The 40,640-nt window shown below is 63.6% G+C and carries 38 protein-coding genes and 1 pseudogene; 27 read left to right on the forward strand and 12 right to left on the reverse strand.

The genetic code is table 11. The features are described 5' to 3' along the window. Positions 1–487: pseudogene (locus AC2VLV_RS07215) on the reverse strand (4-hydroxyphenylpyruvate dioxygenase); the annotation flags it as partial. A gap of 191 nt (positions 488–678) precedes the next feature. Here AC2VLV_RS07215 and kynB point away from each other — a divergent pair. The 4 genes from kynB to AC2VLV_RS07235 are packed head-to-tail and all read left to right on the forward strand — an operon-like array spanning position 679 to position 4,025. Then, positions 679–1,302 (forward strand): arylformamidase, encoded by a 624-nt coding sequence (kynB, locus tag AC2VLV_RS07220; RefSeq protein ID WP_486989366.1) that lies wholly within the window; start codon positions 679–681, stop codon positions 1,300–1,302. Positions 1,303–1,318: 16 nt separating this feature from the next. After that, the gene (gene kynU, locus AC2VLV_RS07225; protein ID WP_486989367.1) at positions 1,319–2,602 is read left to right on the forward strand and encodes a kynureninase; all 1,284 of its coding nucleotides are present in this window, start codon (positions 1,319–1,321) and stop codon (positions 2,600–2,602) included. After that, the gene (gene kynA / locus AC2VLV_RS07230) at positions 2,599–3,525 is read left to right on the forward strand and encodes a tryptophan 2,3-dioxygenase (RefSeq protein ID WP_486989331.1); all 927 of its coding nucleotides are present in this window, start codon (positions 2,599–2,601) and stop codon (positions 3,523–3,525) included. The genes kynU and kynA overlap by 4 nt, the downstream gene beginning before the upstream one ends. Before the next feature lie 11 nt (positions 3,526–3,536). Continuing rightward, a complete protein-coding gene (locus tag AC2VLV_RS07235) occupies positions 3,537–4,025 on the forward strand; it encodes an Lrp/AsnC family transcriptional regulator (protein WP_486989332.1) in 489 nt (162 codons plus the stop codon). A gap of 74 nt (positions 4,026–4,099) precedes the next feature. Here the strand turns inward: AC2VLV_RS07235 and AC2VLV_RS07240 are convergent, their stop codons facing one another. From AC2VLV_RS07240 to AC2VLV_RS07255, 4 genes are all read right to left on the reverse strand, one after another. Continuing rightward, the gene (locus AC2VLV_RS07240; protein ID WP_486989333.1) at positions 4,100–4,357 is read right to left on the reverse strand and encodes a hypothetical protein; all 258 of its coding nucleotides are present in this window, start codon (positions 4,355–4,357) and stop codon (positions 4,100–4,102) included. Next, the gene (locus AC2VLV_RS07245) at positions 4,351–4,554 is read right to left on the reverse strand and encodes a DUF3563 family protein (RefSeq protein WP_486989334.1); all 204 of its coding nucleotides are present in this window, start codon (positions 4,552–4,554) and stop codon (positions 4,351–4,353) included. The genes AC2VLV_RS07240 and AC2VLV_RS07245 overlap by 7 nt, the downstream gene beginning before the upstream one ends. Before the next feature lie 137 nt (positions 4,555–4,691). Then, positions 4,692–6,344 carry a methyl-accepting chemotaxis protein gene (locus AC2VLV_RS07250; protein ID WP_486989335.1) on the reverse strand — a complete coding sequence of 551 codons (1,653 nt, stop codon included), beginning with the start codon at positions 6,342–6,344 and terminating at the stop codon, positions 4,692–4,694. Positions 6,345–6,516: 172 nt separating this feature from the next. Further along, positions 6,517–6,651, reverse strand: coding sequence for a hypothetical protein (locus AC2VLV_RS07255; protein WP_486989336.1), 135 nt, complete (start codon positions 6,649–6,651; stop codon positions 6,517–6,519). A gap of 130 nt (positions 6,652–6,781) precedes the next feature. On the opposite strand from AC2VLV_RS07255, the gene AC2VLV_RS07260 reads away from it, so the two are divergent. Next, positions 6,782–6,928 (forward strand): hypothetical protein, encoded by a 147-nt coding sequence (locus tag AC2VLV_RS07260; RefSeq protein ID WP_486989337.1) that lies wholly within the window; start codon positions 6,782–6,784, stop codon positions 6,926–6,928. 56 nt (positions 6,929–6,984) lie between these two features. Here AC2VLV_RS07260 and cysE read toward each other — a convergent pair whose 3' ends face one another. Together cysE and AC2VLV_RS07270 are read right to left on the reverse strand one after the other, a co-directional pair. Further along, on the reverse strand, positions 6,985–7,752 hold the full coding sequence (gene cysE, locus AC2VLV_RS07265) for a serine O-acetyltransferase (protein ID WP_486989338.1): 768 nt from the start codon (positions 7,750–7,752) through the stop codon (positions 6,985–6,987). Between the two features lie 70 nt (positions 7,753–7,822). Then, on the reverse strand, positions 7,823–8,605 hold the full coding sequence (locus AC2VLV_RS07270; RefSeq protein WP_486989339.1) for an RNA methyltransferase: 783 nt from the start codon (positions 8,603–8,605) through the stop codon (positions 7,823–7,825). A gap of 61 nt (positions 8,606–8,666) precedes the next feature. Between AC2VLV_RS07270 and AC2VLV_RS07275 the strand changes: the two genes are divergently transcribed. Both AC2VLV_RS07275 and phaP read left to right on the forward strand, forming a co-directional pair. After that, the gene (locus AC2VLV_RS07275) at positions 8,667–9,689 is read left to right on the forward strand and encodes an inositol monophosphatase family protein (RefSeq protein WP_486989368.1); all 1,023 of its coding nucleotides are present in this window, start codon (positions 8,667–8,669) and stop codon (positions 9,687–9,689) included. 223 nt (positions 9,690–9,912) lie between these two features. Continuing rightward, positions 9,913–10,473, forward strand: coding sequence for a TIGR01841 family phasin (gene phaP / locus AC2VLV_RS07280; protein WP_486989340.1), 561 nt, complete (start codon positions 9,913–9,915; stop codon positions 10,471–10,473). A gap of 195 nt (positions 10,474–10,668) precedes the next feature. Here phaP and AC2VLV_RS07285 read toward each other — a convergent pair whose 3' ends face one another. Continuing rightward, on the reverse strand, positions 10,669–11,670 hold the full coding sequence (locus AC2VLV_RS07285; RefSeq protein WP_486989341.1) for a ketopantoate reductase family protein: 1,002 nt from the start codon (positions 11,668–11,670) through the stop codon (positions 10,669–10,671). Between the two features lie 80 nt (positions 11,671–11,750). On the opposite strand from AC2VLV_RS07285, the gene AC2VLV_RS07290 reads away from it, so the two are divergent. From AC2VLV_RS07290 to AC2VLV_RS07310, 5 genes are all read left to right on the forward strand, one after another. After that, positions 11,751–13,841, forward strand: a complete 2,091-nt coding sequence (locus AC2VLV_RS07290) for an FUSC family protein (RefSeq protein ID WP_486989342.1) — start codon at positions 11,751–11,753, stop codon at positions 13,839–13,841. Positions 13,842–13,911: 70 nt separating this feature from the next. Then, positions 13,912–16,065, forward strand: coding sequence for a methionine--tRNA ligase (gene metG / locus AC2VLV_RS07295; protein ID WP_486989343.1), 2,154 nt, complete (start codon positions 13,912–13,914; stop codon positions 16,063–16,065). A gap of 72 nt (positions 16,066–16,137) precedes the next feature. Beyond that, on the forward strand, positions 16,138–17,037 hold the full coding sequence (gene kdoO / locus AC2VLV_RS07300; RefSeq protein WP_486989344.1) for a Kdo hydroxylase KdoO: 900 nt from the start codon (positions 16,138–16,140) through the stop codon (positions 17,035–17,037). Next, positions 17,034–18,050, forward strand: a complete 1,017-nt coding sequence (waaC, locus tag AC2VLV_RS07305) for a lipopolysaccharide heptosyltransferase I (RefSeq protein ID WP_486989345.1) — start codon at positions 17,034–17,036, stop codon at positions 18,048–18,050. The genes kdoO and waaC overlap by 4 nt, the downstream gene beginning before the upstream one ends. Positions 18,051–18,073: 23 nt before the next feature. Beyond that, entirely contained in the window at positions 18,074–18,754 is a 681-nt protein-coding gene (locus AC2VLV_RS07310; RefSeq protein WP_486989346.1) for a hypothetical protein, read from the forward strand. Here the strand turns inward: AC2VLV_RS07310 and AC2VLV_RS07315 are convergent. The 3 genes from AC2VLV_RS07315 to AC2VLV_RS07325 all read right to left on the reverse strand — a co-directional run bounded on the left by AC2VLV_RS07315 (position 18,746) and on the right by AC2VLV_RS07325 (position 22,965). Continuing rightward, a complete protein-coding gene (locus AC2VLV_RS07315; RefSeq protein ID WP_486989347.1) occupies positions 18,746–20,134 on the reverse strand; it encodes a DUF1501 domain-containing protein in 1,389 nt (462 codons plus the stop codon). The two genes, AC2VLV_RS07310 and AC2VLV_RS07315, sit on opposite strands and share 9 nt — an antisense overlap. Before the next feature lie 7 nt (positions 20,135–20,141). Next, on the reverse strand, positions 20,142–21,848 hold the full coding sequence (locus AC2VLV_RS07320) for a DUF1800 domain-containing protein (protein ID WP_486989348.1): 1,707 nt from the start codon (positions 21,846–21,848) through the stop codon (positions 20,142–20,144). A gap of 262 nt (positions 21,849–22,110) precedes the next feature. Then, on the reverse strand, positions 22,111–22,965 hold the full coding sequence (locus AC2VLV_RS07325; protein ID WP_486989349.1) for a DMT family transporter: 855 nt from the start codon (positions 22,963–22,965) through the stop codon (positions 22,111–22,113). A gap of 90 nt (positions 22,966–23,055) precedes the next feature. On the opposite strand from AC2VLV_RS07325, the gene AC2VLV_RS07330 reads away from it, so the two are divergent. The 10 genes from AC2VLV_RS07330 to AC2VLV_RS07375 all read left to right on the forward strand — a co-directional run bounded on the left by AC2VLV_RS07330 (position 23,056) and on the right by AC2VLV_RS07375 (position 33,088). Beyond that, positions 23,056–23,733, forward strand: coding sequence for a winged helix-turn-helix domain-containing protein (locus tag AC2VLV_RS07330; protein WP_486989350.1), 678 nt, complete (start codon positions 23,056–23,058; stop codon positions 23,731–23,733). Between the two features lie 153 nt (positions 23,734–23,886). Then, entirely contained in the window at positions 23,887–26,244 is a 2,358-nt protein-coding gene (locus AC2VLV_RS07335; RefSeq protein ID WP_486989351.1) for a TonB-dependent receptor, read from the forward strand. Between the two features lie 84 nt (positions 26,245–26,328). Next, on the forward strand, positions 26,329–27,045 hold the full coding sequence (locus AC2VLV_RS07340) for a MotA/TolQ/ExbB proton channel family protein (protein WP_486989352.1): 717 nt from the start codon (positions 26,329–26,331) through the stop codon (positions 27,043–27,045). A gap of 91 nt (positions 27,046–27,136) precedes the next feature. After that, positions 27,137–27,544: an ExbD/TolR family protein gene (locus AC2VLV_RS07345; protein ID WP_486989353.1), complete on the forward strand. Its 408-nt coding sequence runs from the start codon at positions 27,137–27,139 to the stop codon at positions 27,542–27,544. After that, positions 27,541–28,311, forward strand: a complete 771-nt coding sequence (locus AC2VLV_RS07350; RefSeq protein WP_486989354.1) for an energy transducer TonB — start codon at positions 27,541–27,543, stop codon at positions 28,309–28,311. Before AC2VLV_RS07345 ends, AC2VLV_RS07350 begins: the two co-directional genes overlap by 4 nt. Continuing rightward, positions 28,311–29,342, forward strand: a complete 1,032-nt coding sequence (locus AC2VLV_RS07355) for an ABC transporter substrate-binding protein (RefSeq protein WP_486989355.1) — start codon at positions 28,311–28,313, stop codon at positions 29,340–29,342. The genes AC2VLV_RS07350 and AC2VLV_RS07355 overlap by 1 nt, the downstream gene beginning before the upstream one ends. A 19-nt stretch (positions 29,343–29,361) precedes the next feature. Next, entirely contained in the window at positions 29,362–31,083 is a 1,722-nt protein-coding gene (locus tag AC2VLV_RS07360) for an ABC transporter permease (protein WP_486989356.1), read from the forward strand. Between the two features lie 3 nt (positions 31,084–31,086). Then, positions 31,087–32,187, forward strand: a complete 1,101-nt coding sequence (locus AC2VLV_RS07365; protein WP_486989357.1) for an ABC transporter ATP-binding protein — start codon at positions 31,087–31,089, stop codon at positions 32,185–32,187. Further along, entirely contained in the window at positions 32,187–32,930 is a 744-nt protein-coding gene (locus tag AC2VLV_RS07370; protein ID WP_486989358.1) for a COG4280 domain-containing protein, read from the forward strand. Before AC2VLV_RS07365 ends, AC2VLV_RS07370 begins: the two co-directional genes overlap by 1 nt. Further along, positions 32,927–33,088, forward strand: a complete 162-nt coding sequence (locus AC2VLV_RS07375) for a hypothetical protein (RefSeq protein WP_486989359.1) — start codon at positions 32,927–32,929, stop codon at positions 33,086–33,088. The genes AC2VLV_RS07370 and AC2VLV_RS07375 overlap by 4 nt, the downstream gene beginning before the upstream one ends. 26 nt (positions 33,089–33,114) lie before the next feature. Here the strand turns inward: AC2VLV_RS07375 and AC2VLV_RS07380 are convergent, their stop codons facing one another. Further along, positions 33,115–33,597 carry a hypothetical protein gene (locus AC2VLV_RS07380; RefSeq protein WP_486989360.1) on the reverse strand — a complete coding sequence of 161 codons (483 nt, stop codon included), beginning with the start codon at positions 33,595–33,597 and terminating at the stop codon, positions 33,115–33,117. A 114-nt stretch (positions 33,598–33,711) separates the two neighbouring features. Between AC2VLV_RS07380 and AC2VLV_RS07385 the strand changes: the two genes are divergently transcribed. From AC2VLV_RS07385 to AC2VLV_RS07405, 5 genes are all read left to right on the forward strand, one after another. After that, a complete protein-coding gene (locus AC2VLV_RS07385; RefSeq protein WP_486989361.1) occupies positions 33,712–36,372 on the forward strand; it encodes a quinoprotein amine dehydrogenase, beta chain-like protein in 2,661 nt (886 codons plus the stop codon). A 181-nt stretch (positions 36,373–36,553) separates the two neighbouring features. Continuing rightward, positions 36,554–38,824, forward strand: a complete 2,271-nt coding sequence (locus AC2VLV_RS07390; protein WP_486989362.1) for a TonB-dependent receptor — start codon at positions 36,554–36,556, stop codon at positions 38,822–38,824. A gap of 293 nt (positions 38,825–39,117) precedes the next feature. Further along, a complete protein-coding gene (locus AC2VLV_RS07395) occupies positions 39,118–39,351 on the forward strand; it encodes a 7-cyano-7-deazaguanine synthase (protein ID WP_486989363.1) in 234 nt (77 codons plus the stop codon). Then, positions 39,348–39,785: a 7-cyano-7-deazaguanine synthase gene (locus AC2VLV_RS07400; RefSeq protein ID WP_486989364.1), complete on the forward strand. Its 438-nt coding sequence runs from the start codon at positions 39,348–39,350 to the stop codon at positions 39,783–39,785. The genes AC2VLV_RS07395 and AC2VLV_RS07400 overlap by 4 nt, the downstream gene beginning before the upstream one ends. A 200-nt stretch (positions 39,786–39,985) precedes the next feature. Continuing rightward, positions 39,986–40,600 carry a nucleotidyltransferase domain-containing protein gene (locus tag AC2VLV_RS07405; RefSeq protein WP_486989365.1) on the forward strand — a complete coding sequence of 205 codons (615 nt, stop codon included), beginning with the start codon at positions 39,986–39,988 and terminating at the stop codon, positions 40,598–40,600. The last annotated feature ends 40 nt before the right edge of the window (positions 40,601–40,640 follow it).

Genomic DNA, 40,640 nt, shown 5'->3' on the forward strand with positions numbered 1-40,640 from the left:
CGTGCTCCGCCGCAGCATCGTTCACTGGCTCAAAGTCCACGTCGTAAATCGAGATGTCGCCGATGCCGCCGTTGCGCCCATCCTTGCCGCGCCAGCGATCGACGAAGTAGATCAGGCTGTCGCCGATGCCCTTGATCGCCGGGATGTTCAGCTCCATCGGGCCGCTGCGGCTGTCGAAGCCCCAGGCGCCCAGTTCCAGAGCGCGTTTGTAGGCGGCGTTGGCGTCGTGCACGCGGAAGGCAATGGCGCAGATGCTGGGGCCGTGCAGCCGGGCGAAGCGCTGTGCGAACGAGTCTGGCTCGGCGTTGACGATGAAGTTGATGCCGCCCTGGCGCCACAAGGTCACGTTCTTGTGACGATGGCGGGCCACGGCGCGAAAGCCGAGTTGGGCGAACAGAGCGCCGAGCTTTTCGGGCTCCGGCGCGGCATACTCGACAAATTCGAAGCCGTCGGTGCCCATGGGATTCGAGGCGGAAAGGGAATTCATACGGTGGTCTCCTGCTTTTGGAATGCACAAACTGTAGGCCAGCACTCGCGCAGGGTTTCAGCAAAACTCGCGCCATTTTGGCGTATTGCGGGAAAATCCTGCGCGCATCAGCCCGTACGATCCGATAAGCTGCAAATATCCGCAACCCACTATCTAATCCGAGCGAAGGCCCGCCCATGAACCGCCCGCCCATGAGCCGCGTATGGGACATTTCCCCGACCGTCTCGCCCTCCGCCCCGGTGTTTCCAGGCGACGAGCCGTTTTCCCTGGAGTGGACGGCGCGGCTCGGCCCCGGCTGCCCGGTCAATCTCAGCGCCGTGCGGTTTTCGCCCCACGTTGGCGCGCATGCGGACGCGCCGCTGCACTACGCGAACGACGGCGCGAGCATCGATGAAGTGGGTCTTGCGCCCTATCTGGGCCCCTGCCGGGTGATTCACGCCCTGAATTGCGGCGCGCTGATCGACATCACCCATCTGCAACATGCCGCAGCAAACCTGCCCCCGCGCGTGTTGGTACGCACCCGCCACCGCGCGCTGACGATCTGGTCGGAAGATTTCGCGGCGTTCGCTCCCGCGACGGTGAGCTGGCTGGCCGCGCAGGGCGTGACCCTCATCGGGCTCGACACCCCGTCGGTCGATCCCGCAAGCAGCAAGACACTCGACAGCCACGCCCAACTCTTGCGGCATGAGCTGCGCGTGCTCGAAAACCTCGTGCTCGATGACGTTCCCGAAGGCGACTATGAGCTCATCGCCCTGCCCCTCAAACTGCAAGGCGCCTGCGCCTCGCCGGTGCGCGCCGTGCTGCGCGAACTTTGATCTCCTCCTCATGTCTATGCCTACGCTTCAACGCCAAGACGGCCTCGCGCTCGACGCCGCCGATTCCCTCGCCCCGCTGCGCGAGCAGTTCACCCTGCCCGATGACGTGATCTACCTCGACGGCAATTCGCTCGGCGCCCTGCCCCGGGCAACCGCCGCGCGGGTGCAGACCGTGCTTACCGAGGAATGGGGAGAAGGCCTGATCCGCAGCTGGAACACCGCGGGCTGGATCGATCTGCCCCGGCGCGTGGGCAACAAGATCGCCCGCCTCGTGGGCGCCGCTCCAGACGAACTGGTGGTGACCGACTCCACCTCCATCAACCTCTACAAAGTGCTCAGCGCCGCGCTGGCCATCGCTCGCGCCGACGCCCCGCAGCGCCGCGTCATCGTGTCCGAGCGGGAAAATTTCCCGACCGATCTCTACATGGCCCAGTCGCTCGCCGCGCAGCACGGCATGCAGCTCGAACTCGTGGAGCAGGGGCAGGCCCTGGGCCGACTGCGCGACGACGTGGCCGTGCTGCTGCTCACGCAGGTGAACTATCGCAGCGGTGCGCTGTACGACATGGCCGCGGTCACCGCTGCGGCCCACGCAGCGGGTGCGTTGACCGTGTGGGATCTGGCGCATTCCGCCGGGGCGGTGCCGGTCGATCTCAACGGCGCGCAAGCCGATTTCGCCATCGGCTGCGGCTACAAATACCTCAACGGCGGCCCGGGTGCGCCGGCCTTTGTCTGGGTGCATGCGCGCCATGTCAACCGGGTGGAACAGCCGCTCTCCGGTTGGCACGGCCACGCGGCGCCCTTCGTCTTCACCCCCGGCTACCAGCCGGCGCAGGGCATTGCGCGCTACCTCTGCGGCACGCCGACCCTGCTTTCGCTGGCCGCGCTCGACTGCGGTTTGGACACGCTGCTCGCCGCCGAGCCCATGGGCGGCATGCAGGCGCTACGGCGCAAGTCTCTGGCGCTCAGCGACCTGTTCATCCGCCTCGTGCGCGAACAACTGAGCGCGCATCCGCTCACCGTCGCCACCCCGCTCGACGTCGCCCGGCGCGGCAGTCAGGTCTCGCTGAGTTTCGACGGCGATGGCTACGCCGTGATGCAGGCCCTGATCGCCCGCGGGGTGATCGGCGACTTCCGCGCCGGCGACAAAACCCGGGGCGACGCCGATCTGCTGCGCTTCGGTTTCACCCCGCTTTACCTGCGCCACGTCGATGTGTTCGACGCCGTGCAGACGCTACGCGACGTACTCGACAGCGGCCTCTGGCGAGAAGCGCGATTCGCCCGCAAGGGAGCCGTGACATGAGCCCACCCCGAAACCCTTCGCTTCGCTCGGTTCTCCCCTCAAGGGGCAAGAAACTCTTGGGACGGCCCGGCGAGTTTCTTGAGAATTCTTCGGGCGAGGAGATCGTGCACGAAGAAGGCGCGCAACTCGATTTTTCGCAGTCGATGAGCTACGGCGACTACCTGCACCTCGACGAGCTACTCGGCGCGCAGCACCCGCTTTCGCCCACGCATAACGAGATGCTGTTCATCATCCAGCACCAGACCAGCGAACTCTGGATGAAGCTGATGCTGCACGAACTGCACGCCGCGCTCGACGCCGTGCGCGCCGACGCGCTGCAGCCGGCGTTCAAGATGCTGTCGCGCGTGTCGCGCATCATGGAGCAGCTCGTCCACGCCTGGGATGTTCTCGCCACCATGACGCCCAGCGAATACACCGCGCTGCGGCCGTATCTGGCCAGTTCCAGCGGCTTTCAGAGCTGGCAGTACCGCTGCATCGAGTTCCGGCTGGGCAACAAAAACGCAGCCATGCTGCGCCCGCATGCCCACCAGCCGGACCACCTCGCCACGGTAGAGGCCGCCTGGCGCGCGCCCAGCCTGTACGACGAAGCCCTGCGCCTGCTCGCCCGCCGCGGCCTGCCCATTCCCCAGACCCGCCTCGATCGCGACTGGACGCAACCGTATGCCGCCCACGCAGAAGTGGAACAAGCCTGGCTGACGGTGTACCGCTCGCCCGAAGATCATTGGGACCTTTACCAGCTCGGCGAAGAACTGGTCGATCTCGAAGATGCGTTTCGCCTTTGGCGCTTCCGCCACGTCACCACCGTCGAGCGCGTCATCGGCTTCAAGCGCGGCACGGGCGGCACCGGCGGCGTGCCTTATTTGCGCAAGATGCTCGACACCGTGCTGTTTCCCGAGTTGTGGACCCTGCGCACCGATCTGTGAGCCCGCCCGTCATGCGCAAACCCCAGACTGAAGCCATCGACCGCATCGACCGCAGGCTGCTGGCCCTGCTGCAAGCCGATGCACGATTGACGCAGGAAAAGCTGGCCGAGCAGATCGGGCTCTCCGCTTCGGCCGTTCAGCGACGCATCCGGCGGCTGGAGCAGATCGGGGTCATCGAGGGCTATCGCGCCATCGTCAGCCCGCGCGCACTCGGCCTCAGCCTGAGCGCCCTGCTCAGTGTCCGCCTTGAGAAACACCGCGCCAGCAACCAGCGTTCGCCGCAGGAAGTGTTTCGCGCCGCCGTCCAAGGCTGGCCCGAGGTGGTGGAATGCCTGGCGATGACCGGCGAGATGGACTACCTGCTGCGCGTGCATGTGCAAGACATGGAGCACTACGCCCACTTCGTGCTCGAAACCCTGCTTAAACACGAAAGCGTCGAAGACGTGAAATCCAGCTTCGTGCTCGCCGAGGTCAAGCCCTTCACCGGCATTTCAGTCTGAACGTCTAAACGGTTTAAGCGGCTTGAGCGGGATTGTGTCCGCCGACAGGCGAAAACGTGAGCAGGTCTCAGCAATCAGACCTGCCGGGCATAGCTGCCGAGCAAGGCCCGCTCCAGCGCCGCGGTTTTGCGCTCGAACTGGGACGACGCGATGAGCGAACGCTCGATCAGCCCCGCACGCACGGCAGTGGCGTACTGATCTCGCAGCGCGTCGAACGGCCAGTGCAGCACCTGCCGACTGACCGCATCGGCCGACCCTATCCAGCCATCGGACAGGGCCAGCCACGGCGCAGGCGCCGAGTCTTGCTGCGTCGCAACAAAAGACGTCACCATGAATGGCGCTCCGTTTGATTTCGCGCCACATCGGCCCAGGTCCAATCTTGGGCATGGGAGCCGCGCAATTCCAACTCGCGCACGCGGCGTTCGAAGTCACAGGCGTCAACGGATTGGGCAAGGTAGTGTTCGTCTGCGCTCTGGTGCGCCTCAATGCCGGACAGAAGTTTGTCGAGAAAATGCTTGAAGTGATTCATGATGAGGTGCGGGTGATTCCTTGTGGGAACAGCCGCAAAAGAGTAAGGGATAACCCTAATCTTAGCCCGATTGCGAGCGAATTGCCATATCAGCGCAATTGAATGTTGCGTTGCAGCATCACTAAACCATTTTCTTATCAGAACGCGGTGAATCCCCCTTCGCTGGCCAACAAACCCGCGCCCGGCATCTCCTGTGCGCCTTGCCGCTTGCGCTCTGCACGCGACAGCACGACAGGAACGCGCTCGCCATTCAGGCGGAACTGCACCATGGCCTTTTCGAGAAACTTCGCCTGCTCGCTCAAGTCTTCCGACGTCGCGGCCAGTTCTTCTGAAGCCGAGGCGTTGTGCTGCGTCACCGTGTTCAGTTGCGCGACAGCCTGAGAGATTTGCTGAACCCCCGTGGCCTGCTCGCTTGACGCCGCGCTGATTTCCTCCACGAGCTGCGAAGTCTTGGCAATGGCGGGCACGATCTCCTGGAGCAGATCACCCGCCCGCTCGGCTTGGTGAAGAGTGGAGGTCGCCAGTTCGCTGATTTCGCGCGCGGCTGCCTGACTTTTTTCGGCCAGCTTGCGCACTTCGGCCGCAACCACCGCAAATCCCTTGCCTTGCTCTCCGGCCCGCGCGGCTTCAATCGCGGCGTTGAGGGCCAGCATATTGGTCTGGTAAGCGATGTCGTCGATGATGGAAATCCGCTCGGCGATGCTCTGCATGGCCTGCACCGTTTGCGCCACCGCCGTGCCGCCTTCGCTCGCCTGATGCGCGGCGGCCTGCGCAAGGGTGTTGGTCTGCCGGGCGCTCTGGGCATTTTGTTCGATGGAGGCGCCCGTCTGCTCCAGCGTGGCCGACGTCTCTTCGACCGAGGCGGCCTGCTCCGACGCGGCCTGAGCCAACCCTTGCGAGGCCGAGGCGATTTCCTGCGAACCCGTCGTGATCTGCGCGGCGGCGGCGCGAATGTCTTGCACCATGCTGCTGAGGTTGCCGCGCATGGTGTCCAGCGTCTGGCGCAAACGGTTTGCGCCACGCGTGTCGGTGGACACTTCTCCCAAGATCAGATCGCCCGCGGATACGGCTTCCATCTCTTTTTGCAGCGCATCGATGGGCTGCAACAGTTGACGCCGCACGGTCCAGGCCAGCGATGTCAGTCCGCCCATCAGGACGACCGACAGGGCCATCTGCAGTGCGCTGATCGCCAAGCCTGCAATTTGCAGATAGCCAGCTTGCTCGGCCCCGCCAAGCGCCAACATCAACAGGGCGATGAGCAGCAAACCCGCGCTGAAAAAGGAAACGGCCCGCTGTTGCAACACCCGCGCACCCTCGCGCAGCCACCCGCGCAAACCGGTGCGCGCTGGCTTTCCATGCCGAACCGTCCAGCCCTGCGCGCGGCCTTCTCGCAACGAAGCGTAGAACTCTTGCGCCGCCCTCACCTGCTCGCGGCTGGGGAGCACCCGCAGTGACATATAGCCCACCATCCGGCCCTCTTCCCAGATGGGATTGGCGTTGGCCTGAACCCAGTAGAAATCGCCGTTCTTGCAACGATTCTTGACCATGCCCTGCCACGGCTTGCCGGCTTGCAGATGGCGCCACATGTCATCAAACGCCTCGGGCGGCATGTCCGGGTGGCGCACGATGTTGTGGGCGGAACCCAGCAATTCGTCCTCGGAAAATCCGCTGATCTCCAGAAAGGGCCGATTCACATAGGTGAGCCGCCCCTTGAGATCCGTCTTGGAGACGATGTATTCGTTTTTCCCAAACAGACGCTCGGTCTGGGTGACGGGCTGGTTGTTGCGCATGGTTCCTCCTGCCGCATGCTGGAGAACTTTTTCTGCATGACACGCGGCATATTCGAATATCTAGATGACGACACCCCAAGAAGCTCGCTTGAGGCGCATCTCACAGTTGTTTGATCTAGATCATGCCAATCAGGTAGCCGCTCATCGGCCTGACACAATGCTGCGGTTGGTTCTACGGGTGAATTTGAATGCCCTCGTCCAGTTCACCGTAGAGGATGACGCCGGAATGATGATCAGACGACGCCCCCGGCGCAGCGCAAGCGCTCAGACAAAGACAGGCCAGCGTGAGCCAGATCAAAAGTCTCATGAGTCGGTTCCTTTTCCTCGCCCGGTGCCCATTGCCCACGGAACGGTTTTCCCCTCGCGGGAGCGGCCCAGCAAAAAAACCTGGCACCCCTTAGAATCCGGGTTAACCCTAGACTTACATAGGTGCCATCATGGGCATAGTGAAACAAATTCTCAATTTCCTCTTCGGCTCAAACGGCAGCTCTGCCGAGACGATCCGACTTTTTGCCGTGCGCACAACCAGTCTGAATGAGCTGGAGCACATGCTGCGCGACCGTAGCGCGCTTCATCGGCATTGACGCGAAGATCATCTCCGCGCAAGGCAACGCAGCCTAGCGACGCCACCCTGCCGCCGTCACTCCACCAGTTTTTCCAGCTTGGCTTTGTCGAAATGCTCGGTGCGCAGCGCCTCGGGCGGACAGGCCTCGGCCGGGCAAACACCATGCCGCTCAAGCGCCTGCCAGAGCAGCGCGACCTGATGTTCGAGCTGCGCGGCATGGTCGATCAACCCGAGCACCGCGCGTGATTGCGGGTCGTCACCGTTCTGAGTGACGGCATAGGCGGAAAACCCCATGCGCGCCGCCGTGGCCTCGCGCTGCTGGTCTACCTCTTTCTGGAGGATGCGCGCGGGGTTACCCACAGCGGTCGCCCCGGCTGGAACCGCCTTGACGACCACCGCGTTCGAGCCGATGCGCGCGCCCTCGCCCACGGTAAAGCCGCCGAGCACTTGCGCCCCGGCACCGACCACCACACCCGCTTCCAGAGTGGGGTGCCGTTTCGCGCCTTTGTAGAGCGAGGTGCCGCCCAGCGTCACGCCTTGGTAGATGGTGCAGTCGTCGCCGATTTCCGCCGTTTCACCGATGACCACGCCCATGCCGTGGTCGATGAACACGCGCCGACCAATGGTGGCCCCGGGATGAATCTCGATGCCGGTGAGCCAGCGCCCCCAGTGCGAAATCCATCGCCCAAGCCAGTGCCAGCCGCGCTTCCAGCAGCCATGCGCCATGCCGTGAAACAGCAAGGCGTGCAGGCCCGGATAACAGGTGACAACCTCCCAGGTCGAACGCGCGGCAGGGTCGCGCTCCAAGATGATCTGGATGGTCTCACGCAATCGTTGCAGCATGGATCGGTCGCTTTGCAGCTAGTGAAGGGAGAGTTCAGTGTATTGAACCCTGATTTTCCATGCGTCGGCATCAGCCCTTCGGCACTTTGCGAAGTACGGCGGTGCACACGCCGCGCAAAATCTGCACTTCGTCACGCGTGAGTTCCGCCCGCGAAGCCAGGCGCTGCAACCTCGGCAGCAGTTTGCGCGGCGCGTTGGGGTCGAGCACCTCCAACGCCAGCAAAGCCTGCTCAACATGCGCCAGCATCCCCTGCACCTCTCCCGCCGTCGCCGCCACGCTTTCGGCCTGCGCAGGCTGCACCGCATGCAGCCCGACCCCTTTACGCCACTCCCACGCGATGACCTGCACCGCCTGCGCGAGATTGAGCGAGGTGTAGGCCGGATTGGCGGGAATGCTCAGCAGGGCATCGCAGCGATACACATCGGCGTTGCTCAGCCCGAAGCGTTCGCTGCCGAAAACAAAGGCCACGCGCCGCCCCTGCTCCGCACTTCGCCGCGCCAGTTGGGGCAACCACTCCGGCGTGTGCAGCGGAGGGCCGAAATCGCGCACCCGCGCCGACAGCGCCACGACCACGCCACAGTCCGCCACGGCGTCATTGAGTTCTCCGTGCACTTGCGCCGCCTTCAGCACATCTTCCGCGCCGCTGGCGAAGGCCAGGGTTTCGGGCTGCGCGAGCACATCGGCAAAGCGCGGAGCGACCAGCCTCAGGTTGGCGAAACCCATGTTCTTGAGGGCGCGCGCCGCCGCGCCCACATTGCCCGGATGACTGGTGCCCACGAGCACGAAGACCGTGTCATCCAGCGACGGTGCACACGCGGCCGCCTCGGCGTCGATAAAATGCGCATCTTTCATCTGTTCTTTGTCACTTCCCGAAATTTCTCGCGCCATTGTCGTTGCTGGCGCTCAGGACACCATGCACCCCATGCTCAATGTGGCCGTTCGCGCAGCGCGCGAAGCCGGCAAAATCATCAACCGCGCGAGTCTCGATATTGACCTGCTGCGCGTCGCGCAAAAAGCCGCCAACGATTTCGTGACCGAAGTCGATCGCGCCGCCGAGCAAGCCATCATCGACGTGCTGCTCAAGGCCTATCCGCAGCATGGCATTCTGGGAGAAGAGACTGGCAGCGCCTTCGGCGATGCCTCGTCGGAATATCAGTGGATCATCGACCCGCTCGATGGCACCACCAACTTCATCCACGGCATGCCGGTGTACGCCGTCTCCATCGCACTGGCCCATCGCGGCGTGGTGCAACAGGCCGTGGTTTACGACCCGACGCGCGACGAACTCTTCACCGCCACACGCGGCGCCGGGGCGTTTCTCAACAGCCGCCGCATCCGTGTCTCCAACCGAGTGCGGCTGGAAGACAGTCTCATCGGCACCGGGTTTCCGTTCCGCAAGAACGACGACATCGACACCTATCTCGAAATGTTCAAGCTCGTGGCGCAGCGCTGCGTCGGCCTGCGCCGTCCGGGCGCTGCCGCCATCGACCTGGCCTACGTGGCGGCGGGGCGCTACGACGGATTTTTCGAAACCGGGCTCAAACCCTGGGACATTGCCGCCGGCAGTCTGCTGATCACCGAGGCCGGCGGCCTGGTGGGCAATTTTGCCGGCGATGGCGACTTCCTCTTCACAGGTGAAGTGCTGGCCGCTACGCCCCGCGTCTATGGCCAGATCGTCAGCCTGCTGCAGCGGTTTTCCAAAGTCTCCGCGGCAGAATCGGGGCGCCGCGCCGAGCCCGATGCCTCTACGACCGCCGCCCAAGTCGAGCTGATGACTGCTGCGGCCGACAAAAAGTCGGGCACTCTGGCCGTGCCCGAAAGTAAGCGGGTGAAAGCTGCTCCGCGCCGCATCAAAGCCAGCGACGTCGCCCAGCCGCGGCAAACCGAAAAATCGTTTCCCCCTTCCGTCTACAAGCCCAGGCGCCCCAAGGAATAGCGCGGCAACTCATTGAAATTATTGAGATTTCAATAAATTTGCTGCAATGCACAAATTTTTCTTGCAATTCAGAAGGTCGTCTCTACAATAGTGATTGTGCAGTGCACAAATGAACCTGAGCAGGCCGTCATCTTCGTGACACCGTTGCGGGTTCAAAATGTGTTGGCTGCCGCCCCTTTAGCAGTTCAACCGCAGCCAACGCCCTCAACCCAGGAGAGACATCATGATGACCCCCGAGCAATTCGCAGCAGCGCAAAAAGCCCAGTTCGAAACCTTTTTCGGTCTGGCCGCCAAGTCCATGGACAACATGGAAAAACTGGTTGACCTGAACATGCAGGCCGTCAAGACCTCTCTGCAAGAAAGCGCCGATCACACCATGGCGCTTCTGTCGGTCAAAGACCTGCAGGAACTGTCGACCCTGCAATCGGGCTGGATGCAGCCGATGGCCGAGAAGGTTCTGTCCTACTCACGTCATGCCTACGAAATCGCTTCTGGCGCCCAGGCCGAATTGGCCAAGACCGCTGAGTCGCAAATTTCTGAAACCCACAAGAAGTTCATGGACCTGGCCGAATCCGCCGCCAAGAATGCCCCCGCCGGCTCAGAAACCGCCGTGGCCATGATGAAAAGCGCCATGAACGCCGCCAACAACGCCTATGACTCGGTGCAGAAAGTCACCAAGCAGGCCGCCGAGGCAGTGGAAGCCAATATGAACGCTGTGACCAGCACCGCGATGAAAGCGGCGCAAACCACCGGCCGCACCGCCGCCAAGCGCGCCGCAGCCTGATCGTTCAGCCGGTTTTTTGCGCGGCGTGGCGGCTTGTCAACTGGCTTGTCAACTTTTGCCCCCACGCTGCGTTGATTGCACATGAGGCTGAGCGGCCGATTCAAAAAGCGCCGCCTATCGCCCAAACAGTTGTCTCCTCGGTACCCCAAAGGTACCCTTCCAGCCGGTCTCTGACCGGCTTTTTTTTGGCGGTCTTCAATTGCAAACTTGCCGATCAAGCTCACCCAGCAGGGCGCTCAGCGTTTGCAGGGTGGGCATGGGATGGTGGGCGAGGCGGGCCATTTCGAGCGGAGCGTGCAGCAGGGCGGCGATCTCCAGTGCGCGGCCGCGCTCCAGGTCTTGCAGGGTGGACGTTTTCACTGGGCCGATGCCGCGGGCGATGTCCATGCGCTGCTCGATGCTGACCAGCGGATCGCAGCCATAGGCCCGCGCCAGGCCCATGATCTCGGCCATGCCGTCGCGGATGAGGGCGACGAGTTCGGGGTTGTCGCAGATGGCGTTCATGCGCGCTCGCGTCAGCGCGGCGACCGGGTTGAAGGTGGCGTTGCCGATGAGCTTCATCCAGATGGCGTCGCGGATGCGGTCGGTGACTTCCGGCTCGCAGCCCGCCGCACGCAAGTGGTCGGCCAGCGCCTGCACGCGTGGGCTGCGCGTGTGTGTGGGTTCGCCGATCACATAGCGGTATTGCCCATTGCCACGAATCACGCCGGGGCTGGCTACCTCGGCGCTGGCGTGCACCACGCAGCCCACGAGATGCGCCGGGTCGATGGCGCCCAGCAAGCGGCCGCCGGGGTCGATGCTTTCCAGATGCGCAGTGCGCCTCTGCGCCGTGCGCGCCTGCGGGCTGGTGTCGGCGTGGAAATACCACCAAGGCACCCCGTTGATGGCGGGCAGCACAACCGTATCGGCGTGCAGCAAAGGGCGAAGCTGTGGCAGAACGGGGCCGAGTTGATGCGCCTTCAGACCTAATATCACGAGATCTTGCGGCGCGAAATCGGCCAGATCGTCGCTGGCCTGCACCTCCACACAAACGCGCTCTTGCGGGTCTTCCAGACACAGCCCGGCGCGTTGAATCGCCTGCAGATGCGCGCCACGCGCCAGCACGCTGACCGTGTGTCCGGCAGCCGCAAGCCGAACGGCCAGCGTGCCGCCCACGGCGCCCGCGCCAACGACCAGAATTTTCAAGGGTGATGCCATGCTCTTGCTCCTCGTAGCACGTTCAGCCGTGCGCAAATCGCCAACACTCCAACGACAATAGCACGCAAAAAACACCTCACATGCTGACACCGCGACAAGTCCTCGTTCTGCTCCACGGCCGCTACTTCACCGGCGGGCTGGTGTCGGCCGTGGGCGTCGCCCTGTTCGGCTTGGTGACTTACGCAATCGCGGGGTTGGGCCCTGCGATTGCACTGGGCAGCGGCGCGCTCACCGTGTGCTTCGCCGACAACCCGGCGCCCACCCGGGTCAAGCGCGTGGAGTTGTTGTTTACCAGCGTGGCGAGCACGGTTGCCTTTGCGCTGGTCGGCGCCAGCCTGTGGTGGCCTGCGGTGCAGATCGTGCTCATTCCCGTGCTGGGTTTTATCAGCGGGTTGATCGCCGTGTGGGGCAAGCGGGCGCTGGCGATGAGTTTCAGCGTGCTGTTCATTTCGGTCATCACCGTGGGTTCTCCGCCGTTGCAAGGCCCGGCGCAACTGGCGGCGGCCGTGGCGCTGTTTTTCATCGGCGCATTGCTCTACACCGCCTATGCCCTGCTGCTGGCGCGCTGGCTGCGCCGCCGCACCAAGGAGCAGGCGTTGGCCGAGTTGCTGGCGCAGCTCGGCCAGTTTGCGCATTGGCTGGCCAATCACTTCGGCGCGCAGTCTTCTGGATTGAGCGGCGCGGTCGCGCAACTCACCGCGATCAACGACACCTTGCAGAACACGCGCGACATCGTGCTGCGGGATGTGCGCACCGCGGCTGATCGCGCCCTGGCGGCGCGGCTCATTGTGCTGCTGGAGGTCAACGAAGCCCTGCTGGCCAGCCAGACCGATGGCGACCTGATTCTCAAGCAGTTCGACGCCACGCCCGTGCCCGATGCGCTGCGCGACTGGGCGCAGCGCATCGGCGATGCCCTCGACCAGCGCGCCGACGCCTTGTTGCGCGGCAGGCCGGCCAACACCCTGCCCGCCCACCTGCCCTGCGCGCAAACCATCGAGCACGCACTCGCCACCCTGCAGCCCAGCCAGCCCAGCGCCGAATTCGAGCAGGCCCGCATGGCCTTGCGCGCCAGTGCCGACAAGTTTCAGCGCATCAGCGATCTGCTCGCTCAAGAAAAACCCGTCGGGTCGCCGACTCAGCCCGATCCGCTGCAGGGCATGGATCTGCAGGCCTTTCTCAGCCCGCTGCGCTACGACCCGAACGCGCTATGGCAATCCATCCGCTTTGAATCACCCATCCTCCGCTATGCCATCCGTCTGGCGCTGGCCTTGTTCGCAGGCGAATTGGTGCTGCGCGCCCTGCCCTATCACCCGCACGACTACTGGGTGTTGCTGACCATCGGCGTGATTCTGCGGCCGAATTACAGCGTCACCCGCCAGCGCATCAAAGACCGCGTGCTGGGCACGCTGCTGGGCTGCATACTGGTCGCGGCGCTGCTCTCCACCCACCCATCGCTGGGGGTGATGACGCTGGGGGTGTTCGTCTCCCTGGCCTTTGCGCGCACCTTCATCACCCTCAACTACCGCTTCACCGCCCTGTTCGCCAGCGTCAACGCCCTGCTGCTCGTGGCCTTGCTGGAGCCGGGCAGCCAGTTTCTGGTCACTCAGCGCCTGCAAGACACGCTGATCGGCGCAGCTTTGGCCTGGGCTTTCAGCTTCGTGCTGCCGCGCTGGGAGGCCAACGATCTGCGCCGCCAGGTCGATGCCTTGCAGCGCGCCGCTCTGGGCTATGCACAGGCCGTGCTCGACCCGCAGCAGGTCAGCGACCTGAACTACCGCCGTGAGCGCAAACGCATTCAAGACGCGCTCGCCGCCGTGGGCGGCCTGCACGCCCGCATGCTGGAAGAGCCGCGCCAGCATCAGCACATGCGGCGCGAACTCGCCGCGTTCATCGCCCATAGCGATCTGCTCAGCGCCCACCTCGCCACCTTGCGCGTGATCAGAGCGCAGCGCGGCGACCGGGTGCTGCCTGCCGCCGAGCAGGCCCGCCTGCGCCATACCCTTGCCCTGCTTCAAGGCTGTCTCGGTCTCGACGGGCAGGCGACGTGCATCGAAGCGGCCGAAACCGGCGCCATCGACACCCCGATCGAGCGCCGCCTGCGCGAGGTGGAAGCGGAAGGGCGCACGATCGCCCGGTTGTCGCGCCAGATCCTTTCGCCCGTCGCCACCTAAAATACCCATTTGCGCGGCAACGCCCGCACGCCCCGGCGCTCCCGGCCGGGCGCACTCCACCCCGTTCACCATGACTTCCAAGCGCCGATTCTTCGTCACCACCGCCCTGCCCTACGCCAACGGCCCGTTCCACATCGGCCACATCATGGAATACATCCAGGCCGACACCTGGGTTCGCTTTCAACGCATGCAGGGGCACGAGGTGCACTTCGTCGGCGCCGACGACGCCCACGGCGCGCCCATCATGATCGCCGCCGACAAGGCGGGCAAGACGCCGCAGCAGTTCGTCGCCGACATCGCCGCCGGGCGGGCGCAATATCTCGACGGCTTTCACATCCGCTTCGACAACTGGCACAACACCGACGCGACGGAGAACCATCAGCTCGCGCAGGACATCTACCGCGCGCTGCGCAAGAACGGCCTGATCGCGATGCGCGACATCGAACAGTTTTTCGATCCGGTCAAAGGCATGTTCCTGCCCGACCGCTACATCAAGGGCCAGTGCCCCAAATGCGGCGCGGCCGATCAGTACGGCGACGCCTGCGAAGTCTGCGGGGCGGTGTACGCGCCCACCGAACTCAAGCATCCCTATTCCACACTATCCGGCGCCACGCCCGAGCTGCGCAAGAGCGAGCACTACTTCTTTCAGCTCTCGTCCGACCGCTGCGCCGACTATCTGCGCAACTGGACGCAGGCCACTAACGCCAACGGCCAGCCTCATCTTCAAACCGAAGTGCTCAACAAGGTGCGTGAATGGTTCACCACCGACGAAAACGGCCACGGCGGCCTGGCCGACTGGGACATCTCGCGCGATGCGCCCTACTTCGGCATCGAGATCCCTGACGCGCCGGGCAAATACTTCTACGTCTGGCTCGACGCCCCCATCGGCTACCTCGCCAGCCTGAAAAATCACTTCGACAAGGGGCAGGCCGCGCAACACTGGCACGCGCCTTCGCGCACCGCGCAGAGTTTCGACGCCTTCGTCGCCGACCCGGCGGTGGAGCAGGTGCACTTCATCGGCAAGGACATCGTGTATTTCCACACCCTGTTCTGGCCGGCCATGCTGCACTTCTCGGGCCGCAAGACTCCGAGCCAGATCAATGTGCACGGCTTCGTCACCGTCGGCGGCGAGAAAATGAGCAAAAGCCGGGGCACCGGCATCTCGCCGCTGAAGTATCTCGACATCGGCCTCAACCCCGAGTGGCTGCGCTATTACCTCGCCGCCAAGCTGACCTCGCGGGTGGAAGATGTGGATTTCACGCCGGAAGATTTTGTCGCCCGGGTCAACAGCGACCTCATCGGCAAGTACGTCAACATCGCCAGCCGCGCCGCCAAATTCATCAGCCAATACTTCGACGGCAAGCTGGGTTACGCCCACAACTCCGACAATCTGCGTGACGCCGCCAAGGCGCTCTCCGACGACGTGGCCGCCGCTTTCGAAGCGCGCGAATACGCCCGGGCGCTGCGAGAAATCATGGCCTACGCCGACCGCATCAACACCGCGTTCGACGCCGCCCAGCCCTGGATTCTGGCGAAAGACGAAGCCCGCCGCGCCGATCTGCAAGACGCCTGCTCGCAGGCCTTGGCCGGGTTCTGGCTGCTGTCGGTCATGCTCAGCCCGGTGCTGCCGGCACTCACCGCCCGCGTGGCGCGCGAGCTGTTCGGGCTGGAGCGCGATTTTGTCTGGGGCGACGCCACCGGACTGCCGCAACACGCCGCGCCCTATCAGCACCTGATGCACCGCATCGACCCCAAGCGCCTCGACGCCCTGTTCGAGACCAATCCGCCCGCAGCGCCAGTCGTTGCCAAGCCTGCCGCCCAAGCCATGACGCCCTCAGCACCGGCTACCGACGCCACGCAAGACCCCTTCATCACCATCGACGACTTCGCCAAAATCGATCTGCGCATCGCCCGCATCCAGCATGTCGAAGCCGTGGAAGGCTCGACCAAACTCCTGCGCCTCACCCTCGACGTGGGCGAAACCACGCCCGATGGACAGCCGCGCACCCGTAATGTGTTCTCCGGCATCTCCAGCGCCTACAAACCTGAAGACCTGATCGGCAAACTCACCGTGCTGGTGGCCAACCTCGCGCCGCGCAAGATGAAATTCGGCCTGAGCGAAGGCATGGTGCTGGCCGCCAGCGCCGCCGACGAAAAGGCGCAGCCCGGCCTCTACATTCTCGAACCGCACGCCGGAGCGCAGCCGGGCATGCGGGTGCGCTGAGATCCGCTTACCCCAGATCAGGCTGCAGCGGCGTAAAGCGCCCTATTCTGCGCACTCTTTGCAGGAGGCAATATGGCCGCACTCGACGACACCATCCGCAACTTTCCCGATACCGCCTGGGATGCCAGCCCCTGCGAGCGCGCGCCCACCGCCGGGGTGGAGCACCTGCTCGAAGGCGGCCATGTACTGTGCTTCCCGCAGCTGCACTTCGAACTGAGCGCGAGTGAGCGCCGCTTTCTCACGCCGGCCATCAGCGACGGCAAGGCCAAAAACATCAGCCTGCGCGATGACGGCAGCATTCGCGGCGCGTCGGGCAGCACGCAAGACCAGGCCGAATTGCGCGACATGATCCAGCGATTCTCCAATCAGGCCCAGTCCCTGGTCGACCGGCTGTTCCCGCACTATCAGGGCAAGCTGCGCGCGGCCAAGGCCTCGTACCGCCCCATACAGGTCGAAGGCCGCGAGACGAGCTGGCGAAAAGACGACACCCGGCTGCACGTCGATGCCTTCCCCTCCAACCCGATTCACGGCGTGCGGCTGCTGCGGGTGTTCACCAATCTCAATCCCGAAGGACAGCCCCGGCAGTGGCGCGTGGGCGAGCCCTTCCCCGAATTTCTGCAGCGCTTTGCACCGCGGCTCACCCCCCCCGTGCCCGGCTCGGCTGCGGTGTTGCGCGCGCTCAAAATCACCAAATCGCACCGCACCGACTACGACCACTACATGCTGCAGTTGCACGACAAAATGAAGGCCGATCTGGCCTATCAGAAAGACGCGCCGCAGCGCAGCGTGGACTTCGCGCCGGGCACGACTTGGGTGGTGTTCTCCGATCAGGTGCTGCACGCCGTCATGGGCGGGCAATACATGATGGAGCAGACCTTCTACCTCGAACCCCGGCACCAGCTCTATCCGCACACCGCGCCGCTGAAGGTGCTGGAAGACCTGATGGGCAAAGCCTTGCTGCCCGCCGCATGACGCAGGTGCAGTTCCCACTTCAGTGGGGTCAAGGCGCCTTGCCGTCAGCCCCGAAGCGCATTCTGCTGGTGCAGTTGTCCGCCATGGGCGATCAGGTGCAGACCCTGCCCGCCGTCTCCGACATCGCCGCGCGCTGGCCCGGCATCGAAATCGACTGGGCGGTCGATGCCCGCTTCGCCGACATTCCGCGGCTGCACCCCGCTGTGCGTCACGTCTTCGCCCTACCGCTCAAGGCGGTGCAACAGCAGCGCAGCCTCGCCGAATTGCGCGGGTTGCGCGCCGTCCTGCGCGCCCTGCGCGCCGAGCGCTATGACCTGATCTGGGACCCGCACAGCGTGCTCAAAAGCGCCATCATCTCCCGTCTGGCGCGTGGCTCGCTGCGCGTCGGCTATCGCGCGCAAGACTGCGGCGGCGAGCCGCTCGCCGCCCGCGCCTACCACCTGCATTTCGCCCGGCCCGTCGGCTTGCACGGCACCGAGGGGCGCCGGGTGTTTGCGCAGGCCGTGCTCGACACCGACCTGCACCGCCCCGTGGACTATGCGATCGATCAGCGCTACCCCCGCGAGCCAGGCGCTGCCCAGACCGATACGGTCTTCCTCGCGCATGGCGCCTCCAAGCCGGAAAAACTCTGGCCGCTCGACCACTGGCAGGCGCTATCCGCCCGTTTGGTGCAGGCGGGCCTGCGGCTGCAACTGACCTGGGGAAACGCCGTCGAGCAGGAACGTGCGCAGCACATCATCGCGGCGCTTCCGGCGGGCAGCGCGCAGATTCTCGATCGCCGCAGCCTGCTCGACATGCTGCCCATCATTGCGCAGAGTCGGCTGGTGGTCGGCGTGGATACCGGTTTCACCCATCTCGCCGCGGCGCTGCGCCGCCCGGTGGTGGGGCTGTTCGTCAGCACCGGGCCCGAGCTGTTCACCCCCACCTCACCCCACCTGGCCCGCACCCTCGGCGGCGATGGCGTTACGCCGAGCATTGACGCCGCCTGGCAAGCGGTCGAAGAATTGCGCTGAACCGCCCTTCGCATCCTGCACCGATGAAAAACATCCAACGAATCGCCCTCCGCCTGGGCCTGTTTTTCGCCGCACTCGTGCTGAGCGCCAACGCGGCGCTGGCGGCGTGCTGTGGGCCGATCACGCCGCAAGGTCGGCAACTGCTGACTTTCCTTGACCAGTCGAATGTTGAGCACCTTTGGTTGCCGCACATTCATGTGCACTGGCTCAGCGGCAAACCTGATCTGCGTCGTCCGGGCACCTCACGCCACGCCACACATTGCAGTGCTTATGCGGCCGCCATGTCGGTGCGTCTGGGCGTGCCCCTACTCAGGCCGCCCGAACACCGCGCCAGCATGTTGGCCACACCGCAAACCCACTGGCTGGGCAGTGCCACAGGACTCACCCAAGGCTGGCGAGCCGTAGACCTGCAGCAGGCGCAAACCCTGGCCAATCAAGGCGAGTTCGTACTGGCCGCCTGGGCCAACCCAAACCCGAATCGCTCAGGGCATATCGCCATCGTGCGTCCCAGCGAACAAAGCCGCTCCGACCTCGCTCGCCACGGCCCTGAACTGACTATGGCCGGCCATATCAACGCGCTGCAAATTTCCACGGCACGGGGTTTTGAAGATCACCCAGGCGCCTGGATCGCGGGCGGACAAGGCAGCGTGCGGTACTTCGCCCACGTTGTGGACTGGGCGCAGGTGGCACCGCCTTCACACTAGCAGCCCCAGATTGCGCGTGGTGTAGTTGCCGATCTGCGGCACCACCAATGGCATCTCGCTTTCAGACACTCCCATCCAGCCGGCCAGCGTGGCGGCAAGCTGGTCGACCGAGGTGGTCGGCAGCAGACGGCCCTGGCCGACGTCGTCGGCGCCGTTCACGCTGATCTCGGGCTGCGCGCCCCAGAAACGCCCGCCGCGCACCGCGCCGCCCATGACGAAGTGATGCGAGCCCCAGCCGTGGTCGGAGCCGTCGCCGTTCGAGCTCAGGGTGCGGCCGAAGTCGGAGGCGGTGAACGCGGTCACCTCGTTGGCCACGCCCAGTTCCACCATCGCGGCGTCGAAGCTGTCGAGCGCGCCGCTGACGCGGCCGAGCAGCGCCGGATGCTGTGCGTTGAGGTTGTCATGCAGATCGAAGCCGCCGATGGACACGAAAAACACCTGCCGTTTCACGCCCAGCGCAGCGCGCGAGGCGATGAGCCGGGCCACCATCAGCAACTGGTTCGCCAGCGGGTTGGTGGTGTCGAACGCCGCAGTGAAATTGGCGGGGGCCACCGCCAACGCCGACGCCACCGTGCTCTGCGCCGCAATGGAGCGCGCCGTCACGCGGTTGATTTCCTGCTCCATCCAGTGTTCGCGCGGCGCGGTGATCAGGCTGCGCATCGCGTTGGAACAGGCCTGCGAACCGTAGAGACTGCTGGTCGCCCCATTCACCCGGATCGCCCCGCCGGTGGAAATCTGGTACTGCACCGCCTGCTGGCCAGAGAGGTACACCGCGTTGCCCGACACATTGATCGCGGTGAAGGTGGCGCTGCCATTGCTGGACAGAAACAGATCGCCGATGCGCCCGCCCCAGCCGGTGATCGCGCCCTCGGGCGAGGCCGCCTGCCATACGCTTTGCTGATCGTTGTGCGAGAACAGCTTGGGCGGCAGCGACACGCTCTTGGCCTTGTATTGCGCCACGGTAGTTGGCTGCACCAGGGTGCCGACATTGAGCAGCACGCCCAGCCGACCTGCATCGAACACCCGCTTGAGCCCTGTCATCGTTGGCGCCAGCGCCCACTGGCGACCGCCATCGAGCGCCACACTCGGAGTCAGCGCCGTGGCGGCGAGTTGCTCGCGCGGCGTGGCCAGGGCCTGCCGGATGGCGGCGTAGGCGGCGTGGCTGGTCGGGTCATACGGCACGACGGTGTTGCCGTGATCGTTGCCGCCGTTGAGAAACACGCAGACCAGCGCCTTGTAGCCGGTGGCGTCTGCCGCAGCGGCCTCGCCGATGGCCGAGAGGGTCAGCGCCCAGGGCGCGGCGCCGCCTACGACGCCGAGCAGGGAACTGCGGCGGAGAAATTCGCGGCGCTGCAATGATTTGATTTGGCTGATGTGCATGGCGGCCTCACACTTGAATCAGATATTCGGGAGCGGCCATCACCAGCAGGATGGCCGCGCGCACGCGGTTCAGGCGCCCGGTGTCGGTCGTCGCCGTGATGGTGCTCACGGCCGAGACAATCGTCGACTGGGTATCCGCACTGAGTCGCCCGCCGGCCAGCAGCAGGTTGAAGCGGGCCACCAGTGCGCCGGCATCGTTGGCCAGCGTGAGATACGCGGTGTAGTTGGGTTTGAGATCGCCAATGCCGTTCTGGATCACGCTTTGCATGAAGTTGAGATACCCGGCCACGGTGGTCTCGTTGCAGAGTTGAAACTCCGGCGCGGTCACGGCGTTCGTGCCCAGCGCCGAATCGGGCGGCAAATAACCCGGACGGAAGAAGTTGAACACCGAAGGCGAGCGCAACGGGCTCTGCCCCAGCCGCGAACTGGGGTTGGAGGTGTCTCCCACGGCCCAGGCGTCGGACGGCGAGGTCACGCCGAATGTGCGCGCCCACTGCACGAAGCGCAGCACCGGCTCGCGCAGCTTGCCGCTGGCCGGACCGGCCGGCGGGCTGATCGCTTCCGGGTCGAGCAGGATGGCGCGGATCACCGCCTTGAGATCGCCGCGCTGCCCCCGGCCGTTGTTGGCAAACACGGCCGAGACCCGGGCGACATAAGCCGGGCTGGGGTTGGAGCAGACCAGCCGCTGAATGAGCTGCCGACCGATGAAGGGCCCGACGTTGGGATGACCCTCCAGCACGTCCAGCGCCCTGTTCAGCGCGGTGGGGCCATCGGCCGACGCCGGAATCGCCACGCCCAGCACGCTCTTGTCGCCCGTGGCAAACCGCGCAGCGACGTGGCGCATGGGCTCGCGCATGAACGCCGGGCTGGCGTTGACATTGGTGGTGTTGAAGTCCCAGCCGGTGAACACCTGCGCTAGCGCGGTGACATGCTCCTGGTTGTAGGTGTATTGCGCCCGGCCGTCGGCCAGCGTTTTCGGGCTGCCATCGGGGTTGAGCTGCAGCAGGCCGATGCTGAACAATTGCATCACCTCGCGGGCATAGTTTTCGTCAGGCTGGCGCCCGGTCTTGGGATCACCCTTCTGATTGCCGCGCATATTCAGGTACACGCCCATGGCGCACGACAGGCTGACCGCGCCGAGCAGCTCGCGGTAAGTGCCGAAGGCGTGCTCCTCCAGCATGTCGAGATACGCGGCCAGCGCAAACTTGGCCCAGGCCGTGTTGAGCCCAGTGGCCGACACCACAAAAATTTCCGACAGCGCCAGCACCACGCGCTGCCGCAGCACATCGGGCGAGCCGAGCAACTTGCGCCAGAGGTTGGCGTCGAGCCCGGCGGATTGGTAGCGATCCGCCTCGACCCCATACCCTTTGGAGAGCAACCAGTCGAAATGCGACAGGCTGCGGGGCGCATTGAACTGCGCATCGAGCCAGGCCTCATAGCCCTTGGAAGTGAGCGCATCGAGGTCAGCCTGCGTCGCCCCCAGTCCGGCCATGCCGACAAACCGCGCCGCCTGCGGCTGCGTGGGCGGCGGCAAGGTGGCAACCGACCCGCCGCCCCCACTGGAAGCCGAGCCCCCACCGCCCCCGCAGGCGGCCAGACTCAAACTGCCCAAAACCACCGCGCCCAAGGCGTAGGCGGCGCCCGATGATTCGCCATCGGGCTGATTCAGTGTCGGCGGATGCTCCACCTCGGTCTGCGTGGCCTGCTCAGTCATCTTTCCCCCTGTCGATCACAACCCCCTCAAATCAAGGGGCTTATCTGTGAACAAATGTTAAATGGGGTTTTTCAGTGACCAGCCCAAAAACGCACAACCTGATGAAAATAATTAGGGCCTGTTAACGCTATTTATGCACCCGCGTTGCCCCCAGACGGGGATGGATGCAAGGCGGAGGTGTGAGGCAAGGCTGGTCGCCTTGCCTCGCACCGAGAACGCCGCAGACGCCCCGGCGTGGGTGCATAAATAGCGTTAACAGGCCCTAGTCTTTCACCCGCATGGCCAACAACGCAGCGCCGACGATCAGCACCGTCGCCAGACCGATCCAGATCGTCAACGCCCGCCCGGTCACGGCAATCAGCAGCAAGGTCGAAGCCAAGGGCGTGAGGTAGCTCAACACCCCGATGGTTCGCGGATCACCCAGTTTCAGCGCCCGGTCCCACAACAAAAAGGCGCCACCCAGAGGGCCCAGACCCATCGCCAAAATCAGCAAACCATCGCGCAGATCGAGGTGCAAAGGCGGCTCCAGCCAGACATGGCAACCCAGCGCGAGCAGGCCTGAAATCAGGCCGAACAAGCCCAGCGCCGCCGTGGGAAACCCTTTGCCCGACTGCGCCATGCGGCGGCTGCCGAGCGAAAACGTGGCCCAGATCAGCGCCGAGCCCAAGGCCGGAAGGTAGCCCCAGGCCCAGGCCCAGGCCGCCTCTAAAGAGTGACCGCCCAGAATCGCCAGCCCCGCGCCCAGAAAACCCAAACCAGCCGCCAGCACATGCGCCAGCCGCAGATGCACCCCCGGCAGCAGCAGCGGCGCCAGCACCACGATGAACAAGGGCCAGAGGTAATTCACCAGATTGGCCTGCACCGGCGGCGCATGGCGCAAGGCGATGAACAACAGGAAATGGAATCCGAACAGGCCATAAACGCCCAACGCCAGCGCCGCGCGAGACACCCTCCACTGCCGCCAATGGCCCCAGGTGGGCACACTGCCGATGATCAGCGCCAGCCCGGTGAGTGCGAAGGCCGGCACCTGAGAAAGCGCCACGCCCAGGGTAGCGAGCGTTGCCCACAGGGCAATGGCGCCGAGGGCGTAGAGGTTGGCTTGGGTGCTGAGTTTCATCGCAGCGCATGGTAGTGGGCCGACCTGTCACGCTTTTGTCAAAACTGTAACGCACACTTGCCCCTCATCTGATGACCACTTGCCCAGATCGTGCCGATCAAACATTCTGTTCTGTCGCTTCAGTTCGCCTCAGCCCCCTCACCCTGTCAGGACAGGAACAGCCAGCCCGTCGATGCCAATGAGGCACTACGGCGGCTGAGAGTCGGCGATGCCTGGGCTGTGCTGGCTGTCAGTGGCGAGGACGTGCATGAACTGACCAACTGGCTGATGCGCCTGCGTCATCCTCTCGGAGGACAAACGTCCCGAGTCATCGCCTTTTTGCCAGACTGCGCCTCTCCCGGCGCCATGGCTGCGCTGAAAGCAGGCGCCGATGCCCTGCTGCCGCTCGACAGCCCGCCTATGCTCATACGGGCCCAGCTCGCTCGCCTGCGCGAACGTCTCGCGCCGCTGGCTGATAGCCGAATCCAGTTGGAGCCCCATCTGGAGCTTGACGGACAAACCCGGATCCTCCGCATTCAGAATCATTCCCTCAGCCTGCCCTCGCAGCAGTTTCTACTGTTGTGGGCTCTGGGCGCGCGGCAGGGCGACATCCGGAGCCCGCAGGAGCTGCGGTTGGCCATGGACATTCCCGCACGCGCGCACGCCGACACCGTGCACACCGCTGTGGCCCGTCTGCGTCGGCACCTTCGTCCGCATGATCTGCATCACCGTGTGCAAACCGTGCATGGCGCGGGGTATCGCTGGGCCACGGAACAGTCGATGCAGTGAAGAGAAGCATTCGCACTGTCAACATTTGTGTACATCTTTGGCATAGCCGGACAGGATTCGGACAGGTTTTTGCAACCCCGCGGACATATCGCAGGAATGGAATGACAGCTTTCGTCAACCCACCCCGCCCACCGCCCAAGGGAGCAATCAGTCATGTCTCGCCATCGACCCAACTTCAAGCCATCGCGACTCACCCAGTCCGTCCTGACCGCCCTGCTCGCCATGCCGTTTGCCGCAGCCCATGCGCAGACCTCTCCCGAGAGTCTGGGTACGGTGCAGGCGGGGGCGCAAGGCGGCAACGGTCAGACCGCTGTCGAGCGCGAAAAAGCCAAGCAGGAAAGCGCACCCCACCAGGCGCCCACGCAAGGCTCGCTCAAAGCCGGGCAGCCGCAGTCCATCATCAACAAACACTACATCGACAACACCCAGGCCGCGACGGCCAACTACAGCGACATCGTCAGCATCGCCCCCAGCGTGGTGGACATCGAGCCCAACGGCCCGGGCCTGGGCAACAGCAAGGGCTTGTCGATCCGAGGATTTCAGGACGGACAGTACAACCTGACCTGGGACGGCATTCCGGTGGGCGACTCGAATGACTTCACCCACCACTCGGCGGAATATTTCATGCCGCAGGACATCGGTCAAATCATTGTCGATCGCGGCCCGGGCAATGCCTCCACCATCGGCTACGCCACCTTTGGCGGCACCATTTCATTGCTCACCAAAGAGCCTCTGGACAAGCCGCAGACCACGCTCTATGGCAGCTTTGGCAGCTTCGGCACCGCGCTGCTCGGAGCCGAGTTCGATACCGGGGTGATGAAGAACTACGGCGACATGCGCGCTTTCATCGACTATCGCCAACTCAAGAGCGACGGGTATCTGAGCGGTGCCAGCACGCAACGCAAAAACCTGTTCATCAAGGCGGAAAGACCCGTCGGCGACAACTCGCTGTTGACCTTCGTCTCCATGGTCAACCGCAACAGTGGCGGCAACGCGGCCATCGTCGGCGCCACTTCCGCCCCTTATGTCTCGGTGAGCAAATATCCCTACACCAGCACCTTGCCAGGGCAGATCCAAAAGTTCGGCCCGAACTACGGCCTGAGCAGCAACCCGCAAAGCCAAGCCTATACCGGCTACAACTACGACGACTTTCAGAGCGACTTTGAATACCTGGGCTTGAAAACCAGCGTGGGTGATGTGCAGATCGATAACAAGCTCTACACCTACGCTTACTACCACAGCGGCTGGAACGGTCTCGACCCCAACGGCGGCGGCTGCGATTACGGCCAAGTCAACTGCCTCAACCCAGACGGCACCTTCCCTGCTGGGGCGGATACGCCCAATGGCACCATCAACGGCGCCAACAATATTCCCGGCCAGCACATGTACCTGAACTATCGCAACTGGGGCGATCTGCTGCGCATGCACCAGACCTTCGGGCCAGGCACCCTGCACTACGGACTTTGGCTGAATTACCAGACCTATCACCGCTACAACTCGGAAATCGACTTTTCCGACAACCAGGCCTGGAACGCCAGCGGCACCTATCCCAACGGCATCAGCAAAGCGGTGGATCGCCTGATCAACGGCACCTTCACCACCGCACAGCCCTACATCCAGTACGACTGGAACCTCACCAGCCAGTTGCAACTGCGCGGCGGCCTGAAGTACGCCTGGTTCCAGCGCCACGACAACGCCCCCGTCGAGCAAAAGAGCAAAAAACCGCTGGACTACACCCAGACCTGGAGCAAGGTGCTCCCCGCCGTCGAATTGCACTACGCCATCGCTCCCAACTGGAGCGCCTACGCGCAGGTGGCCAAAGGCTATCTGGCTCCCAACGAAAACCTGTTCTACATCCCCAATCCGCAAACCGGTGCCAGCGCCGTGGAGCCGGAGCAGACCACCAACTATCAGGTTGGCACCACCTGGCGATCTAAGGCCCTCACCCTCAGTGGCGATCTCTACAACATCGACTTCACCAATCTGGTTCAGTCACGCACCGTGGCGGGACAGAAGTATTTCTATAACGCTGGCGGTGTGAAATACCGGGGCGCGGAGATGGAGGCCACCTATTACGTCGGCGGCGGTATCAGCCTGTATGGCAACGCCGCCTACAACCAGGCCAAACAAGACAGCGACGGCCTGCAACTCGCGGGCGTGCCCAAGACCACGGGCGCTGCTGGCGTGATCTACAACCGCGGCGCCTGGTATGCCTCGCTGATCGCCAAGTACATCGGCTCTAACGAGGGCGACATCGGCGTCGATGCCAGCGGCAACCCGGCGGGCATCTATCAGATTCCGTCGAGCACCATTCTGAATGCCGCAGTCAACTACACGGTGCAGGATGCGTCATTCCTGCCACATGGAACCAAGATCGGCCTGCAACTGTTCAACCTGACCAACAACACCAAGATCAATTCACTTGCGGGGTACACAGGCGGCAACGTGCCACTGTTCTACACCAATGCGGGCCGCAGTTTCATGGTCAATTTCTCGGTGCCCTTCCAGTGATGCAACTGTGAGCGCGGGGTTCGCGACAGTGTCACGAACCCCGGCTACGTTGGTCAGCTTTTGTTCCATTCCCGGAGTTTGATCATGTCCCTCGACACCCTCACCCACCTCGCCCAAACCTCGGGCGGGATTCTTTACATCATGGCCTTGTTGCTGTTTGTCGCGCTGGCCGTCAGCGTGGAGCGCTTCTGGGCGATTTCGCGCATGCTGGCTTCGGCCAAAGGCTGGATCCGCGAGCTCAAGAGCCAGGCGCATGTAGATGCGAAGCAGCTCAAGGCCAAGGTAGACGATGACGCCGACTCTCCCGCGGCGCAGGTCGTCGCGGTCGCCCTGCAGCATGACATCGCCGACCCTCTCGACCACTTCTCCGACCGGCTGGAAGAGGCGGTGATGGATCAGGCGCCGCGCATCGACCGCGGGCTGTGGATGCTCGACACCATCGTCACCCTGGCGCCGCTGCTGGGGCTGCTGGGCACCATCATCGGCATGTTCAACACCTTCTCGGCGCTGTCCAATCCGGGCGCGGCCACGCAAGCCGTCACAGGCGGCGTCGGTGAAGCCCTGCTGGCGACAGCGGCGGGCCTGTTCATCGCAGTGCTCGGGCTGGTGGCGTTCAACGCGCTGAATCAGCGCGTGCGTCTGGTGATGCATCAACTCGAGCGCATCAAGCTCATGCTGTCCAACCGCATGTACCCGCATTACCGCGAGGGCGGCGTGCGCCCGGTGATCGTGGCGCAGAACGGGCAGGCCGTCCGCGCGTCGGCGCAGCCCGCCACGACGCTGCAGCAGAAGATGGCCTGAGCCCCTTACACAACCTCTCCAGGTCGCGTGCGCTGGAGTTCGCACGCTTGGGCTGCGGCGTCATGGCCGCGGCATTTTTGTTTGAGCCGCCATGAAATACTTTGAAGCGAAGAAGGCCCGCATCGAGATCATTCCGATGATCGACATCATGTTTTTCCTGCTGGTGTTTTTCATCATGGTCACGCTGCACATGATTCCAGACGCCGGCATCGCCTCGCGCCTGCCCACCAGTTCCACCGCGCAGAGCATGCCCAAGCCGCAGATCACCCTCGCGGTGGACAAGGACGGCATCATCCATTTCGATCAGAAAACTCTCACCGCCGATCAACTCACCGCCCTGCTCAAGAGCAAACCGCAACCCGATGAACTGCAGGTCACCGTCGCCGGTGACAAGGACACCTCGCTGCAGCAGTTGATGACCGTGATGGACGCCTGCCGAAAGGCCGGAGTGACCAAGATCGGTCTGGCCGCGCAGCAGGATGGAGGCAGCGGTTCATGAGCGCGGTCCTGCATCACAGCGCCTCTCCTTGGCGTGAAAACGACGATGCGCGGCGCTGGCCCCTGGCCGCGCTGGCGGCGCTGTTGCTAGAAGCGGCGCTGATCGGCGCCGTTGTGTGGTGGAGCAGCCGTCCCGCGCCACCGCCGCCGCCCGCGCCCCTGCAGATCGTGCTGGAGGCCCCCAAGCCTGCGCCCAAAACCGTGGCTCCGCCCACGCCGAAACCGCCTGAGCCCAAACCTGTACCCAAACCTGTTCCGAAACCGGTCGTCAAGCCGCAGCCCAAGCCGATCATCCATAAGGTGCAGCCCAAGCCCGTGCAGCCTCCGCCGCCTGTGCCAGCGCCAGCCCCGCAACCGACACCCAAGCTGGAAGCTCCCCCTGCGCCTGCGCCCGACACCCATCCGGCCATGCCCGTGGCCGCGCCCACGCCGCCCGCCCCGCCACAGCCGCCCGCCCCGCCAGCGCCCGACGTCGCTTCCATCAAAGCCACCTTCGAGGCCGAGTTGCGCAGCGCCATTCAGGCGGCCGTGCGCTACCCGCAGGCCGCACGCATGATGCAGCTCACCGGCAAGACGCTGGTGGGTTTCGACTTCCGCGACGGCGTCGTCAGCCATCTGCGGGTCGTCACCTCCAGCGGCGCCGATCTGCTCGACCATGCCGCACTCGACGCCGTGCGCAACGCCCCTTACCCCGCCACACCCAAGGAACTGCAAGGCAAGGCCATGGCCTTCACCATCTGGGTGCGTTTTCACCTGAGTGATTCCTGATGCCAGTCTCCATCCGTCCTTTCGTCAGCAAGCTGTCGCGCCTGCTGGCCAGCGTCGCCATGTCCTGCGCCGCGCTAGGCACGGCCCACGCCGCCACCCTCACCGTCTATGGCGCCATGGGCTACGACCAGCATGTGGCGCAGGCTTTCACCAAAGCCACCGGCATCCCCGTCAACCTCATTCACCTGAGTACAGGCCCGCTGCTGGCGCGGGTGCAGGCCGAGAGCCGCAATCCTCAGTGGGACGTGCTCTGGCTCGACGGCAATCAGGCCATGCAGACTTTTGCGACGCAGGGCCTGCTGCAATGCGGCTGGGCGCCTGCTGTGCGCTACTCGGCGCTCGGCAAGCAACTCCTTCCGCCCAGCCGTTGCTGGCAACCGGTGGGCGTGACCTATGCCGGGGTCATCCTCTACAACCCCAAGGCCATCGCCCAGACCGATTGGCCCAAGACTTGGGACGATCTCGCCAAGCCCGCACTGCGCGGCAAGGTCGGCATGGACAACCCGGCCATCTCCGGGCCGACCTACCCCTTGGTCGCCGGTTTGCTGCAGCATCTGGGCGATGCACCAGGCAAGGCGTATCTCGAGCGTCTCAAGGCCAACGGCGTCAAGGTCTTTCCCACCAATAGCGTCACCCTGCGCGCACTGCAATACGGCCAGATCGACGCTGCAGTGGTGCAGAGTTCGGCGGCCATTGGCTTCCTGCATGAAATGCCCGGCCTGCGCATTGCCACGCCAGCCCCGTCCACCGTGCTGCCGTCCGATCTGGCCATTGGCAAACAAGTCTCCGGCCCGATGCAGCAAATGGCACAGCGCTTCGTGCAATGGGTGCTGTCTCCTGCGGGACAGGCCGCCATGCAGCAGGGCGACACCAACGCCGACTCCAACTATCTGCCTCTGGTCGCAGGCGCCTCCGCGCTGCCCAGCCTCAAACAACTTGGCACGGTGCAGCCCTTGGTGATCGACCCCGCCGTTTGGGGCCCCGAGGAGCCGCAGGTGATCGACTGGTTCACCGCGCATATCGCCCGCTGAGATTGAACGGCTGCGCACCATGATCGCCCTGCTTCAAGCCATGAACTGGTTGCCCGGCGCCAATGTCTCGCCCGCAGCCCGGCGCAGGGAGCTGAGCCTGCGCCGCTGGGCGCTGCGTCTCGGCCTGTTGCTCGCCGCCTCCGTGTTCGTCGCGCTGTGGGCCTATCCCCTGCTGGGCTTTTTGCTCTCCGCCTGGGTGCCGCATTTGCTGCAAGGCGATCTGCGACCCACGCTCGCACCCTTGCTGCACGCCGTGCAGGGCTATGAACTCCACGCCCTGTTCAACTCACTGTGGGTGGCGCTCACCGTGGGGGCTCTGGCGCTGCCCTTCGGCCTGTGGCTGGCCTGGCTGCGCGAACGCACCAATCTGCGCGGGCGTGGCTGGCTTGAAGCCGGGGTGTGGCTGCTGCTCATCTTTCCGGATTTCTTCCTCGCCTCGGGCTGGATGCTGCTGGCCGCACCCGTCGGCCCGCTGGCCGCGTGGCCTGCAGCGCTGCATGCCGCTCAGCTACTGCTCGGGCCGGTGGGCATCGTCATCACCCTTGCGCTCAAGGTCGTGCCGTATGTCTTTCTGGTGGCGCAAGGCAGCCTGCGACACACCAGCGCCGCACAGCAGGAGGCGGCGCGCGTTCACGGCCTGTCCAGGCTGTGGCGGCTGCGGCTCGGGCTCAACGCCCTGCTGCCCGCTCTGGCTGCCGGGTTTGCCATTGCCTACGCCGAATCGCTGCGCAACTTCGCGGTGGTGGCCACACTGGGCGCGAGCAGCGGCTTCACCATGGGGACCTATGCCATCTATCAGGCGGTCAACGGCATGCCGCTGAATTTCCCGCTGGCGGCGGCCACCTCCTGGCTGCTGCTCGGGCTGGTGATTCCCGCGCTCATCCTGCAGCACCGCGTGGGTCAGCGCGCCAGCCAGCACCAGACCTTGGGCACCAAACACCGCCCCGCCGCGCGCGTGCGGCTGCGGGCCAGCCATCAGTTGCTGCATGGCGTTTTGCTGATTGCACTGGGCCTGTTTTCCCTGGCGCTGCCCAGCTTCGCCGCGCTGGGCGTGGCCTGGCCCAAAGCAGGCTGGATGCAGATTGCCGCGTCATTGCCCCCGCTGCTTGCTGCCGTCAGCTATTCGCTGCAACTGGCTCTGGTGGCCGCCAGCCTGACGGTGTGCGTCGCCCTGCCCATCGCCTGGCTGATTGCCCGCCCCGGTCGCGTGGGCCGCCTGCTCGACGTGTCCTTGCTGGCGATGATGGCGCTGCCGCTCATCGTGCTGGCTGCCGCCTACCTGCAGGCCTATAACCAGCCTTACGCGCCGCTGTACGGCGGCAGTCTGCTGCTGGGCATGGCGTATGTGGCGCTGGCCGTGCCCGCCACCAGCCGTGTGCTCATGGGGCCGGTGGCGCAGCTGCACCGCTCATTGGCCGACGCCGCGCGGGTACACGGTCTGTCGCGCTGGCAAACCCTGCGCCACATCCATCTTCCTCTGCTGTCTGGCGCGCTGTTCTATGGCTGGCTGCTGGCGGTGCTGTCCATCGCCTTCGAACTGCCGGCCTCTGAATTGCTCTACCCGGCCGGGCATCCGCCGCTGGCCGTGGCGCTGCTGCAATACGCCGGAGGTTTTCAGTTGCACCAGCAGGCGCGGCTGCAGGTGCTGGGCATGGCCGTGCTGCTGGCCTTTGCCCTGCTGGCGCGCTGGGTCTATCAGCGTTTCACCCCCGTGGCCTGGCGCCAACTCGGCGCCCACTGAACCATGACCCTGCTCCACATCGATTCGGCGCGCAAGCGCTTCGGCGCCACCACCGCGCTGCACGACCTCAGCCTGCAGCTGCAGGAAGGCGAAATTCTCTGTCTGCTCGGCCCCTCCGGCTCGGGCAAGACCACGCTGCTGCGCCTGGTGGCCGGGCTGGAGCGGCTGGACGGCGGCAGCATGAGCCTGGGGCAGACGGTGATCGACGCCGCAGGCGGTCCCTTTCTGCCCCCCGAGCAGCGACAACTCGGCATGGTGTTCCAGGACTACGCGCTGTGGCCGCATCTGAGCGCGCTCGACAACGTCGCCCTGCCGCTGCACCGCATGGGCCGCGACAAATCGCGCGAGCAAGCCCGCGCCATGCTGGCCGATGTGGGTCTGGCCGATCTGGCCGATCGTCACCCGCACGCCCTCTCCGGCGGGCAGCAGCAGCGCGTGGCGCTGGCGCGTGCGCTCGCGGTGCGGCCCCGGCTGCTGTTGTGCGACGAGCCGCTGTCCAACCTCGACGCCGGGCTGCGCGAAGAACTGCGCGACCTCATCGGCAGCGTGGTGCGCGAGCATGGAATCAGCGCCCTGTACATCACCCACGACCACCGCGAGGCGCTGGCCCTGGCCGACCGCGTGGGGGTGATGGCGCAGGGCCGCCTGCTGCAGCTCAGCAGCCCGCGCGCCCTGCTGCGCCAGCCCGCCACCGAGTTCGTCGCCCGCTTCACCGGGGCGCATGGACCGTGGGCAGCGCACCTGCGTGCGGGGCGCCTGCATGCGCCCTGGGGTGAGGTGTTCGCCCCGCCTCAGTGCAAGGCACTGGCCGATGGCCCGCTCTCCCTGTATCTGCGCACCACGGCGCTACACCTCCCCCATGCCCGCGTCGACCAAGACGCCCTGCTCTGGCCGGTGCAAGCCCGCGTGCTCGGTCACCTCACCGTGGGCGAGCACACCGAATTGCGCATCGACCTGCACGGCGTGACCCTGCGCCTGCCTGTGCCCGATGACCTTGCGCCTGCTGCGGGCAGTATCGTCTCCTTGCGTATCGCCGCCGAGCAGGCCCTGTTCTACCCCGCCATGACCCCCACACTCAAAACAACGACAGAGGAACTCACCTGATGAACGCAACCCAATGGGGCGGCATGACCGCCATCTTCCTGGCCTCCGCCGTCGAGTGGGTGGAAGCCTTCACCATCGTGCTCGCCGTGGCGCTGACCATCGGCTGGGCCCGCGCGGCGGGTGCGGCTGCCGCAGCGCTGGCGGTGGTGGCTGCGCTCATCGCCGTCACCGGCACGGCGCTGAATGTCGTGCAGGCCGACATCGACCTCATTCGCGCCGCCATCGGCCTGTTTCTGCTGCTGTTCGGCCTGCGCTGGTACGTCAAAGCCATCCGCCGCTACGCCGGGCGCACCAAGCTGCACGACGAAGCCAGGGAATTTGCCGAAACACGCCACAAAATCGACCGCGCCGAAGCCCGCGTTGCCTGGGCCGTGGCCTTCAAGGGCGTGCTGCTGGAGGGGCTGGAAGTCTGGCTGCTGGTGGTGGCGCTGGGCCGCTCCATCAGCTACGGCCAGGCTGCAGGCAGCGCCGTGGCCGCCTTGTTCGCCGTCATCGCGGTCGGCATGGTGTTGCGCGCACCGCTGACCAAAGTACCCGAGAACACCCTCAAGTTCACCGTCGCCTGCGCCCTGCTGGCTTTCGGCACCTTCTGGAGCCTGGGCGGTCTGCTCGACGAAGCCAAGGTCTGGCCGCTGGGTGATGCCACGCTGCTCTTGCTGTTCGCCGTTTATGTCGTCGCTGGCCGTCTGTCTGCTTTCAAGCTGCGCGTACCGCAACTCACCACCCAAGGAGCCCGCGCATGAAAAAAGTCTTGCAGCTCATTTTCGGTGATGCCCGCAATGTGGCCTCGGTTGCCGTGGCCGTGGGCCTGGCCTGGGCGGTGGCGCAATGGCTGCCCGCAACCAGCGGCTGGGTGCTCGCTGCGGCACTGATAGCCGCGGCGTTCTGGCAGGCGGTCTGATCGCACTCGCCCCGCCATGCGCAGTCTTACTTGGCCTTTTTCGGTCTGCCCGTCTTGATGGCGGGAACAGCTTCCAGCGCGGCCAGCAAGGCGGCGTCGTTCAGCGTGGCCAGCACGGCAATGCCAGCACGCAGCACTTCGCTTTTCTTCGCAGGACGGGTGAGCTTGACCAGGCGCACCTTGATGGCGTCGAGCACCTCGTACTCCGCGCGGGGAATGGTGAAGCTGTCGCGCACCAGTTTGATCTTGGGTGGCTTGACCACGGCTGCTGGCGCGGACACAGGCTTGATGATCTTGGGGGCGGCAGCCTTGCGAGCCGGAGTCTTCGCAGAAACTTTGCCAGCAGCCTTGGCAGCCGCCTGTTTCACTGCGGCTTTCACTGCAGTCTTCGTTGCAGTTTTCAGCGCTGCAGTTTTCAGCGGCATGGCTGGCTTGCTGGTTTTGCGCGGCACGGGCGCGGCGGCAACCGCGGCGGTCTTGGCGGCTGGAGCAGATTTGGCGACTGGCATCTCGCACTCCTGAAAATGGAAATAGAGTAAACAGTTTATATCGTTTTTATGAATCTCATAGCACAATCTCCGGGTCGTCCTCAAATGCCACACCACAACGCATTCGCTCTTGTCTTGTTCACCGCCACCTCCTGCTGTGCTCCAGCCGCGCTTGCAGCGCAGCCGCCAACCGCCGTCCTGCCCAGCGGCCGCCAGCTCACCCCAGTGGGACTACTGGTGCAGACGCCGAACTTCCCCACACAGATCGCCCTCGACGAGAACCATGTGGCCGTGCTCACCGGCGGGGCCGACAAGCAGCAAGGCATCCAGCGGTTCTCTGTCGCCAACCTGCAAGCGCAGGGAGGCGTACTGACGCTGTTCAGCAAAGACAAGAAGCACGCAGCCCCTGGTGCGACCGTGGCGCAAGGGCGTCAAGGCGATAGCGGCGCAAACGCGGGCGAGCAGGTGATCAAGGGACAAAGCCTGTTTCAGGGACTGGCCACAGGGCCCAACGGCACGCTCTACGCGACCGGTGGCAATAGCGACGATCTGCTGGCACTTGGCGCTTCGTCTGACGGCGCTCTGCACTTGCGGCGTCGCTATGCCTTGCAATGGCAGCCTTTCCCCCGCGATCAGTATCCGTATCAGTACGCCGGGGACTGGCAGCAGCCCCGTCACTTCTACCCGGACAGCGTGGTCATCGGCCCCTCCGGCCAGCACGCTTATGTGGCGGGCATGCTGGCGAATAGTCTGGCGCGCATCGACCTGCAGACCGGGGCGACCGACTATCTGAACGTGGGCAGCTACCCCTTCGCCGTCACCCTGGCCGATGGCGGCAAACGGCTGGTGGTGAGCAACTGGGGCGGCAATGGCGTGACCGTCATCGACCGCGCGGCCTGGAAGGTGCTGGGTGCAGTGCCCACAGGCCCGGCGCTCGGCCCGCGCAGCGGCGCGGCGGGTGCACACCCCACCGCGCTGGCGGCGCAGCCCGGCTCACCGATTGTCTGGGTGGCCGACGCCAACCTCGACCGCATCGTTGCGGTGAACACGCAGACCCTCAAGGCGGTCCGCGTGATCGACGACAGCCCCTACCCCGGCGCGCCGCCTGGCTCCTACCCCGACGCGCTGGCGGTGTCGCAGGGCAAGCTGTTCGTCGCCAACGCAGGCAATGACGATGTGGCCGTGTTCGACCTTCGCAGCGGCAAGCGCATCGCCCTGATTCCGACCGCCTGGTATCCCACGGCGCTGGCGGTGCAGGGCGACGAGTTGTTCGTTGCCAGCGCCAAGGGCATGGGGGGCGGGCCGAACATTCACCATCAATGGGTCGGCAATTTCATGCAGGGCGTGCTGCAACGCATCGACCTGGCCAAACTGCCCGCGCACGCAGCGGCTTGGACGCAGGCTGCTTTGTCGAACAACGGCTTCGACGCCGCGCAGCGTCAGAAACTGATCGCTGACAACACCAAAGCCGCAGCCTGGTTGCGCGGGCACATTCAACATGTCGTGTTCATCCTGCGCGAGAACAAGACCTTTGACGAAGACCTTGGAAAATACGCTGCTGCAGGTCATTGGGCCGACCCCGCGCTCAATCTTTACGGCCCGCGCGAATTGCCCAATCTCTACCGCATGGCCGACCTTGGCGCGCTGTTCGTGAACTTCTACGCCGACGGAGAGGTAACTTCGCAAGGCCATCAATGGACCACCGCCGGATCAGACTCCGACTTCCTTCAGCGCACCTGGCCGCTTTACTACTCCAACCGCGGCTACATCGCCAATTCGGGTTGGACGCAGTCTCTCGCACCCGGCGCCAGCGATGCGCGCAACCCCTACGCGATCTACAAAAACCTCTCCGCACTCGGACATTGGAGCAACCCCTGGATCACCTATCCGGCGCGGCTGTTCCTGTTCAACGATCTGCTCGCACACAAGGTGAGCTTCGAAGACTTTGGCGAGTTCGCATCGCGCAACAAGATCGGCGACATCTCGCCCGCGCTGCGCGCCCATCTGGCCATGGACTACCCGGCCTGGGATCGCCTCATCCTCGATACCGACCGCGCCAAGGTGGTGGACGGCTGGCTGCGGCACCACCCGCTGCCGCGCGTGCTCTATATCTGGCTGCCGGACGATCACACCGCTGGCCGTCACGCCTGCCTGCCCAGCCCCGACAGCTATGTGGCCAACAACGACGAAGCCACCGCGCAGATCATCCACAGCCTGTCCAGGCAGCCCGGTTGGAAGCACACCCTGGTGCTGTTGACCGAAGACGACGCCCAGTCGGGCGCCGATCACATCGATGCCCACCGCACCTTTGCCGTCGCTGCGGGGCCGTGGGTCAAGCCCGGCGTACTGGTCACGCAGCACCTCTCGCAAGTTGATCTGCTGCGCACTATCGAAGCCGTGGCCGACATTCCGCCCATGTCGCAATGGGATGCCAACGCCCATGTGCTTTCCGGCATCTGGCGCCATGCGCCCGACGCCGCGCCCTACAAAGTGCTGCCGTCCCAAGTGCCGATGCAGCGCAACCCCGGCGTCTGCCCGGCCGACGCCCCTTTTCGCGCACTGCCTGAAGTCCTGGCGCCGGGTGTCAGCCATGTGGCCCAGAGCGCTCCGCCGCCCGCACACAGCTATACCCCAACCGCTCTGCTCAAGGTCTCCGGCCCCGAGCAGATGCGGCAGGAATGGCTGGCCAGCCGGGGCCCAGCGGCCTACGCCGTCATGCTCGCGCATGTGCGCACCTTGGCCAAAGCGCAGCAACGGCCCGTGTCCAGCCTGATCGCAGGCCAGGACGACGACTGAAATCGCCTCACCCGCAAACGCCATTCAAACCTACTTCACGAGGCCCCGAAAGGGGCCTTTTTCATGGCGCGAAGTCCCGCGCTTGCAGAAATACAACGACATCGATCTGACATATGAATTCAACAGATTTTCACACCGCGTCACAAAAATCATGAGTTCTTTTCACCCTCCTGAAACCACCATGAAATCCCCTGTTCATTACCCGTCACAAAACCAACTCAAGCGATCGAATCTCAAACTCGCCTTCGCTCTCGCGCTGGCATTTGGCGCCGCGGCGCAAGCTCACGCGCAAACCAGCCTGGGCGAAGTGCAGGCGCAAGGACAGACCAGCACCACAAAGCCGGGGGATCGTTTCTTCCTGAAAGCCCCGTCAGGCACGGTGACTTCGATTCCCGAAAAGCAGCTCAACACCATCCAGCAGTTCAACCCTGAGGCCACGCAGGCCCAAACCGAGATCACCGCTGGCCAGTTTCAGTCGCTCGACCCCACCGACTCGTTCACGCGCGGCCTGGAAAACATGCCCAATGTGGTCGTCAGCAGCGATGGCGACAGCATGAACGGCGATACGGTCTACATCAACGGCTTCGGGCAAAACCTCATCAACTGGACGCTCGACGGTATTCCGCTGAACGACAACGACAGCTACGCCTTCTACACCAACGAGTTCATACCCACCCGCCTGATCGCGGGGACGCGCTATTTCCCGGGGGCCGCTTCAGCCGCCATTCCGGGCCTTGCCGCATTTGGCGGCTCGGTCGAAACCTCCTCGCTAAACCCGAGCGCCAAGCCCTCCGCTTCCCTGCTTGGCGGGTATGGCTCGTTCGGCAAATACAACTTCGGCGCCCTGGTCAACTCCGGGCTGCTGGGCGCCAATAGCGGCGCACCTACTTCGCTGTGGTTCTACGCGAACAAAACCCACAGCGACGGGTATTTCGACAACACGCCCAGCGATCAAAAGCAATATCTGTTCAAGAGCGTGACCCAGCTTGGCACCGGCGCGCTCACCCTGTTCTACACCCAGAACAACCAGAGGTTCAATTACTACGGCGGCTGCACCAAGGCCGACTATGCCAAGTATGGCGACACCTGCAACGTCTACCGCGGCGATCCGGTGGTCAATGGCAAACAGAACGGCCTCTCGCCCGCCTACAACTACAACCAGTATCAAAACTGGCTGACTTACGCCAAATACGAAGCCACCTTCGGCAAGGTCACCGTCTCCAACCAGCTTTATTACTACCGGGGCAACGGCTACAGCGGTGGCGCTTACACCAACAGCACCTACAACCTGCTGCAGCCCAATGGGGTGTATGGCTCGGTCAAGGCGCCAGTGGGTGGTTTGTTCATGTCGCATGGCATCAACGACACCCGGCGCTGGGGCAATATTTTCAAGCTGACCACGCCCATTACCGACAACCTGGGGCTGGAAGCTGGCATCTGGTTCAACAAGAACGACACCACGCACGACAGTCAGTTCATCAGCAGCACCACGGGTCAATATCTGGGTTCGGTGTATGACGAACCCGTTTCGACCAAGCTGTACGAGCCTTATTTCAACTTCACCTTCAAACCCACCGACCGCCTGACCCTGCAGGCCGGCTTGAAGTACCTCAAAACCGAGCGTGACTTCATCGACTATGCGGCTGTCGCCAAATCCAAGGGCGCTGCGGGGCAGTACAGCTCGAGCTTCTCGACCACCATGCCCTCGCTCGGCGTGAACTACAAGGTGACGCAGGGCATCAACGTCTATGCCAACTACACCCGCAACAGCAATCCGCCGCAATACAACCAGTACTACACCGGCACCTATAACCCTGATCTGGCGCCGCAGAAGGCCACGACGTACGACGCCGGCGTGATCTACGATTTCGGCATGTGGAGTGGCGGCGTGGACGTGTTCCGCGTCAACTTCGACGACTACATCCAGAGTTTCAAATACACACCACCTGGCGCAACACAGTCCATCACCATTCTGGCCAACGTGGGCAAGGCTGTGAACGAGGGCATCGCCTGGCAGAACAACTTCCAGATCGACAAGAACTGGTCGGCCTATGCCAATCTGGGTCTGCTCAACGCGCAGTTCACCTCGGCCAAGGTGCCCATGCCGTATTCGCCCCATTCCACGCTGGCGCTGGGCGGCATCTACACCGTCGGCCCGTGGCGAGCCAAACTGGGCGTGCGTCACACCAGCGAGGCTTATTGGACAGATTTCAAATCGCCCATTCCGGCGCACACCATCGCTGATGCCTCTCTGCGCTACACCTGGAGTGGCGGCGACACGGTTCGCGGCTTGGGTCTGCAGAAAGTCAGCGTGGGCTTCAACGTGAACAACCTGTTCGATAAGCGCTACATCACTAAATACAACACCGGCTATCCGGGCAGCGCAAAAGACCCGCTCATCAAATACAACTTGCCCCGCAGCTATTACCTCAGCCTGGAGGCGCAGTTCTGAAGGCGGCCGCGCCGCGCGGGAGTCCATGACTCTTGGGCGGCCCTTTGCGCACGATGTCGTAACGGCATCCCTCTGGTCCAGATGTCGCGCAGTATCTACGGTTGCCCTGTCGCCCAGTTCTTGAAAGTGGAACATTGGGCTCTCTTCAGAAACATTTGCGGTCATGTTTCCGTCACTGGATCTTCATCGCTAAGTCAACAATACGTCATGATTGATCGATACAGTAACCGCTGCGGCAGGGAAATTCCTATGAAACTTGCCGCTAAAGGTCATCTCTTCACAAAGGAAGAATAATGGAAAATAGTGTCGTAATTTTATTATCCGGTGGAATTGATTCCGCAGTGGCAACCCTCTCTCTTAAGACAAATAACTGGAATCTCCATGCGTTAACCGCCCTTCCAAGGGCAAATGGCAGAGCAAGTGAAGAATTCAGATGCGCCACAAGACTATGCAATCTCATGAATATCAAACAAACCGTTTTTGACATGAGCAACTTTTTTCCGCTTTTAAGGAAAACCCCAATATGATCCTGGCGGTTGGTGGGCAAATGGGCGAATGCCTGCCACCGATTACCGTGTCCTCATATGCCCCTCTCAGCGTGGAATTTCTGCTGCTAGCTGGTCTTCTATACGGACACGCCAACCGCATCAAAAAAGTCATTTGGGCGATCAACGCCGACGATCTTACCAAATACAAAGCAAACGAAGTCACTGATCACATTGCGAAACTTGAAGCATTACCTCGATTGACATCTGACTTTGATTGCAAAATTGAGGCGCCATTTATAAGCAAAACAAAAATCGAAGTAATAAAACTGGGCATAGAACTTGGATTAGATTTCGGCGAGACCTATAGCTGTTCTGCCGGACAGAGTCAACCTTGCGGGTACTGCAAACAATGCCAATTACGACACAGGGCCTTCTCGTCACTTAACATAGGCGACCCAGCCGATCTTAGATAAGTGGCAGCGGCCTAATGAGGAAGCCGACAAGCAAGCATACTAAACTTTAGGTGGATCACCTTCCATTGGCGTCAGTTTGCTTTAGGATCCGGGGCCTATGAATTCATAGGCCCCGTCATTTTCGACGTCCATCCAGAGAAATTCTGCATGATTAATTGTTATGTCGCTTGAAACAAGTCCCGTCAGACGAATTGATAGCTATGGGCGGCACCAAGCAACAAAAAACCGATACTCTCGGGAGCCAGATCGTGATCAGTCGAGACCAAGCCGTGCAAATCGCGTTAACCGCCATACAGAAGAATTTCCCCCATGCGATTTGCGCATGCCTTTTCGGCAGCGCCATTCGAGATGACCTCCAGGTTGGTTCGGATATTGATGTGCTTGTCATTGTTCAAAACGAATACCAGTTCACACGATTTATCGCCATGGAAGGCAGCATTCAAGTCGACATGGCAATTTATACGGCCGAGAAATTGAAAGCTGCGCTGGAAAGCGCTCGCGCATACGGGAAAATTAACCTCATTGCAGCCGCAACTGAGGGTGCTATACTGTTTGATCGATTAGGAATGGGCGAAGAATTAAGAGCACTCGCCATGGAAATATTGAAACTTGGGCCGGGCAAGCCCAGCCGAAGCGAATTGAACATGTTTCGTCTTGGATTAGAAAAAACAATACTACAAATCGATTCCCTCGATAATGGAGAAAAATATAGTGTCGCCATCGCACTGTTTGCTGGTTTGCAACGCACACTGTCCAGGATTAACAGGCTGCTGAAATACTCCACACGCACTCGCAACCGATCTCTCCAGATTTGAATTTTTCAGAGGGTTCGTTCACATCATGAAATTCCCGGGC

It is taken from the genome of Thiomonas sp. TH-17, from assembly GCF_057473305.1.

Bases quoted from the DNA above. Each gene is read 5' to 3' on its own strand.
- AC2VLV_RS07290 (WP_486989342.1), top strand. From the start codon at position 11,751: ATGCTGACACCGCGACAAGTCCTCGTTCTGCTCCACGGCCGCTACTTC.
- AC2VLV_RS07240 (WP_486989333.1), bottom strand. From the start codon at position 4,357: ATGGTGACGTCTTTTGTTGCGACGCAGCAAGACTCGGCGCCTGCGCCG.
- AC2VLV_RS07380 (WP_486989360.1), bottom strand. From the start codon at position 33,597: ATGCCAGTCGCCAAATCTGCTCCAGCCGCCAAGACCGCCGCGGTTGCC.
- kynB (WP_486989366.1), top strand. From the start codon at position 679: ATGAGCCGCGTATGGGACATTTCCCCGACCGTCTCGCCCTCCGCCCCG.
- waaC (WP_486989345.1), top strand. From the start codon at position 17,034: ATGACGCAGGTGCAGTTCCCACTTCAGTGGGGTCAAGGCGCCTTGCCG.
- AC2VLV_RS07335 (WP_486989351.1), top strand. From the start codon at position 23,887: ATGTCTCGCCATCGACCCAACTTCAAGCCATCGCGACTCACCCAGTCC.
- AC2VLV_RS07340 (WP_486989352.1), top strand. From the start codon at position 26,329: ATGTCCCTCGACACCCTCACCCACCTCGCCCAAACCTCGGGCGGGATT.
- AC2VLV_RS07390 (WP_486989362.1), top strand. From the start codon at position 36,554: ATGAAATCCCCTGTTCATTACCCGTCACAAAACCAACTCAAGCGATCG.
- AC2VLV_RS07250 (WP_486989335.1), bottom strand. From the start codon at position 6,344: ATGCGCAACAACCAGCCCGTCACCCAGACCGAGCGTCTGTTTGGGAAA.
- kynU (WP_486989367.1), top strand. From the start codon at position 1,319: ATGCCTACGCTTCAACGCCAAGACGGCCTCGCGCTCGACGCCGCCGAT.
- AC2VLV_RS07270 (WP_486989339.1), bottom strand. From the start codon at position 8,605: ATGAAAGATGCGCATTTTATCGACGCCGAGGCGGCCGCGTGTGCACCG.
- AC2VLV_RS07345 (WP_486989353.1), top strand. From the start codon at position 27,137: ATGAAATACTTTGAAGCGAAGAAGGCCCGCATCGAGATCATTCCGATG.
- AC2VLV_RS07260 (WP_486989337.1), top strand. From the start codon at position 6,782: ATGGGCATAGTGAAACAAATTCTCAATTTCCTCTTCGGCTCAAACGGC.
- AC2VLV_RS07285 (WP_486989341.1), bottom strand. From the start codon at position 11,670: ATGGCATCACCCTTGAAAATTCTGGTCGTTGGCGCGGGCGCCGTGGGC.
- AC2VLV_RS07360 (WP_486989356.1), top strand. From the start codon at position 29,362: ATGATCGCCCTGCTTCAAGCCATGAACTGGTTGCCCGGCGCCAATGTC.
- AC2VLV_RS07275 (WP_486989368.1), top strand. From the start codon at position 8,667: ATGCACCCCATGCTCAATGTGGCCGTTCGCGCAGCGCGCGAAGCCGGC.
- AC2VLV_RS07350 (WP_486989354.1), top strand. From the start codon at position 27,541: ATGAGCGCGGTCCTGCATCACAGCGCCTCTCCTTGGCGTGAAAACGAC.
- AC2VLV_RS07310 (WP_486989346.1), top strand. From the start codon at position 18,074: ATGAAAAACATCCAACGAATCGCCCTCCGCCTGGGCCTGTTTTTCGCC.
- kdoO (WP_486989344.1), top strand. From the start codon at position 16,138: ATGGCCGCACTCGACGACACCATCCGCAACTTTCCCGATACCGCCTGG.
- phaP (WP_486989340.1), top strand. From the start codon at position 9,913: ATGATGACCCCCGAGCAATTCGCAGCAGCGCAAAAAGCCCAGTTCGAA.
- AC2VLV_RS07375 (WP_486989359.1), top strand. From the start codon at position 32,927: ATGAAAAAAGTCTTGCAGCTCATTTTCGGTGATGCCCGCAATGTGGCC.
- AC2VLV_RS07355 (WP_486989355.1), top strand. From the start codon at position 28,311: ATGCCAGTCTCCATCCGTCCTTTCGTCAGCAAGCTGTCGCGCCTGCTG.
- AC2VLV_RS07400 (WP_486989364.1), top strand. From the start codon at position 39,348: ATGATCCTGGCGGTTGGTGGGCAAATGGGCGAATGCCTGCCACCGATT.
- AC2VLV_RS07245 (WP_486989334.1), bottom strand. From the start codon at position 4,554: ATGAATCACTTCAAGCATTTTCTCGACAAACTTCTGTCCGGCATTGAG.
- cysE (WP_486989338.1), bottom strand. From the start codon at position 7,752: ATGCTGCAACGATTGCGTGAGACCATCCAGATCATCTTGGAGCGCGAC.
- AC2VLV_RS07325 (WP_486989349.1), bottom strand. From the start codon at position 22,965: ATGAAACTCAGCACCCAAGCCAACCTCTACGCCCTCGGCGCCATTGCC.
- AC2VLV_RS07405 (WP_486989365.1), top strand. From the start codon at position 39,986: ATGGGCGGCACCAAGCAACAAAAAACCGATACTCTCGGGAGCCAGATC.
- AC2VLV_RS07365 (WP_486989357.1), top strand. From the start codon at position 31,087: ATGACCCTGCTCCACATCGATTCGGCGCGCAAGCGCTTCGGCGCCACC.
- metG (WP_486989343.1), top strand. From the start codon at position 13,912: ATGACTTCCAAGCGCCGATTCTTCGTCACCACCGCCCTGCCCTACGCC.
- AC2VLV_RS07235 (WP_486989332.1), top strand. From the start codon at position 3,537: ATGCGCAAACCCCAGACTGAAGCCATCGACCGCATCGACCGCAGGCTG.
- AC2VLV_RS07395 (WP_486989363.1), top strand. From the start codon at position 39,118: ATGGAAAATAGTGTCGTAATTTTATTATCCGGTGGAATTGATTCCGCA.
- AC2VLV_RS07370 (WP_486989358.1), top strand. From the start codon at position 32,187: ATGAACGCAACCCAATGGGGCGGCATGACCGCCATCTTCCTGGCCTCC.
- AC2VLV_RS07320 (WP_486989348.1), bottom strand. From the start codon at position 21,848: ATGACTGAGCAGGCCACGCAGACCGAGGTGGAGCATCCGCCGACACTG.
- AC2VLV_RS07255 (WP_486989336.1), bottom strand. From the start codon at position 6,651: ATGAGACTTTTGATCTGGCTCACGCTGGCCTGTCTTTGTCTGAGCGCT.
- kynA (WP_486989331.1), top strand. From the start codon at position 2,599: ATGAGCCCACCCCGAAACCCTTCGCTTCGCTCGGTTCTCCCCTCAAGG.
- AC2VLV_RS07315 (WP_486989347.1), bottom strand. From the start codon at position 20,134: ATGCACATCAGCCAAATCAAATCATTGCAGCGCCGCGAATTTCTCCGC.